Source organism: Actinomadura sp. HBU206391 (assembly GCF_014323665.1).
Taxonomy (GTDB): Bacteria; Actinomycetota; Actinomycetes; order Streptosporangiales; family Streptosporangiaceae; genus Actinomadura_C.
On the sequence record NZ_JABVEB010000015.1, the window covers coordinates 1 to 54998 of the forward strand.

61 protein-coding genes (1 of these 61 running past the window's edge) are annotated in these 54998 nt (G+C 70.1%); 32 read left to right on the top strand and 29 right to left on the bottom strand.

The window, feature by feature from the left end; all coding sequences use genetic code 11:
* On the bottom strand, positions 1-838 hold an 838-nt coding region (locus HKK72_RS08770), incomplete at its 3' end, for a BMP family ABC transporter substrate-binding protein (RefSeq protein WP_187233772.1).
* A 171-nt stretch (positions 839-1009) separates the two neighbouring features.
* Between HKK72_RS08770 and mtnA the strand changes: the two genes are divergently transcribed.
* The gene (mtnA, locus tag HKK72_RS08775) at positions 1010-2026 is read left to right on the top strand and encodes an S-methyl-5-thioribose-1-phosphate isomerase (protein ID WP_187233773.1); all 1017 of its coding nucleotides are present in this window, start codon (positions 1010-1012) and stop codon (positions 2024-2026) included.
* Here the strand turns inward: mtnA and mtnB are convergent.
* Both mtnB and HKK72_RS08785 read right to left on the bottom strand, forming a co-directional pair.
* Positions 2007-2594 (bottom strand): methylthioribulose 1-phosphate dehydratase, encoded by a 588-nt coding sequence (mtnB, locus tag HKK72_RS08780; RefSeq protein WP_187233774.1) that lies wholly within the window; start codon positions 2592-2594, stop codon positions 2007-2009. The genes mtnA and mtnB overlap by 20 nt on opposite strands.
* Complete coding sequence (locus HKK72_RS08785) at positions 2591-3169, bottom strand: 1,2-dihydroxy-3-keto-5-methylthiopentene dioxygenase (RefSeq protein WP_187233775.1); 579 nt, start codon at positions 3167-3169, stop codon at positions 2591-2593. The genes mtnB and HKK72_RS08785 overlap by 4 nt, the downstream gene beginning before the upstream one ends.
* A 201-nt stretch (positions 3170-3370) precedes the next feature.
* Here HKK72_RS08785 and HKK72_RS08790 point away from each other — a divergent pair, with 201 nt between their 5' ends.
* Positions 3371-4291 carry an MEDS domain-containing protein gene (locus HKK72_RS08790; RefSeq protein WP_261986668.1) on the top strand — a complete coding sequence of 307 codons (921 nt, stop codon included), beginning with the start codon at positions 3371-3373 and terminating at the stop codon, positions 4289-4291.
* Positions 4288-5226, top strand: coding sequence for a sensor histidine kinase (locus tag HKK72_RS08795; protein WP_187233776.1), 939 nt, complete (start codon positions 4288-4290; stop codon positions 5224-5226). The genes HKK72_RS08790 and HKK72_RS08795 overlap by 4 nt, the downstream gene beginning before the upstream one ends.
* Before the next feature lie 25 nt (positions 5227-5251).
* On the opposite strand, the gene HKK72_RS39765 is transcribed toward HKK72_RS08795, so the two are convergent.
* The 6 genes from HKK72_RS39765 to HKK72_RS08825 form a co-directional block, all read right to left on the bottom strand.
* The gene (locus tag HKK72_RS39765) at positions 5252-5902 is read right to left on the bottom strand and encodes a ribosomal protein L7/L12 (protein ID WP_222720506.1); all 651 of its coding nucleotides are present in this window, start codon (positions 5900-5902) and stop codon (positions 5252-5254) included.
* A 51-nt stretch (positions 5903-5953) separates the two neighbouring features.
* Entirely contained in the window at positions 5954-6625 is a 672-nt protein-coding gene (rdgB, locus tag HKK72_RS08805; protein ID WP_187233777.1) for an RdgB/HAM1 family non-canonical purine NTP pyrophosphatase, read from the bottom strand.
* Positions 6622-7344, bottom strand: a complete 723-nt coding sequence (gene rph / locus HKK72_RS08810; RefSeq protein ID WP_187233778.1) for a ribonuclease PH — start codon at positions 7342-7344, stop codon at positions 6622-6624. Before rph ends, rdgB begins: the two co-directional genes overlap by 4 nt.
* A 129-nt stretch (positions 7345-7473) precedes the next feature.
* On the bottom strand, positions 7474-8226 hold the full coding sequence (locus tag HKK72_RS08815; protein WP_187233779.1) for an MBL fold metallo-hydrolase: 753 nt from the start codon (positions 8224-8226) through the stop codon (positions 7474-7476).
* Between the two features lie 26 nt (positions 8227-8252).
* A complete protein-coding gene (gene murI / locus HKK72_RS08820; RefSeq protein ID WP_187233780.1) occupies positions 8253-9086 on the bottom strand; it encodes a glutamate racemase in 834 nt (277 codons plus the stop codon).
* Between the two features lie 80 nt (positions 9087-9166).
* Complete coding sequence (locus HKK72_RS08825) at positions 9167-10513, bottom strand: nicotinate phosphoribosyltransferase (protein WP_315987153.1); 1347 nt, start codon at positions 10511-10513, stop codon at positions 9167-9169.
* A 73-nt stretch (positions 10514-10586) separates the two neighbouring features.
* Between HKK72_RS08825 and clpS the strand changes: the two genes are divergently transcribed.
* From clpS to HKK72_RS08860, 7 genes are all read left to right on the top strand, one after another.
* Complete coding sequence (gene clpS, locus HKK72_RS08830; RefSeq protein WP_187233782.1) at positions 10587-10877, top strand: ATP-dependent Clp protease adapter ClpS; 291 nt, start codon at positions 10587-10589, stop codon at positions 10875-10877.
* A gap of 48 nt (positions 10878-10925) precedes the next feature.
* Positions 10926-11450: a DUF2017 domain-containing protein gene (locus HKK72_RS08835; protein WP_187233783.1), complete on the top strand. Its 525-nt coding sequence runs from the start codon at positions 10926-10928 to the stop codon at positions 11448-11450.
* Positions 11451-11515: 65 nt separating this feature from the next.
* Positions 11516-11926, top strand: a complete 411-nt coding sequence (locus HKK72_RS08840; RefSeq protein ID WP_187233784.1) for a Mov34/MPN/PAD-1 family protein — start codon at positions 11516-11518, stop codon at positions 11924-11926.
* A gap of 287 nt (positions 11927-12213) precedes the next feature.
* Positions 12214-12504, top strand: a complete 291-nt coding sequence (locus HKK72_RS08845) for a MoaD/ThiS family protein (protein ID WP_187233785.1) — start codon at positions 12214-12216, stop codon at positions 12502-12504.
* Position 12505: 1 nt separating this feature from the next.
* Positions 12506-13453 carry a PLP-dependent cysteine synthase family protein gene (locus HKK72_RS08850; RefSeq protein WP_187233786.1) on the top strand — a complete coding sequence of 316 codons (948 nt, stop codon included), beginning with the start codon at positions 12506-12508 and terminating at the stop codon, positions 13451-13453.
* Between the two features lie 40 nt (positions 13454-13493).
* Positions 13494-14183 (top strand): hypothetical protein, encoded by a 690-nt coding sequence (locus HKK72_RS08855; RefSeq protein WP_187233787.1) that lies wholly within the window; start codon positions 13494-13496, stop codon positions 14181-14183.
* 139 nt (positions 14184-14322) lie between these two features.
* Positions 14323-14778, top strand: a complete 456-nt coding sequence (locus HKK72_RS08860; protein ID WP_187233788.1) for a hypothetical protein — start codon at positions 14323-14325, stop codon at positions 14776-14778.
* A gap of 63 nt (positions 14779-14841) precedes the next feature.
* On the opposite strand, the gene HKK72_RS08865 is transcribed toward HKK72_RS08860, so the two are convergent.
* Positions 14842-15402 carry a hypothetical protein gene (locus HKK72_RS08865; RefSeq protein ID WP_187233789.1) on the bottom strand — a complete coding sequence of 187 codons (561 nt, stop codon included), beginning with the start codon at positions 15400-15402 and terminating at the stop codon, positions 14842-14844.
* 174 nt (positions 15403-15576) lie between these two features.
* On the opposite strand from HKK72_RS08865, the gene HKK72_RS08870 reads away from it, so the two are divergent.
* Complete coding sequence (locus tag HKK72_RS08870; RefSeq protein WP_187233790.1) at positions 15577-16368, top strand: SAM-dependent methyltransferase; 792 nt, start codon at positions 15577-15579, stop codon at positions 16366-16368.
* Between the two features lie 23 nt (positions 16369-16391).
* On the top strand, positions 16392-16541 hold the full coding sequence (locus tag HKK72_RS08875) for a hypothetical protein (protein WP_187233791.1): 150 nt from the start codon (positions 16392-16394) through the stop codon (positions 16539-16541).
* A gap of 31 nt (positions 16542-16572) precedes the next feature.
* Here the strand turns inward: HKK72_RS08875 and HKK72_RS08880 are convergent, their stop codons facing one another.
* Positions 16573-17673: a DUF3825 domain-containing protein gene (locus tag HKK72_RS08880; protein ID WP_187233792.1), complete on the bottom strand. Its 1101-nt coding sequence runs from the start codon at positions 17671-17673 to the stop codon at positions 16573-16575.
* A gap of 171 nt (positions 17674-17844) precedes the next feature.
* Here HKK72_RS08880 and HKK72_RS08885 point away from each other — a divergent pair, with 171 nt between their 5' ends.
* From HKK72_RS08885 to HKK72_RS08895, 3 genes are all read left to right on the top strand, one after another.
* Complete coding sequence (locus HKK72_RS08885) at positions 17845-18651, top strand: thioesterase family protein (protein ID WP_187233793.1); 807 nt, start codon at positions 17845-17847, stop codon at positions 18649-18651.
* A gap of 148 nt (positions 18652-18799) precedes the next feature.
* Positions 18800-19378: an isochorismatase family protein gene (locus HKK72_RS08890; protein WP_187233794.1), complete on the top strand. Its 579-nt coding sequence runs from the start codon at positions 18800-18802 to the stop codon at positions 19376-19378.
* Between the two features lie 130 nt (positions 19379-19508).
* A complete protein-coding gene (locus tag HKK72_RS08895) occupies positions 19509-20030 on the top strand; it encodes a gluconokinase (RefSeq protein ID WP_187233795.1) in 522 nt (173 codons plus the stop codon).
* 13 nt (positions 20031-20043) lie between these two features.
* Here the strand turns inward: HKK72_RS08895 and HKK72_RS08900 are convergent, their stop codons facing one another.
* The 4 genes from HKK72_RS08900 to HKK72_RS08915 all read right to left on the bottom strand — a co-directional run bounded on the left by HKK72_RS08900 (position 20044) and on the right by HKK72_RS08915 (position 23465).
* Positions 20044-21795, bottom strand: coding sequence for a DEAD/DEAH box helicase (locus HKK72_RS08900; protein ID WP_187233844.1), 1752 nt, complete (start codon positions 21793-21795; stop codon positions 20044-20046).
* 133 nt (positions 21796-21928) lie between these two features.
* Positions 21929-22177 carry a DUF3039 domain-containing protein gene (locus HKK72_RS08905; RefSeq protein ID WP_187233796.1) on the bottom strand — a complete coding sequence of 83 codons (249 nt, stop codon included), beginning with the start codon at positions 22175-22177 and terminating at the stop codon, positions 21929-21931.
* 33 nt (positions 22178-22210) lie between these two features.
* Entirely contained in the window at positions 22211-22786 is a 576-nt protein-coding gene (locus HKK72_RS08910) for a YqgE/AlgH family protein (protein WP_187233797.1), read from the bottom strand.
* 112 nt (positions 22787-22898) lie between these two features.
* On the bottom strand, positions 22899-23465 hold the full coding sequence (locus HKK72_RS08915; protein ID WP_187233798.1) for a hypothetical protein: 567 nt from the start codon (positions 23463-23465) through the stop codon (positions 22899-22901).
* 7 nt (positions 23466-23472) lie between these two features.
* Between HKK72_RS08915 and HKK72_RS08920 the strand changes: the two genes are divergently transcribed.
* Positions 23473-23868, top strand: a complete 396-nt coding sequence (locus HKK72_RS08920; protein WP_187233799.1) for a hypothetical protein — start codon at positions 23473-23475, stop codon at positions 23866-23868.
* A gap of 107 nt (positions 23869-23975) precedes the next feature.
* Here the strand turns inward: HKK72_RS08920 and HKK72_RS08925 are convergent, their stop codons facing one another.
* The 4 genes from HKK72_RS08925 to HKK72_RS08940 form a co-directional block, all read right to left on the bottom strand.
* Positions 23976-25379 carry an NAD-dependent malic enzyme gene (locus HKK72_RS08925; RefSeq protein ID WP_187233800.1) on the bottom strand — a complete coding sequence of 468 codons (1404 nt, stop codon included), beginning with the start codon at positions 25377-25379 and terminating at the stop codon, positions 23976-23978.
* Positions 25380-25706: 327 nt separating this feature from the next.
* On the bottom strand, positions 25707-26633 hold the full coding sequence (locus HKK72_RS08930) for a tetratricopeptide repeat protein (RefSeq protein WP_187233801.1): 927 nt from the start codon (positions 26631-26633) through the stop codon (positions 25707-25709).
* Between the two features lie 186 nt (positions 26634-26819).
* On the bottom strand, positions 26820-28487 hold the full coding sequence (locus HKK72_RS08935; protein WP_187233802.1) for a methylmalonyl-CoA mutase: 1668 nt from the start codon (positions 28485-28487) through the stop codon (positions 26820-26822).
* Positions 28488-28560: 73 nt separating this feature from the next.
* The gene (locus HKK72_RS08940) at positions 28561-29118 is read right to left on the bottom strand and encodes a MarR family winged helix-turn-helix transcriptional regulator (protein ID WP_187233803.1); all 558 of its coding nucleotides are present in this window, start codon (positions 29116-29118) and stop codon (positions 28561-28563) included.
* 311 nt (positions 29119-29429) lie between these two features.
* Here HKK72_RS08940 and HKK72_RS08945 point away from each other — a divergent pair, with 311 nt between their 5' ends.
* The 4 genes from HKK72_RS08945 (at position 29430) to HKK72_RS08960 (ending at position 33083) form a co-directional block, all read left to right on the top strand.
* Positions 29430-30188, top strand: coding sequence for an ATP-binding cassette domain-containing protein (locus tag HKK72_RS08945; RefSeq protein WP_187233804.1), 759 nt, complete (start codon positions 29430-29432; stop codon positions 30186-30188).
* Positions 30181-31440, top strand: a complete 1260-nt coding sequence (locus tag HKK72_RS08950) for a hypothetical protein (RefSeq protein WP_187233805.1) — start codon at positions 30181-30183, stop codon at positions 31438-31440. Before HKK72_RS08945 ends, HKK72_RS08950 begins: the two co-directional genes overlap by 8 nt.
* Before the next feature lie 73 nt (positions 31441-31513).
* Complete coding sequence (locus HKK72_RS08955) at positions 31514-32296, top strand: DUF2127 domain-containing protein (protein WP_187233806.1); 783 nt, start codon at positions 31514-31516, stop codon at positions 32294-32296.
* Positions 32297-32381: 85 nt separating this feature from the next.
* Positions 32382-33083, top strand: a complete 702-nt coding sequence (locus HKK72_RS08960; RefSeq protein ID WP_222720507.1) for a DUF4230 domain-containing protein — start codon at positions 32382-32384, stop codon at positions 33081-33083.
* A gap of 76 nt (positions 33084-33159) precedes the next feature.
* On the opposite strand, the gene meaB is transcribed toward HKK72_RS08960, so the two are convergent.
* Together meaB and HKK72_RS08970 are read right to left on the bottom strand one after the other, a co-directional pair.
* Positions 33160-34119 (bottom strand): methylmalonyl Co-A mutase-associated GTPase MeaB, encoded by a 960-nt coding sequence (meaB, locus tag HKK72_RS08965; RefSeq protein ID WP_187233845.1) that lies wholly within the window; start codon positions 34117-34119, stop codon positions 33160-33162.
* Positions 34120-34301: 182 nt separating this feature from the next.
* Positions 34302-35510, bottom strand: a complete 1209-nt coding sequence (locus HKK72_RS08970; RefSeq protein ID WP_222720508.1) for an acetyl-CoA C-acetyltransferase — start codon at positions 35508-35510, stop codon at positions 34302-34304.
* Positions 35511-35623: 113 nt separating this feature from the next.
* On the opposite strand from HKK72_RS08970, the gene mce reads away from it, so the two are divergent.
* The 3 genes from mce (at position 35624) to HKK72_RS08985 (ending at position 39432) form a co-directional block, all read left to right on the top strand.
* Complete coding sequence (gene mce / locus HKK72_RS08975; RefSeq protein WP_187233808.1) at positions 35624-36046, top strand: methylmalonyl-CoA epimerase; 423 nt, start codon at positions 35624-35626, stop codon at positions 36044-36046.
* 357 nt (positions 36047-36403) lie between these two features.
* A complete protein-coding gene (locus tag HKK72_RS08980; protein ID WP_187233809.1) occupies positions 36404-37768 on the top strand; it encodes a DivIVA domain-containing protein in 1365 nt (454 codons plus the stop codon).
* A 107-nt stretch (positions 37769-37875) separates the two neighbouring features.
* Positions 37876-39432, top strand: a complete 1557-nt coding sequence (locus HKK72_RS08985) for an AI-2E family transporter (protein WP_315987155.1) — start codon at positions 37876-37878, stop codon at positions 39430-39432.
* Positions 39433-39447: 15 nt separating this feature from the next.
* Here HKK72_RS08985 and HKK72_RS08990 read toward each other — a convergent pair whose 3' ends face one another.
* From HKK72_RS08990 to HKK72_RS09005, 4 genes are all read right to left on the bottom strand, one after another.
* A complete protein-coding gene (locus tag HKK72_RS08990; RefSeq protein ID WP_187233810.1) occupies positions 39448-40236 on the bottom strand; it encodes an alpha/beta fold hydrolase in 789 nt (262 codons plus the stop codon).
* 122 nt (positions 40237-40358) lie between these two features.
* Positions 40359-41117, bottom strand: coding sequence for an alpha/beta hydrolase (locus HKK72_RS08995; RefSeq protein WP_187233811.1), 759 nt, complete (start codon positions 41115-41117; stop codon positions 40359-40361).
* A gap of 83 nt (positions 41118-41200) precedes the next feature.
* The gene (locus tag HKK72_RS09000) at positions 41201-41518 is read right to left on the bottom strand and encodes an ATP/GTP-binding protein (protein WP_187233812.1); all 318 of its coding nucleotides are present in this window, start codon (positions 41516-41518) and stop codon (positions 41201-41203) included.
* Between the two features lie 48 nt (positions 41519-41566).
* Positions 41567-43354, bottom strand: coding sequence for a 3-hydroxybutyryl-CoA dehydrogenase (locus HKK72_RS09005; RefSeq protein ID WP_187233813.1), 1788 nt, complete (start codon positions 43352-43354; stop codon positions 41567-41569).
* Between the two features lie 134 nt (positions 43355-43488).
* On the opposite strand from HKK72_RS09005, the gene HKK72_RS09010 reads away from it, so the two are divergent.
* Positions 43489-44514: an LLM class flavin-dependent oxidoreductase gene (locus HKK72_RS09010; protein ID WP_187233814.1), complete on the top strand. Its 1026-nt coding sequence runs from the start codon at positions 43489-43491 to the stop codon at positions 44512-44514.
* 64 nt (positions 44515-44578) lie between these two features.
* On the opposite strand, the gene HKK72_RS09015 is transcribed toward HKK72_RS09010, so the two are convergent.
* Positions 44579-44971 carry an SCO5389 family protein gene (locus HKK72_RS09015; RefSeq protein WP_187233815.1) on the bottom strand — a complete coding sequence of 131 codons (393 nt, stop codon included), beginning with the start codon at positions 44969-44971 and terminating at the stop codon, positions 44579-44581.
* A 229-nt stretch (positions 44972-45200) separates the two neighbouring features.
* Positions 45201-45728 carry a GNAT family N-acetyltransferase gene (locus tag HKK72_RS09020; protein ID WP_222720509.1) on the bottom strand — a complete coding sequence of 176 codons (528 nt, stop codon included), beginning with the start codon at positions 45726-45728 and terminating at the stop codon, positions 45201-45203.
* Positions 45729-45807: 79 nt separating this feature from the next.
* Here HKK72_RS09020 and nucS point away from each other — a divergent pair, with 79 nt between their 5' ends.
* Complete coding sequence (gene nucS, locus HKK72_RS09025) at positions 45808-46491, top strand: endonuclease NucS (protein ID WP_187233816.1); 684 nt, start codon at positions 45808-45810, stop codon at positions 46489-46491.
* A 78-nt stretch (positions 46492-46569) separates the two neighbouring features.
* A complete protein-coding gene (locus HKK72_RS09030; protein WP_261986670.1) occupies positions 46570-46965 on the top strand; it encodes a DUF3224 domain-containing protein in 396 nt (131 codons plus the stop codon).
* Between the two features lie 138 nt (positions 46966-47103).
* Here HKK72_RS09030 and HKK72_RS09035 read toward each other — a convergent pair whose 3' ends face one another.
* Positions 47104-48111, bottom strand: coding sequence for a hypothetical protein (locus HKK72_RS09035; protein WP_187233817.1), 1008 nt, complete (start codon positions 48109-48111; stop codon positions 47104-47106).
* Positions 48112-48333: 222 nt separating this feature from the next.
* On the opposite strand from HKK72_RS09035, the gene HKK72_RS09040 reads away from it, so the two are divergent.
* Positions 48334-49122: a site-2 protease family protein gene (locus HKK72_RS09040; protein WP_187233818.1), complete on the top strand. Its 789-nt coding sequence runs from the start codon at positions 48334-48336 to the stop codon at positions 49120-49122.
* Between the two features lie 133 nt (positions 49123-49255).
* On the opposite strand, the gene HKK72_RS09045 is transcribed toward HKK72_RS09040, so the two are convergent.
* On the bottom strand, positions 49256-50098 hold the full coding sequence (locus HKK72_RS09045; protein WP_187233819.1) for a GntR family transcriptional regulator: 843 nt from the start codon (positions 50096-50098) through the stop codon (positions 49256-49258).
* Positions 50099-50246: 148 nt separating this feature from the next.
* Here HKK72_RS09045 and HKK72_RS09050 point away from each other — a divergent pair, with 148 nt between their 5' ends.
* From HKK72_RS09050 to HKK72_RS09070, 5 genes are all read left to right on the top strand, one after another.
* Positions 50247-50687, top strand: a complete 441-nt coding sequence (locus tag HKK72_RS09050) for a hypothetical protein (protein ID WP_187233820.1) — start codon at positions 50247-50249, stop codon at positions 50685-50687.
* Positions 50688-50894: 207 nt separating this feature from the next.
* A complete protein-coding gene (locus tag HKK72_RS09055) occupies positions 50895-51365 on the top strand; it encodes a glycine-rich domain-containing protein (RefSeq protein WP_222720510.1) in 471 nt (156 codons plus the stop codon).
* 72 nt (positions 51366-51437) lie between these two features.
* Complete coding sequence (locus HKK72_RS09060; protein ID WP_187233821.1) at positions 51438-52145, top strand: hypothetical protein; 708 nt, start codon at positions 51438-51440, stop codon at positions 52143-52145.
* Between the two features lie 409 nt (positions 52146-52554).
* A complete protein-coding gene (locus HKK72_RS09065; protein ID WP_187233822.1) occupies positions 52555-54057 on the top strand; it encodes an aldehyde dehydrogenase family protein in 1503 nt (500 codons plus the stop codon).
* Between the two features lie 617 nt (positions 54058-54674).
* Positions 54675-54998 carry the 5' portion of a TetR/AcrR family transcriptional regulator gene (locus HKK72_RS09070; protein ID WP_187233823.1) on the top strand. Its footprint extends 258 nt past the window's final position, so 324 of the gene's 582 nt are visible here — the first part of the coding sequence; the start codon lies at positions 54675-54677; its stop codon lies beyond the right edge, outside the window.

Below are 54998 nucleotides of genomic sequence, written 5' to 3' on the forward strand. Positions count from 1 at the left end.
CGCCGATCGAGCTGCCGATCACCACGTCGGTGCGCTTCACGACGTTGTCGACCACCACGCCGGGCGCGGACGGGCACTGGTTGGTGTCGACCCCCCAGGCGGTGAACTTGCCGCCCTTCGCCGCGTCGAAGATCCCGCTGTTGCCGGCCGCCGCGGCGCCCATCACGACGTCGACCCCCTTGGCGGTCAGCGCGCTGGCCTGCTCCTTGGCCCGGGCAGGGTCGCTGAACGGGTTCTGCCCACCGACGTACAGGTCGGTGAACGAGACCCCCGGGTTCACCTTCTCGGCTCCCTGCCCGAAGGGGTCGGAGAACCGGTGGAACTGCGGGGTGTCGAGCGCGGCGACGGCGCCCACCTTCTTGCTCTTGGTGAGCAGCCCGGCCTCGGCGCCGGCCAGGAAGACGCCCTCGTGCTCGCGGAACACCGCGCAGGTGATGTTGGGGAACGGCTTCGTGGTGCAGGAGTCCACGAGCACGAACTGCTGCTGTGGGTTGCGCTCGGCCGCCTGGGCTAGGGCGTCGTTGAACTCGAAGCCGACGGCGACGATGACGTCGGGCTTCTGCTGGGCCGCCGCGGTGACGTTCTGTGTGATCGTGGTGGGGTCGTTGCTCTGCAGCACCTTGGTCGAGGCGCCGTGCTGACGGCCGGCCGCCTCGATGCCCTGCACCGAGAGCTTCAGGAAATCGTTGGTGCCCACCGCGTTCGGGGTGATGAGCACGAACGACTTGCCCGGCTTGCCGGCCTCGGTCTTCTTGTCGGCGGAGGCGTTGCAGCCGGTCGCGAGCACCGCGAGGCCCAGCGCGAGCGTGAGGAGTGAACGAAGTCGTCTGGGGGGCATGGGACAGCCTCTTCTGCGGTGCGGCTCGGAAATGATTGAGGAACGGGCGGAGAACAGGGGTACGGCGGGGTACGGCAGGAGATCGGACAACAGGGGAATGGTACTGCCCTGTTTAATGTCATATGGCATGGTTTGGGCGAAGCAGCGCCATGGCTGCTAGCTTCACAGGCCATGGACCCTCATACGACGGAGGACCTGCGGGCGGTGGCCTGGAACGGCACGGGCCTGCGGCTCATCGATCAGACGGTGCTGCCGGTGCGGCTGGAGTACCTCGACATCGACGACGTGGACGGGCTCGTGGCGGCCATCACGACCCTCGCCGTCCGTGGCGCCCCCGCATTGGGCGCGGCCGGGGCCTACGGCGTCGCCATCGCGCTGCTCCAGGGCATGCGCGAGGGCTGGGATGAGGCGGCCGTGACCACCGCCATCGCACGCGTCCGGGAGGCCAGGCCGACCGCGGTGAACCTGGCCGGCGGGGTCGACCGCGTTCTGCCGCACGTCGCCGGAGGCGTCGAGGCGGTGCTGGCCGAGGCCGACCGCGTCGTGGCCGAGGACCTGGCCGCCAATCGCGCGATCGGCGCGTACGGCGCCGACTGGATCCTCGAGCGGGTCGAGCGGCGTCCACTGCGGGTGTTGACGCACTGCAACACCGGGGCGCTCGCGACCGCCGGCTGGGGAACGGCGCTCGGGATCGTACGGGAACTGCACGCGCGCGGCGTGCTCGACCGGGTCTACGTCGACGAGACGCGGCCGTTGCTGCAGGGTTCCCGGCTGACCGCCTGGGAGCTGGCGCACGAGGGCATCGAACACTATGTGCAGGCCGATGGCGCCGCCGCCAGCACCATCATGCGCGGGCTGGCCGACGTCGCCGTGATCGGCGCGGACCGGGTGGCGGCCAACGGAGACGTCGCCAACAAGATCGGCTCGGTCGGCGTGGCGCTGGCCTGCGCCGACGCCGGCATCCCGTTCGTCGTGGCCGCGCCCACCACGACGCTCGACCCGGCCACCGCCGGCGGCGACGACATCCACATCGAGGAGCGCGCTGAGGACGAGGTGCTGTCCGTGGGCGGTCTGCGGATGGCGCCCGGCGGCTCCCGCGCCTACAACCCGGCGTTCGACGTGACCCCGGCCCGGCTGGTGAGCGCGCTCGTCACCGAGGCCGGGGTGACTATCCCAGCCGGACACTGAACTCGAGCAGCCACTGCACCACTTCGGTGTGGTGGCGCGCCCGCATCGGGTCGGCGCCCCACGCGTAGAGCCCGTGCCCGGCGACGACGACCGCCGGCACCTGTGGATCCCTGGCCGCCTCGAGCCTGTCGCCGAGCACGCCCATGTCCTGGCTGTTGGCGATCACCGGGAGCGTGACCTGCTCGCCCTCGGCGGCGACGCCGATGCCCTTGAGCATCTCCAGGCCCTCGAGCTTGATCCCCGTCGGCCAGCGGCGGCCGGCCACGACCGCCTCGACGGTGTGCACGTGCACGACCGCGCCCGCGCCGGTCAGCCGGGCGATCCGCGCGTGCAGCGCCGCCTCGGCCGACGGCCGCCGTCCCGAGTCGTCCACCGCCGCGCCGTCCTCGTTCACCACGACGACGTCCGAGCCGGTGAGCGACCCCTTGTCGAGGCCGCTGGCGGTCACGGCCAGCCGCAGCGGGTCGCGCGACACCACCGCGGAGAGGTTTCCGGAGGTGCCGCGCATCCAGCCGAAGGACGCGAACCGTTCGGACTCCGTCGCCAGGGTCTCCCCCGGTGTCGTCATATGAGGGCCTTCAGCGTGTCGAAGTCGGGGAACCGGCTGGAGATGTCACTGCCCGTGAACGTGCCGATCCAGCCGTCCTCCTCGTGGAAGAACCGGATCGCGACGAAGTCCGGCGAGGTGCCCATGTCGAACCAGTGCGTCGTGCCCTTCGGCACGCCGAGCAGGTCGCCGGCCTCGCACAGCACGGCGTGCACCTTGCCGTCGATGTGCAGGTAGAAGACGCCCGCGCCGTGCACGAAGAAGCGGACCTCGTCGTCATCGTCGTGGGTGTGCTCGTTGAGGAACTTCTCGCGGGCCGCCTTGGCCTTGGCCGGCCACTCCGGGTCGTCGCTCGGGCGCAGCGCCGCCACGTCGACCGTGGCGAATCCCTCGGCCGCGTTGAGCCGGTCGACCTGCTCGCGATAGGCGGCGAGCACCTCGTCCTGGCCGGCGTCGGGGGGCAGCACTACGTCGGTCGCCCAGCGCTCGAAGCGGATACCGATCTCGGCCAGCAGCGCCTCGATCCGCTCGGGGTCGGAGGTCTGGTCTAGGAACGTTCCAGGTCGGTCGTCAGGCCAGATGGTCAGCAGAGTCATGGTGATTCCTCACGTTGGGGCCGGGAACCGAAGCCGACCGCAGGGGAGCTTGGTCAGTGTATCTACCGTCGAAGTAGGAAAAGTCAAGATGCCTGTCCCTCACTCGCTGGAACGGGTTTGTCACCCTCCATTCACTTCCGATAAGGGTTGCCACAAACCTGCCCCCGGCGGCGTACGCTGAGAGGCCTATGCACGACCGCGATGGGCAGGACCATGGTGACCTGGCTCGTTGAGCGCCCGGTGGGCGACATGCGGCCAGGCGACCACGCATGGCTCGCGTTCGCCAACACCGATGAGCGCGAACAGGTGGTCGGCACGTTCGTCTACGACGGCCTCAAGACCGACGAGAAGGTCGTCTACGTCACGGACGCGAGCCCCGGCGAGCTGCCGCGCGTCCTGACCCGCCGCATCGATCCGGAACCGTTCGCCGAGGCCGGTCAGCTGCGGCTCATTCCTCGGGAACACTCTTGCCTCAACCGCGGACACTTCGACCCCGACCTGATGCTACGGACGCTCGAACGCGAGATCGCCGTGGCCTTCGACGAGGGGTACCGCGCCGTGCGGATCACGGCCGACATGAGCTGGGCGCTGGGCGAACCAAAGGGGTCCGAGCTGCTGCTCGGCTGCGAGGGGTGGTTCGAGGCGGCGGTCGCGCCCAGCACGATGGCGATGGCGATCTGCCAGATCGATCCGCACAGGTGCACGCCCGATCAGCTCACCGCCCTCCGGAACAGCCACGAGGTCCTCGTGAAAGCGAACCCGGCATTCGATGATGGGATATTGCGCATCACGCGCACCTTCGAACCGCACGGCCTGCGCCTCGAAGGAGAGCTCGACGGGGCGCGGCACGCCGTGTTCGCCGAGACTCTCTCGTCGGTCACGGCCAGCGGCCGGCAGATCCACCTCGACCTGACCAAACTGCGCTTCATCGACCTCGGCGCGCTGAACCTTCTCGCCGGACACGCCATGCGGATGCCGGCCGGCAGCGTTCTCGTGCTCGACAACCTGCCGCCGGACGTCGCCAACATCATCGAGATGGTGGGCTGGGACCGGTTCCCCGGACTCTCCCACGGCAACGGCGACTCCCGCGGCAACGGCGACCGCAACGGGGTGTCCTCATGACACCACTCGTGCACCGCGCCCTGCTGTACGGCGGGCAGGACGACATCCTCGACGTGACCGTCCCTTTCCTGCGATCCGGCCTGGAGTCCGGCGAGGCCATCCTGGCCGTCATCCCCTCGGTCCATATCGAGGCCCTGCGCGACACCTTCGGCGACGACGCCGAGGCGATGACGTTCATTGACGCCGCCGATTGGTACGAACACCCGGTGCGTACGGTCGCCGCCTACAACGACTTCGTCCACGAGGCCGCGCCACGGCGGGTGCGAGCCCTCGCCGAGCCCATCTGGCACGGGCGCTCACCTGTGCAGACCGTGGAGTGGCAGCGCTACGAGTCGGTGGTCAATGTGGCGTTCACCGGCTTTGGAGCTCAGGTCATCTGCCTCTACGACAAGGTCCGCCTGGACAGTGAGATCATCTCCGCGGCCCTGCGTACGCACCCCGAGGTGGCCGACGGAGGTCGCCCAGGGAGCGGTGCAGCGAGGAGCAGTGACGCGTTCGTCGACCCCGCCGCCTTCAACGCCGAATGCGACTCCTCGCCGCTACCGCCGCCCGCCGGCGCCGTCGAGTCGCTGCCGATCGCGCGCGAGGACGACCTGCACGAGTTGCGGGCCTTCGTCACCGAGCGGGCACGGCGGCACCGACAGGCGGACGCCTCTCTGAGCAACCTGCTCGTCGCCGTCACTGAGATCGCCACCAATGCCCTGCGCCACGGCACTCCGCCGGTGACCCTTCGCGTATGGGCCGAGGACACCGATCTGGTGTGCGAGGTCGCCGACCACGGACAGTGGGATCGCCACGCCCTGCTCGGTTTCCTGCCCCCGAAGTCGGCGACGGCCGGTGGCTTCGGGCTGTGGGCGGCCCGCATGCTGGTCGACGTCGCACAGGTGCGCTCCGGCGGATCCGGCACGGTCGTACGGCTCCACACCGCACTGTGACGCGATCGCCCGAGACACCGCGAGGTCAGCCGAGGGCGTCGAGGAACGCCTCCGCCTCGCTCTGCGACATGCCGGTCTCACGGCACACCAACGCGACGGCGGAGGTGCGGTCACCGGCCGAGATCAGCGTCCGTGCCCGCTCCGACAGCGGGCCCGCCGGCGGCACCCGGCCGTCGCGCAGCGCTTCGCAGTAATCCTTCGCCTCTATGAGACCGAGCCCGGTCTCTTTCCGTACCAACTTGATCGCCTCGATCATCGCCCCACGCGCGATGATCTCCTCAGCTCGTGCCCGCGTCTGCGGAGCGACCCTGCCCGCGGGACCGAAGCCGGGGCCGGGGAATCCGCCGGGCCCGCCGAACCGCCCCGAACCCGGATCGAGCGAGTATTCGGCCTCTACCGCATCGACGAGGGCCTTGGCGTCCTTGAGCCCCAGGCCGCTGTGCTCTCGTACGAGCTTGATCGCTTCGATCTTCTTCCGCCGGGCGACCAGATCGCGCACACTCGCCTCGACCTCGGGCGCCAAGGCAACCTGCGGAGGCATCGACACGGCCTTCCGCCGCGCCGCACCGGCCGTCGCGAGCAGGCCGATCAGCAGGACGACGAGAAAGAACATCGGTAGGACCAGCAGAAATACCAGCATGGGCGAGATGCCGCCCGACGCCCCCAGCTCCCTCATTCGCCCACTTTAGAGGTCCGAAGCCCAAATTCGCCGGCACCTCGCGCGTCGTCACGCCCCCGGAGTTTTCCGCCGATCCCGATCCCGGTAACGGTCGATCACAGGTGCCAGGGCGCGGAAGGCCCGGCCCCGGTGACTGATGGCGTCCTTGTCCGCGGGCGGCAGCTCGGCCGTCGTGCGCGACTCGCCGTCGGGCACGAACAGTGGGTCGTAGCCGAAGCCGCCGGACCCCCGGGGCGCCTCGATGACCCGCCCGTCCATCCGCCCCTCGACCACATGCTCCTCACCTGACGGCAGCACGAACGCCGCCGCGCACGCGAAATGCGCGGTGCGGTGCCTCGCCGCCACGTCGCCGAGCTGGTCGAGCAGCAGTTCCAGGTTGGCGCGGTCCTTGTCGCCCGCGGCGTCGCCGAACCGGCCGGACCACCGGGCCGAGAGCACGCCGGGCATCCCGCCCAGAACGTCGACGCAGAGACCCGAGTCGTCGGCCACGGCGGGCAGCCCGGTGTAGGCGGCGATCGCGCGCGCCTTCAGCAGCGCGTTTCCCTCGAAGGTCAGCTCGGTCTCGGGGACCTCGGGAGCGTCGGGGAACTCCTCGAGTCCGACGACGTCGAAGACCTCGGGGCCTGGCCCGTCCACGTGGGCGGCGTCCCCGTCGCCCGCGAGGATCCGCCGCAGTTCAACGATCTTGCCCTGATTCCGGGTGGCCAGCACGATCTTCATGACCGGTCGAGGGCTTCCTTCTGAATGCGGGTCAGGTCGGCGCAGCCGCCCGCGGCGAGGTCGAGCAGCGCGTCGAGTTCGGCCCGGTCGAACGGCTGCCCCTCGGCGGTGCCCTGTACCTCGACGAACCTGCCGTCGCCGGTGCACACCACGTTCATGTCGGTCTCGGCGGTGACGTCCTCCTCGTAGCAGAGGTCCAGCCGGGGCTGCCCGTCGACGACCCCCACACTGACCGCGGCGACCGAGGCGATCAGCGGGTCGCCCTTGACCAGCTTGCGCTCGCGCAGCCACTCGACCGCGTCGGCCAGCGCGACATATGCCCCGGTAATGGCCGCCGTACGGGTGCCGCCGTCGGCCTCGAGCACGTCGCAGTCCAAGATGATGGTGTTCTCGCCGAGCGCCTTGAAGTCGACGCAGGCCCGCAGCGATCGGCCGACCAGGCGGGAGATCTCCTGGGTGCGCCCGCCGAGCTTGCCCTTCACGGACTCACGGTCGTTGCGGGTGTTGGTGGCTCTCGGCAGCATGGCGTACTCCGCGGTGACCCAGCCGAGCCCGCTGTCGCGCCGCCACCGCGGCACATTGGTCTGCACCGACGCGGCGCAGAGCACACGGGTGCCACCGAACTCCACGAGCACCGATCCCTCCGCGTGGGAGAGCCAACCGCGCTGGATGCGGACAGGACGGAGCTGGTCGATCGCACGACCGTCAGGGCGAGCCATGTCCTCACCCTACCGTCCGTCGTTCCCCGGGTATTTCCGGCGTCGAATCAGGTCAGTGGCGGTGGTGGAAACCGCGAATTCGGCCTGTCCGCGAGGCGGCGAGGCCGAATATCGCGCCGCCAGAATGGGTCAGCCGAGGTCATAGGACACGCCATGTTGGGCGATCTCGATATCCCCGCGGAACCCGCTCGCCTTCGCCTCGGTCAAGGTGCGGGCGGCGTCGTTCCATGGCAGCAGATGGGTGAGCACGAGCTTCTTCGCACCGGCCCGGGCCGCGTGTTCGCCCGCCGTACGCCCGGTCAGATGCATGTCGGGCGGCAGGTCCGGCTGCTCGTACCAGCAGGCCTCGCACAGGAAGACGTCGGCGTCGCGGGCGAGTTCCACGAGCGCATCGCATTCCCCCGTGTCCCCCGAATAGGCGAGCACCTTGCCGTTGTGTTCGACCCGGAAACCGTAGGTCTCGATGGGATGGTTCATCCGGGCGGTGGTGACCCGGAACGGCCCGATATCGCAGGGCTCCAGACAATGCGGCTGGAAATCAAAGGTTTCCCGCATCCCCGGATCAGGGTCCAGCCCGTACGCCTGGGCCATCCTGTCCGCCGTGCCACCGGGCCCGTACACCGGGATCTTGGTCTGCCCGGGCCGCGCGTAGTAGGTGCGCACGATCCAGTAGCCGCAGAGATCGAAGCAGTGATCGGGGTGCAGATGCGAGAGGAAGATCGCGTCGATGTCGTGCAGGTCCTGGTAGCGCTGCAACGGACCCAGCGCGCCGCTGCCGAGATCGATCAGCAGGGTGAACCCGTCCGCCTCGACCAGGTAACAGGACGCCGGGCTCTGCGGCCCCGGCAGACTGCCAGAGCATCCGATGATGGTGAGCCTCACACGTATCTCCTCCTCCGAAACACGGGTCAGGTGGCGGTGGACCAGGTGCTCACGACCTGACCGTTCGGCGTGGCGGTCTCGACCATGCTGATCTCGGGCCCGAGGAACCGGCGGCCGATGGCGGCGAACATCGCGGGATCACCGGTCGCGCGGAACCGGTGCCTCGGCGCGGGTTTCGGGTCCGCGCGTACCAGCCCCTGGTCGTGCAGCACTCGGTAGACGTCCTTCGCGGTCTCGTCGGCACTTGAGACCAGTGTGACCCCGTCACCGACAACGTACGAGATCACGGCGGTAAGCAATGGGTAGTGAGTGCACCCGAGGATCAAGGCGTCGCAGCCGGCGTCGGTGATCGGCCGAAGGTAGTCCGTGGCGATCTCGAGCAGTTCGTCGCCCGCGGTCACCCCGCTTTCGACGAACTCCACGAACCGGGGACACGCCACGCTGGTCAGCTCGATGTGCGGGGCGGCGGCGAAGGCGTCGTCGTAGGCCCGGCTGGTGACGGTCGCGCTGGTGGCGATGAGCCCGACCCGGCCGTGCCGAGTGGCGCGCACGGCCCGGCGGGCCGCGGGAAGGATCACTTCGACGACCGGGACGTCATAGCGCTCGCGGGCGTCCCGCAGCACCGCCGCGCTGGCGCTGTTACAGGCGATGACCAGCATCTTCACGCCCTCGGTGACGAGTTCGTCGAGCATCTCGAGGGCGTAGGAGCGGACCTCGGCGATCGGCCGGGGGCCGTACGGCTGGCGGGCGGAGTCGCCGAGATAGAGGATCGGCTCGCCGGGGAGTTGATCGAGGATCGCTCGTGCGACGGTGAGACCGCCGAACCCGCTGTCGAAGATCCCGATCGGCGCGTCTGACATGGTGAACCAGGCTAGGTGACGAGGTGCCGTGTCAGTGGGACATTGCGCTGTACATCACACCATCACCTGCCCGAAAGCGGTCAGGGGGACAGGTGCGTGTCCACGAACTCGGTGGGGATGGCCGGGTCGCCGCGCGACAGCTGAAGGGCGGTCGGCGGAAGCTCGCCGAGCGCCTGCACGTGCCGGGCGCGGGCGGTGGCGAGCGGTTCGCGGCCGATGACGGCGCCCTCCCGTACGAGGGGCACGAGCGGCGTACGGTCGTGCGGACCCGGGGACGACTCGCCGGTGGTGACGATCTCGGCCTGGGCCACCCCGTGCGCGTCGATGTGCCTGACCACCGACTTGCGGCCGCCCCGGCCCTGCTTCTCCGCCGATCGCTTGGCCACCGAGCGCATGGGTGCGCCCGGGTCGGCGGAGTCACCGCGTGCCACCAGCTTGTAGACCAGCCCGGCCGTCGGCGCGCCCGAGCCGGTCACCAGCGAGGTGCCGACGCCGTACCCGTCCACGGGGGCGGCGGCCAGTGCGGCGATGGAATACTCGTCCAGGTCGCCGGTGACCACGATGCGGGTCTCCTCGGCGCCCAGCGAGTCGAGGAGCGCACGCACCCGGCGCGCCATGACCGTCAGGTCGCCGCTGTCGATCCGGACGGCGCCGAGCGCGGGCCCCGCGAGCTCGACCGCCACGCGTACGGCCCGCTCAACGTCGTAGGTGTCGACCAGCAGTGTCGTGCCGGCGCCCAGCGTGGCCAGCTGGGACTGGAACGCGTGCCGCTCGTTGTCGTGCAGCAGCGTGAAGGAATGTGCGGCGGTGCCCGCCGTCGGCACCCCGTAGAGGCGCCCCGCCTCTAGGTTCGAGGTGGTGGTGAATCCCGCGATGTAGGCGGCCCGGGCGGCGGCCACGGCGGCCATCTCATGCGTGCGCCGCGACCCCATCTCGATGATCGGGCGGCCTCCGGCGGCGCTCACCATCCGCGCGGCCGCGGAGGCGATCGCCGAGTCGTGGTTGAGCACCGAGAGCACCAGCGTCTCGAGGATGGCCGCCTCGGCGAACGTCCCCTTCACCACCAGCACCGGCGAGCCGGGAAAATAGCAGTCGCCCTCCGCGTAGCCCCAGACGTCCCCGCCGAAGCGGTACTTCGCCAGCCATCCGGCGGTCGCGTCGTCGACGATGCCGCGGGAGGTCAGGAACGCCAGCGCCGGGTCGTCGAACACGAACGACTCCAGCGCGTCGAGCAGCCGTCCGATGCCGGCCACCACCCCGTAGCGGCGTCCGGGCGGCAACTGCCGGGCGAAGACCTCGAAGACGGCCGGCCGGTCGGCCGTGCCGCTCTCCAGGGCTCCCTGGAGCATGGTCAGTTCATACTGATCGGTCAGCAGCGCTGTGCTCATCGGCTCGCTCTGAGATGAATGTGAAGGCGCATGGTCCACAAGTTGAAACACTAAGGCCCCGTGTGTGCACCATAGATGAGCAGGGCCATGAGCGAAGGGAGCATGCGAGCCGATGAGCACCGCGCCGGTTGAGCTCGAACGGCCGCGGTCCGACGAGGACATACGGCAGGACCGGCCGTGGATCGCGATCGTCTGGAATGATCCGATCAATCTGATGTCCTATGTCACGTACGTGTTCCAGTCGGTGTTCGGCTACCCGCGGAAGAAGGCCGAGAAGCTCATGCTCGACGTACACCACAAGGGCCGGGCCGTCGTGGCCAGCGGGACCAGGGAGGAGATGGAGCGGGATGTCGAGATCCTCCACTCCTACGGGCTGTGGGCCACGGTCAAGCAGGACGTCTGAGCGACGGGTGAGCCGTCGTGCAAGCCATGGTGCGGGAACGGACCGCCGATGAACACCGGGTTTAAGCGCTCCGGCAAGGGTGTGCGGCTCAAGCTGGGGGCCGAGGAGGCCGCCGTGGTCCGCACCCTGGTGGAGCAGCTCGTGGCGCTGGTCGACGAACGGCCGGCCGGCGAGGGTGAACTGGCCGGTTTCGGGATCTCCGATAGCGCCGAGAAGCCGGACGACCCCGTGCTGGCCAGGCTGTTCCCGGACGCCTATCGCGAGGACCCCGACGCGGCGCATGAGTTCCGGCGTTACACCGAGGCGGGGCTGCGCGACCGCAAGCGGCACGACGCGGGCATCGTGCTGGACGGCCTGCGCCCCGGCGAGATCACTCTGGACCAGGATCAGGCCCAGGCCTGGCTGCGGGTGCTGAACGACGTACGGCTGGCGCTCGGCACCCGGCTGGACATCACCGAGGAGTTCAACGACAAACTCGACCGGCTCGATGTGCGTGACCCGCGCTACCCCACGTTCGCCGTCTACGACTGGCTCACCTTCCTGCAGGAGAGCCTCGTCCGCGCTCTCTGGTAGGCGGCCTGGCGGCCGACCGGGCGGGCGACGGCGGGCGCGGGGCCTCGGCTCGGTAGCCTTCCAGCATGCTGACGATCGAACGGGCCCTCGTCGACAAGATCGTTGCGCACGCGAGGGCCGACCATCCCGACGAGGCGTGCGGTGTCGTGGCAGGCACGATCGGTTCTGACACCCCCACCCGGTTCATCGCGATGGCGAACGCCGAGCGATCTCCGACGTTCTACCGCTTCGACTCGATGGAGCAGCTTCGGGTTTGGCGGGCCATGGACGACGCGGACGAGGAGCCGGTGGTGATCTACCACTCGCACACCGCCACCGAGGCCTACCCGTCGCGCACCGACATCTCCTACGCGTCCGAGCCGAACGCCCATTACGTGCTCGTCTCGACCCGCGACCCCGGCGATGCCGAATTCCGCTCCTACCGCATCGTCGACGGCCAGGTGACCGAGGAAGAGGTCCGCATCGTCGAGGCCTAAGGCTGACTCGGTAAACTGGGGCACATGCAGACGATCGAGCGGAGGCCACGCGGCTTCTCCCGTCTGTCGCCCGTCCAGAACTGCCTGTTCGGGCACTGCCGCGCCGAAGTGGTCTACGACTGTTCCTGAGGTGTCCCCCCGGCCCGGAATTCGCCGAGTGCCCCGCCGAGTTGTCTAGCGATGGGCCCAGGCCGTGTCCGGTTCCAACGGTTTCAATGGGTCTAACGCCCTGGCGGCCCCTGGCCCACCGACCACAAGCCCCGTACGACGCTAAGGAGACCATCGCGATGGCGATCGAGGTCCGGATTCCCACCATCCTGCGCAACCTCACAGGCGGTGCCAAGGCCGTCGAGGGCAAGGGCGGCACGCTCGAAGAGCTCTTCACCGACCTGGACGCCCGTCACCCCGGCCTGCAGGCCCGGCTGGTCGACGACAAGGGCCTGCGGAGGTTCGTCAACGTCTACCTCAACGACGAGGACGTCCGCTTCCTCGGCGGTCTGGACACCGAGGTCTCCGACGGCGACAACGTCACGATCCTCCCCGCGGTCGCGGGCGGCGCGGCCGACGGCCTGCACTGAGATGCGGTTCGACTCGCTGCTGGACTCGCTCGGGCGCACGCCGCTCGTCGGCCTGCCCCGGCTCTCCCCCTCCGCGGGCGTACGGCTGTGGGCCAAGCTCGAGGACCGCAACCCGACCGGCTCGGTGAAGGACCGGCCGGCGATGTGGATGATCGAGCAGGCGGAGAAGGACGGACTGCTCAGGCCGGGCTGCACGATCCTCGAGCCGACGTCCGGCAATACCGGCATCGCGCTGGCCATGGTGGCCAAGCTCAAGGGTTACCGGCTGATCTGCGTGATGCCCGAGAACACCTCCGCCGAGCGGCGTCAGCTGCTGGAGATGTGGGGCGCGGAGATCATCTCCTCGCCGGCGGCCGGCGGTTCCAACGAGGCCGTACGGGTGGCCAAGGGGCTCGCCGGCGAGCACCCGGACTGGGTGATGCTCTATCAGTACGGCAACGAGGCCAACGCCCTGGCGCACTATGAGACGACCGGACCTGAGCTGCTCGAGGACCTGCCGACGATCACGCATTTCGTCGCGGGCCTCGGGACCACCGGCACCCTCATGGGCGTGGGCCGTTATCTGCGCGAGCAGGTTCCCGACGTCAAGATCGTCGCGGCCGAGCCGCGCTACGGCGAGCTGGTGTACGGGCTGCGCAACATCGACGAGGGCTTCGTGCCGGAGCTCTACGACGCCTCGGTGCTGACCACCCGGTTCTCGGTGGCCGCCAAGGACGCGTTGCGCCGCACCCGCGAGCTCCTCGAACAGGAGGGGATCTTCGCGGGGATCTCCACCGGCGGCGCCCTGCACGCCGCGCTCGGCATGGCCGGCAAGGCGGTCAAGGCGGGCGAACGTGCCGACATCGCGTTCGTCGTGGCCGACGGCGGCTGGAAGTACCTCTCCACCGGCGCTTACGGCGGCACCCTCGAGGAGGCCGAAGCCCGCCTCGAAGGACAGCTCTGGGCCTGATCGCCAGGCACGCGGCACCTGACTCCCCGATACTCGGGGTATGACGACACCCGTCCTGCCGCCGTTCCACCAGCGGCTGGTCGAGTCGGCCCTCGGCCTGTGCGACACCTGCGGGCTGCTGCTCGCCGGGGCCTACTCCATGAGTGTGCACGGGCTCGTGGACCGGCCGAGCCGGGGTCTCGACCTCGTGACCACCGGTCCCCTTCCGGCCGGCCAGGTGGCGGCCCGGGTCGCGGACGCCTACCGGGCGCGTGGGTTCACGGTCGAGACGGCGACCGGCGACGAGCGCTCTGCCCGGCTCGTCGTCACCGATCCGGCCTCGGGCGAGTCCTGTGGGATCGACCTCATGACCGCCGCCCTCAGCGTGACGCCGACCACGCTGGGTGCCTTTCCGGTCGTCGGCTTCGACGACGCGGTGGGGCTCAGCATGCGTGCGGTCCACGATCGGGGCATCGCGCCCGATCTCATCGACGCAGCCTCGCTCGCCGGCACCTACGGCTTCGAGCGGCTGGAGTGGCTGTGCCGCTCCCACGAGCCCGACTTCTCGCTCGACCGGCTCGCCGCCCGGCTGGAGAGCGCCGAGCTCCGTGACGACATGGAGTTCGCGGACTACGGGCTGGACCACGAGGAGGTGCTGCGGGTGAAACGGTTCGCCGCGGAGTGGGCCCAGGACATCAATCTGCGCCTGCTCGAAGAGACGCCTTATGAGGACGACACCGACGACTCGTAGTCCCCGCACGAGCCGACGCGGGTCGGTTTCCGAACGGAGGCGGGTGATTCTCCCGCGCCGTCACGGCACGGATGAGCCGGTGCGCTCATCTAACAGCCGACTGCTCTGCCCATCCGCCTGATCTGCTGGAGACGACTCGATGCCGTTCCTGAGGTCACTGCCGTTCCTGAGGTCGCTGCCGGCGCTGTTGCTCGTCGCGACACTCCTCGCCGGCTGCGCCCGGTCCGGCATCGATGTCCAGGGAGACGCGCGCCTCGACCGGTCCCTGAGATCGATGACCGAGCAAGGCGGCAGCGTCCTGCTGAGCGATCTCACCGACTTCCCCTGGGACTCCGTGTACCTGTCCGGCGGCTACACCCCTGGCGAGGAGATCAACCGCGCATTGGGCGAGCGAGTGGTTTCCGATGCCTACCGGTACGGCTACGAGGCGGATCTGCTCTTCTTCACGCACCGAGGCGAGGTGGTCCGCGCTCTGGCCGTCAGCACGTACTTCGACCAGTTGGGCACGAAGTGGGGTTCCGCCGTCCGGGTCGCCACCACTCGCGCGGGGAAGGATCTCGCGGCTCCGTACCGGCTCGCACTGCGAGAGCCCTGACCGAGGCCGTACGCACGCCACGGTGCCGGCCCTCCTGGCCTTCCGATCCGGGTCGGGTGTTCGTCAGCGGTAACGGGTGTACGCCTCATCGAGGCTCGCACCGTCGAGGACGTCGAGAGCGATCCGGGCGGCCACCGCGGCCCAGCCCTGATGCTCCCGTGCCAGGCGCTCCACTGCGGCCCGGTCGGCGGCGGAGAGCGTCCGACGCAACTCATACGTGGTGTCGATGCCGATCTGGGACCAGATCCACTGCGCCGCGATCACCGCGTCGCCCACGACGGTGGCATCCGCGGTGACCTCCGCGGTCAGGTGCGGCAACCCCCCGTCGTTGGCGCCGTACGACAACGCGAGCGCGACCAGCGTCCGACCGGCGAGACGGTCATCGGGGTCGCGGTCGAGCCGGTACCTGGCGTACTCCCAGAGCTTGGTGATGGTGGGCCGGTCATTGGCCCATCCCGCCCAGAACTCGTCCGTGCGCGGCAGCGCGTCCAAGGCCGCCAAGGCCGCGCGCAGCGTCGTCACCAGGCGGTCGGCCGTGTCGGGATGCCCGACCGCGTTGGCCGCGGCGCGCAATGAGTCGGCGATCGGCGTGATCTGCTGGTCGATGTCCGCGGCCGTCACCATCTGAACGTAGATCCAGAAGCCGTACGGTTCGTGGTGAATCCGTAACGTTACGACGACATCCGCTGATTTACAGTGACGTGCTATCCGACCAGGACGCGATGCGGTCATGGGGCGATCCCACACCGCGGAGCGCCGGACGGCCGGCCACGACTCGGGTTGGGGATGGGACCGGAGATGCCAGAGCAGGACGCACACGGCAACAGAGCGTCCGTGGACGTGCGAGTCCCGAGCAGCGCTCGAATCTACGACTACCTCCTCGGCGGTAAGGACAACTTTCCCGCCGACCGCGCGGCCGCCGAGGAGCTCAAGACGGTCGCGCCGGACATCGCCGAGCATGCGCGCGCCAACCGCAGGTTCGTGTGCACGGCGGTGCGGATCGCGGCCGAGGCCGGGATCAGGCAGTTCGTGGACCTCGGCACCGGCATCCCGACCTCGCCGAACGTGCACGAGGTCGCACGATCCGTCCACCCGGCCGCGCGCACCGTGTACGTCGACAACGACCCGATCGTGTCGGCGCACAACCGCGCCTGGCGGTCCCGCCAGGACGGGATCGGCTGCATCGAAGCGGACATCCGCGACCCCGAACCGCTCCTCGCCCATCCGGAGCTGACCGGGCTCATAGATCCGGGCGAGCCGGTGGCGGTCCTCATGACCGCGGTGCTGCACTTCACCGAGAACGCGGAAATGATCGCAGGGACCTTCCGTGCGTGGATGGCCTCGGGCTCGGTCCTGGTGATCTCCGTGGGCACGAGCGAGAACCCGCCGGACCGGCAACGGTCACAGTTCGCGGACGTCTTCGATCGGACGACGGCTCAGGTCGTCGCGCGAACCCGTCAGGAGATCGAGGCGCTGTTCGACGGCCTGGAACTGCTCGAACCGGGCGTCGTGGAGACCGACCGGTGGCGCAACCCGAACGGCAGGTCGTTCCCCGCCAAGACCCTCGCCGGAGTCGGCCGCAAGCCCTAGGCCGCCCTCGTAGCGCGCCGGACGTGGTCATCATCCTCTGGAACGAGCCGGTGGAGCCGGCATTGCCCACGGACGACTGGCGCAGCGTCGCGGGCGGCGGCGACGTCCACGCGGGCCGGGTCCGGCTGCCCCCGCAGGGCTGGATGATCGCGGCTGCGGGCGACGGCGGCTGAGCCCGCCGGCCCGGCCGGCCTGCGGCCGGCGTCACCGGGCGGTGAGCCACTCCTCCGGGCGGGCGATCTGACGGGCGCGCGCGTAGGCCACGTCGAGGCCCAGCACCATGGTCCCCCGGTAGCCCTCGCCCTCCCGCGACACCACCAGCGCCGCGTCGACGCTCTCGGGTGTGGTGAGCGACAACGGCAGCAGCAACTGCACCCGCTCATGCGCCGGGTCCCAGCACGGCACGGCGGCACGGTAGCTGCGGCGCACCCGCGACTCCGCGCGCCGGACGGCGCCCTCCAGCACCAGGCTGGCCTGATAGGGGTTGCTGCGCAGCGGGCCGGGCAGCACCGCCAGGCTGTCCTTGGACTCCAGGAGCTGCTTGGGTACGACCGTCAGCTCACGCCGCCAGTCGTACACGAAATCGCCCGGGTCGTCGGTGTAGGTCGCGAGGCCCGGCAGTTCGGGAAAGCGGTCGAGCAGGCGCCCGTCGCCCTCCGGCAGCCAGCCGCCCAGTTGCCAGGGCGGCCCGTCGGGGTCGTTGTTGGGCGTGAAGAGGCCGTAGATGGTCTCCTGCTGCGCGGTGGCCAGACCGGTGTTGAAGACGCTGTGGCCGCCGTCGGGCGAGGTCACCACGAGGCGCTGCTGCTGGAGCCGCTCGAAGGTCCACTCGATGTACTCGCGCAGTACCCAGGTCTCATCGGGCCGGCCGGCGGAGCGCCCCGCCCAGTGCTCCCGCTCGGCCAGCCGGGCGAGCCGCGTGAAGCAGTCGTCGTCACCGGTGCCGAGGCCCAGGTCCGCGTGCTTGTGGAGCAGGCGCTGGGATCGGCGCTGTGCCGCCGGCGGGCCTCCGGGCATCACGGTGCCGCCGGACAGCGGCGACGGGCCGCTCGGAATGGGCGAATGGCCCACCGGACGAGTGGACGGCCCACCGGGGAGCGGCGACGGTCCGGGCATCGGCGACTGACCCGCGGGCATGGACGACGATCCCGCGGGCATGGGCGGCTGGGCGTCGGCGAGCGGCGGCAGTGGAGCGGCGGGCTCGGTGTCGGGCTGCGCCGCCGGCGCCGAGGTGTCTCCGGCGAAGTGCTGGTGAAGCCGGCCGCGGTCGGTGTAGCCGGCATGCTTCGATTCGTGCAGCGTCACAGCGTCTCTCCGAGTCAGGGAATTCTCCAGGGTAGTTGCTCCCACATCGACCCCGTTCACCCCACCTTGAACAAAGGTCTACGCACGGCCCTTGGGTCCGCCTGCCGGCGCCGCCATCACGCGGGGTACAGTTCGACTCGAACGTGATTCTAGAGCCGCTGTGGAGTGTGCATGAGCAGGTTCGGTGAGGCCACGGCGGTACGACGCCTCGAAGAGGGCCGCTACCAGGCGGAACTCGACGGCGGCTTCGGCTTCGACGAGGCCCTCAACGGCGGTTACCTGATGGCCCCGCTGCTGCGTGCCGCCGTCGACGCCTCCCCGCACGCGCACCCCGTGGCGACCAGCGCGAACTTCCTGCGGGTAGCCCGCCCGGGAGCCGCCGAAGTGTGGGTCGAATCACGGAAGACCGGCCGCACCGCCGCCATCTCCCGCGTCACCCTCGTCCAGGACGACCGGCCGGTCGTCGACGCGACCGTGACCACCGGCACACTCGACGCCGACGCGACTCCGGCCTGGTGCGGCGAGCGGCCGCCCATGCCGCCCATCGAGGAGTGCGTCGGCTTCGACGCCGGTGAGCGGGACCGGGGGTTCGCCGACCGGGTGGAGACGCGCTTCGACCCGGCCACCATGGGCTGGCTGGACGGCCGGCCGACCGGGCGACCCGAGTCACGCGCGTACTTCCGGCTGCGGGACGGCTACGAACCGGACGCGTTCGCCCTGGCGCTGGCCGTCGACGCCCTCCCGCCCGTCGTGCTCAACACGGGCTCGTCCGGCTGGGCGCCCACCGTCGAGCTCACCTGGCAGATGCGCGCCGTGCCCGCGCCCGGCTGGCTGACGCTGTACGGCAGCGGCCGGCTGGTCAACGACGGCTGGTTCGACGAGGAGGTCGAGGTCTGGGACTCGGCCGGGCGCCTGGTCGCCCAGAGCCGTCAGCTCGCCAGAACCGGCCGCGGCGACCGCAGAGAGCCCCGCGGCTGACGCTCCACGCACCTGGTCGGGCACACCCACGAAACGGCCTGCGGATCGACCCGGCACCCGCCATGCCCCTACCTCCGGCCGGCGGGGACATGAGACGATCTCAGCCGGGGTAGCGTCCAGTCGTGCAGGATCACGCGGGAGGGCGAGCATGAGCAGAGCCTTGATCATCGTGGATGTGCAGAACGACTTCTGCGAAGGGGGATCGCTGCCCATCGCGGGGGGCGGCGAGGTCGCCACGGACATCTCGAGCCATGTCACCAAGCGCAGGGACGACTACGCGCACATCGTGGCGACCAGGGACTTCCATATCGACCCTGGCCGACATTTCGCCCCGGAGCCGGACTACGTCGACACCTGGCCGCCGCACTGCGTCGTCGGCACCCCGGGCGTCGACTTCCACCCGAACCTCCTGCTCGCGCCGATCGAGGTGGTGTTCAGCAAGGGGCACCACGCCGCGGCCTACAGCGGCTTCGAGGGCTCTGCCGACGACGGGGTCGTCCTCGGCGACTGGCTGAGGGAGCGCGACGTCGACGAGGTGGACATCGTCGGCCTCGCCACCGACCACTGCGTCCGCGCCACCGCGCTCGACGCTTCGCGCGCGGGTTTCCGTACGAAGGTCCTGCTGGACATGACGGCAGGCGTCGCCAAGGAGACCACCGAGCGGGCGCTGTCGCAGCTGCGGGCCGCCGACGTCACGCTGGTCGGCGAACCGGTCATCCGGAGCTGAACCGCACCGCCCGCGCGTTCACCGCTGAGACGCGGATCTGTAAGACGCGGAGAGCAGGACACGGGCCTGTAGGACACGGACCTGTAAGACACGGCGCGTACGTCGACAGCGGTCTACCAAGGGAGTTCACATGGCTGCCCCCCGGCCCTCCATCATCCTCGTCACCGGGGTCTCGGGTAGTGGCAAGACCACGGTCGGCGAGCTGCTGGCCGACCGTCTCGGCTGGGACTACGCGGAGGCCGACGACTTCCACCCGAAGGCCAACATCGAGAAGATGCGGGCCGGCATCCCGCTCACCGACGACGATCGGATGCCCTGGCTGCGCGCCATCGCCCGCTGGATCGACGAACGCCTCGCGAGCGGCAAGCCCGCCGTCGTGAGCACCTCCGCCCTGAAACGCCGCTACCGGGACATGCTTCGGCGCCCGGAGGTCCGCTCGGTGTTCCTCAACGGCGACCGTGAGCTCATCGAGCGCCGTATCTCCGCCCGCAAGGGGCACTTCTTCCCGGCCAAGCTGCTGGAGACCCAGTTCCGTGAGCTCGAACCGCCCGAGCCCGACGAGAACACCGTGGAGGTGTCGGTGCGGGACACCCCCGACGAGGCCGTCCAGCAGATCATCGACGCGCTGAACGGACCCGCCGGGAAAGACTGACCCGCCGCCCCTCTCAGACTCCGCGTTTGGTCGCCCAGTCGCGGATCTTGGCGATGCGCTTGCGCAGATCCTCGCCGGAGGCCTGGGCGGCGGGCGGTCCGCCGCAGGTGCGGCGCAGCTCGTTGTGGATGACGCCGTGCGGCTGGCCGGTCCGGTGGTGCCAGGCCCCGACGAGGCCGTTCAGTTCCTTGCGGAGGGCGTGGATGTCCTCGGCGACGGTGCGCCCCTCAGAGGCGTCGTCCGGCCCGGACGCGCCGCGCTTGCGCCGGTTGGACAGCTGCTCGGCCTGCCGCTTGCGCAGCAGTTTGGTGACCTGCTCGGGTTCGAGCAGGCCGGGAATGCCGAGGAAGTCCTCCTCCTCGTCCGAGCCGGGCGCGACCTGCATGCCGAACTCGCCGCCGTCGTAGAGCACCCGGTCGAACTGGGCGGACGCCTCGACCGTCTCGAACGGCAGTTCCTCGCCGATCACGTCCTTGGTGTCGCGCTCCCGGTTGGCCTCGGCGAGCAGGTCGTCGTCGAGCCCGTCCTCTCGCACCGACCGGTCGAGCACGTGGTCGCGCTCGGTCTCCATCTCGGCGGCATGGCCCATGAGCGTCGGCACCGAGGGCAGGAAGACCGAAGCGGTCTCACCGCGCCGGCGCACTCGCACGAAACGGCCGATCGCCTGCGCGAAGAACAGCGGGGTCGAGGTGGAGGTCGCGTAGACGCCCACGGCGAGCCGGGGGATGTCGACGCCCTCCGAGACCATGCGGACCGCGACCATCCACCGGTCCTCGGAGCCGGTGAACTGCTTGATCTTCCGGCTGGCCGCCGGATCGTCCGAGAGCACGACCGTGGCGGCCTGACCGGTCACGCTGCGGATCATCTTGGCGTAGGCCCGTGCGGCCTCGTGATCTGTGGCGATCACCAGGCCCGCGGCGTCGGGCACGCCTTGGCGCACCTCGGTGAGTCGCCGATCGGCCGCGGTGATGACCTGCCGGATCCAGTCGCCCTTGGGGTCGAGGGCAGCGCGCCACGCCTGGGAGGTCTGATCCTGGGTCAGCGGCTCGCCCAGCGTCGCGGTGATCTCGTCGCCGGCCCGGGTGCGCCACCGCATCTCCCCCGCGTACGCCAGGAAGATCACCGGTCGGACGACCCCGTCGGCGAGCGCGGGACCGTAGCCGTAGGTGTAGTCGGCGCGGCTGCGGCGGATGCCGTCGGGGCCCTCCTCGTACATCACGAAGGGGATGGGGTTGATGTCGGTGCGGAACGGCGTGCCGCTCAACGCCAGCCGGCGTGCCGCCGGTTCGAACGCCTCGCGGACGGCGTCGCCCCAGGACAGACCGTCACCGGCATGGTGCACCTCGTCGAAGACGACCAGGGTCTTGCGGTTCTCGGTGCGGCCGCGGTGCAGCGCCGGATGCGCCGCGACCGTGGCGTAGGTCACCGCGACCCCGTCGAAGTCCTTGGCGGTGCGACCCTGTGAGTTCTTGAACTCGGGATCGATTTTGATGCCGACCCGCGCCGCCGACTCGGCCCACTGGCGCTTGAGGTGCTCGGTGGGACAGACCACGGTGATCGCCGTGATGACCCGGCGGTCCATCAGCTCCCGGGCGAGGCGCAGCGCGAAGGCCGTCTTTCCGGCGCCCGGCGTCGCCACGGCGAGGAAGTCGCGGGGACCCGAGTCCATGCCGGGCCGGAAGTACAGCTCCAGTGCCTGCTGCTGCCAGGCGCGCAGGGAGGAGGCGGTCCCCCATGCGGCCCGTTCGGGGAGTGCAGGGGGCATGCTCGAAGCGGCGAAAGTGCTCACGGTTGTCAAAGGTTACCGAGACCCGCCGACAACATGGTCCGACCCGCCGCCGTTCCCCACTCGACCGGCCGGTCGCGGGGGCCGGCCGGGGCGGCAGCGGGCGTTCCCGTTATTCGCCGTCCTTACCCGAGGCCATCGACTCGTAGATCTCTTTGCACTCGGGGCACACCGGGTACTTCTTGGGGTCCCGGTTCGGCACCCAGACCTTGCCGCACAGGGCGATGACGGGCGTGCCGGTCACCGCGCTCTCGGTGATCTTCGCCTTCTTCACGTAGTGGGCGAACCGCTCGTGATCGCCGTCACCGTGCGAAAGATCTGGCCGGGTATCACTCTCTGGAAGGATCTTGGTATCGCTCACAGCAGCAGTCTACGAGGTGCCGCGTGCCACCGGTCAGTTCAGGCTCGGATCGTCTGGAAAGGTGGAGACGAAGGCGAGGTCGCCACCCTGCCGGCGCAACACGGCCTGCCAGAGACGCTCAGGATCGTCCATGAAGACGTCGCGGGGCTCGCCCGGCAGGACGTACCACGCGCCCTCCTCGATCTCTGTCCGAAGCTGGCCTGCGCCCCATCCGGCGTAGCCCGCGAACACCCGGAACTGGACCACCTCCGAGGCGATCAGCGATGGCGGAGCGTCCAGATCGACCAGACCGACCCGGGAGACGTCCGACGCGCCGTCGAGAGCGCGCCAGCCGAGCGGCTCGTCCTCACCGGGCACCGATGCGAGCGCCAGCGCGCTGTCCAACGCCACCGGGCCGCCCTGGAACACGACGGAAGGGCCGGTCACGAGCTCGCCCCACGGCGGCAGCACCCGGTCCACCGGCACCTCGGTCGGCCGGTTGAGCACGACGCCGAGCGTGCCGTCCTCGTGGTCGTGCTCGACCACGAGGACGACGCTGCGCCGGAAGTTCGGGTCGTCGAGGAGTGGTGTGGCCACCAGCAGGCTGCCCACCGCGATGCCGTCGTCCATGTGTCCATCATGCGGGTGACGGGGCGCGGACGACACCTCGCAGGCCCAGTTGGCTGTTACGCGGTCCCGTTCACGGGGTAATCGGCAGAATACGGGCCAAGTAAAAAATGATCTAGGAAGACCGGCACCCGCGCTGGACGAGTGCGGAACAATCCCGTCCGTAGTGGCAAGGCAGGCCCTTCCGGCGTCCTCCCGGGCACGGAAGCAGGTGGGAGGACGCGATGCAGTTGCCCAGGGTCGTCATCGCAGCGGTCTTCTTCGTCATCGGAGCGCTCATCGCGATCCCCGCGATCGCGCGTAGCGTGTCGCGCGACTCGACGCCGACGGCCGGCGCCACGACGGCCACCGCCACCCCGGCGCCGTCTCCGACGGTCACCCGTACGACCAGGGCGACGCGCACGCCGACTCCGAGCGCCACGGCGACCCGCCCGGCCCGCGGGGCCACGCCCACTCGCACGGCCACGCCCACTCGCACGCCCACACCGGTTCGCACGCCGACGCCCGCTCGCACGCTGACGCCCAGCCGTACGCCCACAACCGTTCGCACGCCGACGCCGACGCCGACGCCGACCAGGGCTCCGGTCGTCCCGCCACCGGTCACGGCGAGGGCGACCCCGACGCCCACGCCCACACTCACCCGGACCCCAGAGTCGCCGGCACAGCCCTTGAACGTCATCATCGGCTCGGTGCACTGCAGAGCGCGCTCGGTCGAGATCTCGGTGACCAACGTGGGCGGCCGGATCGAGGACTACGCGATCGAGGAGGACGGCTCGGCCACGGTCGCCGATCGGATCGGCCCGGGGGCGACCCGTGCCACCAAGATCAACCTCAAGGAGGACCGGACCACGACGGTCGCGGTGACGTGGCGCAACGAGCCGGTGAAGTCGGCCAAGCGCAAGGCGAACTGCACCGGACGGACCGATCCGCCGGAGAGCCTGCCGCGCACCGGTCCCGAGGACGCCACGATGTTCGCGAGGATCGCGACCGGGGTCGCCGCGATGATCACCGGAGTGATCATCTTCTGGTACGGCGGCATCTGGCCCCGCCGCCGCGACCCGATGTTCAAGAAGGACACCGACTGAGCCCACCGATTGAGGCCGGTGATCGGGAAGGATTCTCGTCGCCACAACGACGAGAATCCTTCCCGATCCGGGTCCGGCTGGCTGTGCCTCCGCCTCGCTCCGGGCCGCTAGACCTCGGTTCGGCTGCGGCCGCCGGCGGCCTCGCGGACGGCCGCCGCGACGGCCTGGGTCACGTCGGCGTGGAAGACGCTCGGCACGATGTAGTTCGGGCCGAGTTCCTCGTCGGTCACGACTGCGGCCAGCGCCTTGGCGGCGGCGAGCAGCATGTCGGAGTTGACCGTGCGGCTCTGCGCGTCGAGCAGGCCCCGGAACACGCCGGGGAACGCCAGCACGTTGTTGATCTGGTTCGGATAGTCGCTGCGCCCGGTCGCGACCACTGTGGCGTGCTCGCGGGCGTCGCCCGGCGAGACCTCCGGCTCGGGGTTGGCCAGCGCGAACACGATCGCGTCCTGGTTCATCGTCGCGATGTCGTCACCGGTCAGAATTCCGGGCGCCGAGACGCCGATGAAGACGTCGGCGTCCTTGACCGCCCCGCGCAGGTCGCCCGCGTAGTTGTCGGCGTTGGTGTTCTCGGCGATCCAGCGCAGCGACTCGTCGAGGTCGTCGCGGCCACGGTGCACCGCGCCGCGGAAGTCGCACACGGTCACGTTCCTGACCCCGGCGTGCAGCAGCAGTCTGAGGATCGCGGTGCCCGCCGCGCCGGCGCCCGCCATCGCGATCCGCACCGAGCCGATGTCCTTGCCGACGACGCGCAGCGCGTTGGTCAGCGCGGCCGTCACGCAGATCGCGGTGCCGTGCTGGTCGTCGTGGAAGACCGGGATGTCCAGCAGCTCCCGCAGCCGCGCCTCCACCTCGAAGCACCGCGGCGCGGAGATGTCCTCCAGGTTGATCCCGCCGAACCCCGGCGCGATGATCTGGACGGTCCGCACGATCTCGTCGGTGTCCTGGGTGTCGAGGCAGATCGGCCAAGCGTCGATCTCGGCGAATCTCTTGAACAGCGCCGCCTTGCCCTCCATGACGGGCAGCGCCGCCTCGGGGCCGATGTTGCCGAGCCCGAGCACGGCCGAACCGTCGGTGACCACGGCGACGCTGTTGCGCTTGATGGTCAGCCGCCGTACGTCCTCGGGGTTGCGCGCGATGGCCAGCGAGACCCGGGCGACCCCCGGCGTGTACGCCATCGACAGCTCGTCACGGGTGCGCAGCGGCACCTTCGACCGCATCTCGATCTTGCCGCCGAGATGCATGAGGAAGGTACGGTCGCTGACCTTATGGATCTTGACGTCCTCGACCGCCTCGACGGCCTGCACGATCGCCTCGGCGTGCTCGGTGTCGCGAGTGGCGATGGTGACGTCGATGCGCAGCGTCTCATGGCCCGCGGTGGTGACGTCGAGTGCGGACACGATGCCGCCTGAGTGCTCGACGACATGAGTGATCTGGCTTACCGCCCTACCGCCCGCCGGGACTTCGAGCCGGACGGTTATCGAATAGGACACGCTGGGCACACTGGCCACGTCCACTGCTCCCTTGCACACGGAGTACCTCGTCGTACCCGGACCATCGTCCCACTTGTGGAGACGACGGCGGGCCCCCGATCGACCGTCCGCGCACCCGCGTGATCGGCTCGCCACGCGATCGCCGCAGGCTCGTGCTGCCGAGCCCCGGGTCGTCACGCCGCGACCGTGCGGGTGACATCCGGCGGACTGCCGCACGTCGGCCGCGCGCACGGTCATCGACGCCGAGCATACGTCGTCGCGGGCTCCGGCCCGAGCCTCTCCGCGGAGCTGCCCCGTACCCGAGATGGTTCCGGCACCGGGACTGCCCTCAGAGGAGCGCCCGCCTCAGAACAGCGCCGACTGGAGCGCCTTGCGCGCCTTGACGGTCCGCGCGTCCTCGGGCGGCAGCACCTCGAAGAGCTTGAGCAGATGTACGCGGGCCTTGTCGCGCTCGTCGCCCGCGGTCCTGCGCACGGTGGAGACGAGCCTCTCCAGGGCCTCGTCGATCCGCCCGGACACCATCTCGATGTCGGCCGCCCTGGTCTGCGCCTCGGCGTCGCCCGGCTGCTCCGCGGCGTCGCGGAGCGCCTTGTCGACATCGAGCGCCTCGACACGCCTGCTCAGATCCACCAGCGCGAGCCCCTGCTTGGCGTGGGCGTCCTGCGGCGAGGAGTCCAGGATCCGCTGGAACGAGGCTCCGGCGGCGTCGAGGTCACCGCGCTGCAGCGCGGCCTCGGCCCTGTCGTACTCGGAGTCGCTCTCGGGCTGACCGGCCTCGGCGGCCTCGCCCTCCGGCTCCTCACCGGCTTCGGGCAGGATGCCCTCCTGCTTCAGCGCGGCGAACAGCTGGTCGAGGGCCTGGCGCACCTGCGCCTCGGGCGCGGCGCCGTTCAGGAACGGCATGAGCTGCCCGGCCACCACGACGGCCACGAACGGGATGCCGCGGATGTCCATCTGCTGCAGGTAGGCGCCGAGCCGCGGGTTGGCGTCGATGTCGACCTTGGCGAGGACCCAGCGGCCGGCGGCCTCGGTCGCGAGCTTCTCCAGGATCGGGCCGAGCTGCTTGCACGGCCCGCACCACTCGGCCCAGAAGTCCACGAGCACCGGCACCGTACGCGAACGCTCGACGACCTCGGTGTTGAAGGTGTCGTCGGTGACGTCGACCACATAGGCACTGCCGCCGCCCGCCTGGCGTTCCTGCTTCTTCTTGGCGGCCGCCTGACGGGCACCGAGATCGACGGCCCCGTGCAACGAGAAGTCCGATGAAGGCATGAGTCCATCCTGCCCCATGCACGCCCGATCCCATACCGCCGCCCTGTTTATGGGCTCGCTCTGTTCATGGCCTCGCTCCGCTCGGCGGCTCGCGGGCGCCTTGACGCGGCGGCTTCCCTCCTCGCTCCGGTCGCAAGCTCCCCACACTCCTCAGTCCAGCCACCGCGCGCCCGCTCGCAGGACCCCCTAGAACCTGGCGGGTTCGGAGTAGTCGCCCCACTCGTCCTTCAGGGCCCCGCAGATCTCGCCGAGCGTGGCCTCGACCCGGACCGCTTCGAGCATGGCCGGGATCATGTTGCCGTCGCCGCGCGCCGTCTCGGTCATCCGCGCCAGGGCCGTGTCGACGGCGGCCTGGTCGCGGGCGGCGCGGCGGCCGGCGAGCACCTGGTTCTGCTCCCGTTCCACCTCGTGGCTGACCCGCAGGATCTCCAGGGGCTCCTCGATGGTGCCGGTGTGGCAGTTCACACCGACGATCTTCTTCTCACCCTTCTCCAGCTGCCGCTGGTAGGTGAAGGCGGCCTCGGCGATCTCGGCCATGAACCAGCCGTCCTCGATTCCCCGCAGGATGCCGCCGGTCATGGACCCGTCGGGGCTCATGTCCTTGATCTGAGTGAAGATCTTCTCGGCTTCGGCCTCGAGCCGGTCGGTGAGCGCCTCGATGTACCACGAGCCCCCGAGCGGGTCGACGACGTTGACGACCCCGGTCTCCTCCATGATCACTTGCTGGGTGCGCACGGCGATCTCGGCGGCCTTCTCGCTCGGCAGGGCGAGGACCTCGTCGAGCGCGTTGGTGTGCAGCGAGTTCGTGCCGCCGAGCACGGCGGCGAGCGCCTCGATCGCGGTCCGCACCACGTTGTTGTCCGGCTGCTGGGCGGTGAGGGACACCCCGGCGGTCTGGGTGTGGAACTTCAGCCACAGCGCCTTCTCCGAGGTGGCGCCGTAGACGTCGCGCATCCAGCGGGCCCAGATCCGGCGCGCCGCGCGGAACTTCGCGATCTCCTCGAAGAAGTCGATGTGCGCGTCGAAGAAGAACGACAGCCCCGGCGCGAACGTGTTGATGTCGAGCCCGCGCGACAGGCCTAGCTCGGCGTACCCGAACCCGTCGGCCAGGGTGAAGGCCAGCTCCTGCGCGGCCGTGGATCCGGCCTCGCGGATGTGGTAGCCCGAGACCGACAGCGGCTTGTACGCAGGGATCTCGGCCGCGCAGTACTCCATGAGGTCGCCGATGAGGCGCAGGTGCGGCTCGGGCGGGAAGAGCCACTCCTTCTGCGCGATGTACTCCTTGAAGATGTCGGTCTGCAGCGTGCCGTCGAGGCCGCGCGGCGCCACGCCCTGCCGCTCGGCCGCCACGAGGTACATGCAGAAGATCGGCACCGCGGGGCCCGAGATCGTCATCGAGGTGGTGATGTCGCCGATCGGGATGCCGTCGAAGAGCACCTCCATGTCGGCCGCGGAGTCGATCGCGACGCCGCAGTGCCCCACCTCGCCGAGCGAGCGCGCGTCGTCGGAGTCCCGGCCCATGAGGGTCGGCATGTCGAAGGCCACCGAGAGGCCCCCGCCGCCGGCACCGAGCAGCATCTTGTAGCGCTCGTTGGTCTGCCGCGCGTTGCCGAAGCCCGAGAACTGCCGGATCGTCCACGCCCGGCCGCGGAAGCCGGTGGCGTAGAGCCCGCGGGTGTAGGGGAACTCCCCCGGCCAGCCGATCCGCTCCATCCGCGGGTCGGGGTCGGCGGGCCCGTAGACCGGGTCGACCTGGACGCCCGACAGCGTCGTGAAGTCGGCGTCCCGCTTGCGCGCCGCGTCGTAGCGCTCCTGCCAGCGCCGTCTGCCTGCCTCGATGTCCTGCGCGTCCACGGTGGCACCTCCGGGTCGGTTCGTCCCACCTAAATACTAGGACGTCCTAGTATCTTGTCCACTCGTGGCCCGGTCACTCCTCCGGGCGCGGCTCGTGCGCCGGCTCATTTCCCGGGTCCGCGACCTTCTCGGTGAAGTCCCCCGCCGCGACGCGCAGTGTCCGCAGCACGTCGAAGATCTCCAGCGACCGCTCGTCGTCGTAGGAGTCCAGCCCGAAGTCGCGTTCCATCAGATCGGCTGTGGCGCGCTCGACGACCTCGCGCCCCGCCTCGGTGATGCCGGCGAGGACGCCGCGACCGTCGCGGGGGTTGCGGCGCCGCCGCACGTACCCCTGCCGCTCCAGCCGGTCGATGGTGTTGGTGACGCTGGTCGGGTGCACCATCAGCCGCTCACCGATCTTCGACAGCGGCAGCGCTCCCGCCTGGCTGAAGGTGAGCAGCACCAGCGCCTCATAGCGCGCGAACGTCAGCTCGTACGGCTTCAGCAGGGTGTCGAGTTCGGCCAGCAGGATCTGCTGGGCGCGCATGATGGACGTGACGGCCAGCATGGCCGGAGACGCGCCCCAACGGCGCTCCCAGAGGTCCCCGGCGCGGGCGATCGGATCGAACGGAAGATTGAGCGGCTTGACCACACGAACACGGTAGCGGTGCCGGGGCGTCGGCAAATCGACATATCGACGAGTTCACGCACCGTCGAGCCGTAAATCCCCCCATAACATCAAGGTAACTGCTACGGCGGACGACGCTCTTCACAACCTTCTGGCCAGCACAAAAGAGAGCTGACAGCCAACGCCAAGCCTGGTTATAGTCGTGATGTCGATGCGTGTTGCGACGGCAAAGATGAGCCTTGACTCGCGTGAGCGAGGGTGGCACAGGGGGAATTACCGCCATCGGATTCAGCTCTCTTGATTGTCGCAATGGCATGACGATAATGGGGGGTTACATGATCGCGGATGTTTCCACGATCGTGGCCAGAGGCATGGGGATCCGCCGCGGGGGGCGGTGGATCCTGCGCCCTGCGGTCTTCGGCATCGCCGGAGGAGTGATCGGCTTCGCCGGTCCGCCGGGCGTGGGGAAAACGAGCCTGCTGGCCACGTTCGCAACGTTGCGCCGTCCACATGTCGGCGCGCTCGAGGTTCTCGGTCACGACACCGGGAATTCCACAGGGCTGCGGTCGGCCAGGGAGCTGATCGGTTACCTGCCGGGCGACTTCGCCTGGGCGGCGAATCTGCGCGTCGGCGACTTCGTCGGCTACGCCGCCTACTACAAGCGCATGCCCGCGGGCGCCGTCGAGGCGGCTCTCGACCGGTTCGAACTGCGCGACGCGGCGGGGATGGACCTCGCGATGCTGCCCGCCGACATGCGGCTGCGCGCCGGCCTGGCCGCGACATGCGTCCACGAGCCCGACCTCGTACTCCTGGACGAGCCGCTCGCCACGATCGGCGACGCGATGGGCGACAAGGCCATGGAACTGTGGCCGGTGATCCGGACGCTGGCGCCGACGGTGCTGGTCACGGCTCCGACCGTGGACGGGCTCGTCGGCCGCTGTGATCGGGTCTTCACCCTGGCCCGGGGCCGCCTGACCGAGCTGCCCGCCGAGCCCAGGCGGGCGCTCCGCACCGGCCAGCGCACCGCCGCACCGGTGCGATCTCGCCGGGCGCCGGCCCGATCTCGTCCGCAGCGGATCGGCGCTGGTGTGTGACCTGGGGCGGGTGCTGCGGCTCGACGCCCGCCGCACCGCGCTGTTGTTCGCCGTGCCGGTGCTCGCCGCGGTCGGCCTGCCCGCCGCGTGGCGCGCGCTGATCCCTGGTGTGGCGTACTGGGACAACGCCGTCATGGCGGTGAGCGCCTCGGCCCGGCTGCTGGGGCCGGCCGCCGCGGCGCTGGCCGCCTGGATCGGCATGCGCGAGCGGCGCCTGGACTATCTGCGCGGCCTGACCGTCCGGTCTCCGGCCACCGGGCCGCTGATCGACCTGGCGCTGCTGACGGCCGCCACGCTCGCGGCGTACTGCGTCGTCACGATGGTGATCGTCGGTCAGACCGTGCTGCGCGAGGAGGCCGGCCGGTTCCGTCCGCTGGGCGCTCTCGTCGGCGCCGCGACGCTGCTTCTGTACGTGGTGATCGGATATCTCGCCGGCCGGCTGGTCCCGCGGCTGCCGACCGTGCCGGCGACGGCCGTGGCCGCCGGACTGTGGATCTGGCTGCGCCACCGCGGCCAGTCATGGTGGAGCCTGCTACCGCCGGCCGACCTCGGGCACGTCGAGCTGTTCGCCTACCCCCGCACCGGGGTGCTCGCCCACCAGGTGCTCTGGTCGCTCGGCCTGAGCACGGCGCTGGTCCTCGGCTACGTGCTGGTGGCGAACCGGCGCGAGCTCTCCACGCTGCCGCTCGCCGTACCGCTCGTGACGGCCCTGGTCGTCACCGCGATCAGCACGAAGCGCCTGCACGACTACGACGGCGTGGCGGTACTGCCCTCGCCGACCGGGCTGACCTGCCGCGAGTGGCCGCTCACGGTGTGCGTCCACCCGGCGCTGCGCACCGCCCTGCCGTCGCTGGTGGCCGAGGTGACGCCACTGGCGGCACGGCTCACGGGCACCCCCGGCGCCTTCATCCGGGTCGAGCAGCGCCCGGAGCGCGAGCCCGCCTCGATCGAGGACGGTGTCGCCCGCATCCACCTCAGCGACCTGGCCGACGGTTACGAACAACGGGTCGAGGACGAGATCCGGACCGGACTGGTCGACATGCGGACCTGCGCCGACCCTCGCCGCGCGCGCGGCGCCGCCTACACCCTGATGGTCAACGCGTGGCTGCTCGACCACGAGCCGCAGAACGCTCCGGCCACCGCCGCCGCCCGCCGCTTCGCGAGCTGGGACGAACAGCAGCGCCGCGCCTGGCTGCGCCTGCACTTCGCCGACTACCGCAGGTGCGCGCTCGCCGAGGCCGACTTCCGGTAGCCGAATCGGTCCGGTAGCCGAATCGGGACTTCCGGTGACCGGCTCGCGCCGGCCGCGGTGAAACCATGGTGACGTGGACTGGAGCCTGCTGACCTGCGCCCGCAAGGGCCACGTCACGTACGCTCCCGACGAGCCCCGGCTGCGCCGGAGCCTGCACGCCACGACCCCGGCCGGAGACGCGTGGCGGTGCCTGCGCTGCGGCGCTTACGCCTACGGCGACCCGCACGGGCGCGGCCCCGCCGACCAGGCCCCCCTCGTCATGCGCGGCAGGCAGCTTCGCGACGCGTTCATCATGCGGCTGTTCGCCGTCGAGCGCATGATCCGCGCGCTGATCGTGCTGGCCGCGGCGTACGGCGTCTGGCGGTTCTCCCACCACCGCGGCTCCATCCAGAAGATCTTCCAGGAGGACCTGCCGCTGCTGCGCCCGCTGGCCGGCAAGGTGGGCTGGGACCTGGACCACTCCAAGATCATCATGGGCATCCGCCACGCCCTCGAGGTCAAGGCCGGCACGCTGACCTGGGTCGCGATCGGGCTGCTCGCCTATGGCGTGGTGGAGCTCGTCGAAGCGGTCGGCCTGTGGCTCCTCAAGCGCTGGGGAGAGTACTTCGCGGTGATCGCCACCTCGCTCGGGCTGCCCATCGAGATCTACGAGCTGACCGAACGGGTCACCGTCGTGCGCGTCGGCGCGTTGATCGTGAATGTCGCTCTGATCGTCTATATCGTGATCAGCAAGCGGTTGTTCGGCCTACGCGGCGGCAGGGCGGCGCATGAGGCGCAGCGGCGCAGCGCCTCGCTGCTGGAGGTCGAACACGCGTCACGCGAGGCGGATCCGCGCCACGGCACAGCGCCGACTTAGGTGAGATGTCTTCTGCACGGGGAATGTCTGAGCCATGGCACGCGTGGATCTGGACGACAACGAGCACAGCGGGCGGAACAGGCCGATGACGACTGATACCAATGAGCGAGACAGAGCCGACCAGGCCAAGCCCGAGAAGGCGCCCCGGCGACGAGGAGGGCTCGCGTCACTGATCGTGATAGGAGTGATCGTCGCATTCCTGGCGTTCCAGGTGGTCAACCATTTCGCCGGGTGGTTCAGTCTGAACCCCTTCGCGGAGAAGACCAAGGACCGCAGCGGTCCGGTGCTGCTCCAATCCATCCGTGACCTGTCCCGTTACGAGGCGGCGAGCGGCAATTTCCAGGTCATCGTGGATCTGGAGAAGGACGCCAGGTTCCTTCCGAGCGCCGTCCGCGGCAAACGCACCCTGTTCGTCGGCAATGGCAGCGTGGACGCTTATGTCGACTTCTCCAAACTGGCTTCGGGCGCGGTGACGGTGAACAAGGAGCGCACGGTCGCGACCATCAAGCTGCCGCGTTCAGAGCTCGAGCCGACGAACCTGAACACGTCCAAGAGCTACGTGTACGCCACCCAGCGCGGCCTGACCAACCGGTTCGGCGACTTCTTCAGCGGCAACCCGAACGACCAGCAGCAGCTCTACGTGCTCGCGGCGCAGAAGATCCAGACGGCGGCCGGCGAGAGCGGGCTGCGCGAGCGGGCCGACAGGAACACCAAGCTCATGCTGGAGAACATGCTCAAGGCCCTCGGCTTCAAGACCGTCACGGTCACCATCGGGTCCGGCACGTGACCGGGGCTCGGTGACAGGGGCTCGGTGACAGGGGTCCCATGCGTCCCGTGACGGGAGCGGTGGGGCCGGCGCGGGACTAGCGCGCGCCGTTGTCGGTGACCGCGGAGACGAGTTCCTCGGCGGCCGAGTACGGGTCGCACTCGCCGTCGAGGACCTTCCCGGCCAGGACGTCCAGCCGGCGGTGACCGTGCAGGTCCCCCATCCGCTCGCGCAACGCGGTGACGGCGATGGCCTCCACCTCGTCGCGGGCCCGGGCCAGCCGGCGCTTGCGGAGCGTCCCCGTGCCCGTCAGCCAGGCGTAGTGCTTGTCGAGTGTCTCCATGACCTCGTCGATGCCCTCGCCCTTGGACGCCACCGTCGAGACGATCGGCGGCCTCCACGCGTCGAGGTCGCGGTCGGCCAGCGCGATCATGTTGCGCAGGTCCCGTACCGTCTGGTGAGCGCCGTCCCGGTCGGCCTTGTTGACGACGAAGACGTCGGCGATCTCGAGGATGCCGGCCTTGGCCGCCTGGATCGAGTCGCCCATCCCCGGAGCGACGAGCACGATCGTCGAATCGGCCAGCGACGCGATCTCGACCTCGGCCTGCCCGACCCCGACGGTCTCGACCAGGACCACGTCGCAGCCGGCCGCGTCGAGCACGCGGATGGCCTGCGGCGCCGCCCACGCGAGGCCGCCGAGGTGCCCCCGGCTGGCCATCGAGCGGATGAAGACCCCGGGATCGGTGGCGTGGTCCTGCATCCGCACGCGGTCGCCGAGCAGCGCTCCGCCGGTGAAGGGCGAAGACGGATCGACCGCGAGCACACCGACCCGCCTGCCGAGCTCGCGGAAGGCCGTGACCAGCGCGCCGGTCGAGGTGGACTTGCCGACCCCGGGCGAACCGGTAAGCCCGATGATCTTCGCGTTGCCGGCCAGCGGGTTCAACGCCGCCATCACCTCGCGCAGGTGCGGCGACGCGTTCTCGACCAGGCTGATGAGCCGGGCCAGTGCCCGCGGCGACCCTTCGCGTGCCCGCGCCACCAAATCGCCGACATCCACGGTCCGCACCAGCGACCTCCCCTATCTCCCTGAAGCCGGTTCCGCGCCTGCGTCGACGGCGCGTACGCCGACGGCCGGCCGCGGCGGGTCGAGCCGCGGGGCGAGACCCGTCCCGAACTCCCAGCCTCGATCATCTCAGGGTCGCCGGCGACCGCACGCGGCCACCGGCACTTCGGCGGCGGTCAGGCTCCGGGGACGCGGATGATCAGAGCGTCGCCCTGGCCCCCGCCGCCGCACAGACCCGCCGCGCCGACACCGCCGCCGCGCCGCTTCAGCTCATGCGCGAGGGTCAGCAGGATGCGGGCGCCGGACATGCCGATCGGATGCCCGAGGGCGATGGCGCCGCCGTTCACGTTCACCTTCTCGGGACCGGCCCCGAGGTCGCGCATCGACTGGACGCCCACCGAGGCGAACGCCTCGTTGATCTCGATGAGATCGAGGGCGCCGACCTCCAGGCCCTCCTTGGCCAGCGCGTGCTTGATGGCGTTGGCGGGCTGGGACTGCAGCGAGTTGTCGGGGCCCGCCACGTTCCCGTGCGCACCGATCTCGGCCAGCCACGGCCTGGGCCCGTCCGCGGACCAGCCGAGCTCCTCGGCCTTGGCCCTGGACATGACCACCACCGCGCACGCGCCGTCGGAGATCTGCGACGAGGATCCGGCGGTGATGGTGCCGTCCTCGGCGAACGCCGGGCGCAGACGGCCGAGCGTCTCGGCGGTCGTGCCCGCCCGTACGCCCTCGTCGGCGGTGAACACCACGGGCTCGCCGCGCCGCTGGGGGATCTCGACCGGGACGATCTCGTCGTCGAAGAGGCCGCTCTCGATGGCCGCCGCGGCGCGCTGGTGCGAGCGGGCGGAGAACTCGTCCTGCTCCTCGCGGGAGATGCCGAGCTTGGCGTTGTAGCGCTCGGTGGACTCGCCCATCGACACGCCCTCGTAGGCGTCGCTCAGCCCATCGTGCGCCATCGAGTCGAGCACCTCGATGGAGCCGTACTTGAACCCGGCGCGCGACTTCGGCAGCAGGTGCGGGGCGTTGGTCATGGACTCCATGCCGCCCGCGATCACGACGTCGAACTCGCCCGCCCTGATGAGCTGGTCGGCCAGCGCGATCGCGTCGAGCCCGGACAGGCAGACCTTGTTGATGGTCAGTGACGGCACGCTCATGGGGACGCCGGCCTTGACCGCGGCCTGGCGGGACGGGACCTGACCGGCACCGGCCTGCAGCACCTGCCCCAGGATCACGTAATCGACCTGGTCACCACGTACGCCCGCGCGCTCCAGCGCCGCCTTGATGGCGATGCCGCCGAGGTCCACGGCGGAGAAGTCCTTCAGCGAGCCGAGCAGCCGGCCGATGGGAGTACGGGCTCCGGCGACTACCACGGAGTTCGACGGCATGCAGGGACCTCCACAATGTTCTGGTGGCGACGTTTGCCACCATACCCAGGAGGACCGGGGTCTCCACGCGGAGGGTTCGGGCACCGAGCGACAGCGAGCATGGAGGCGGACACGTGCTGACCCGCATCGACCACATAGGAATCGCCTGCCACGATCTCGACGCGACCGTCGAGTTCTACCGCCGTACGTACGGGTTCACCGATGTCCACGTGGAGGTCAATGAGGAGCAGGGCGTACGTGAGGCCATGCTCAAGATCAACGACGCCGGGGACGGCGGCGCCACGTACCTCCAGCTGCTCGAGCCCATCCGCGACGACTCCCCCATTGCGAAGTTCCTCGCCAAGAACGGCGAGGGAGTGCATCACATCGCGTTCGGCACCGACGGCGACGTGCAGGAGGAGGCCGACGGCATCGCGGGCACGGGCGTGCGGGTCCTCTATGACGCCCCCCGGCCCGGCTCCATGGGATCGCGGATCACGTTCCTGCACCCGAAGGACTGCCACGGCGTGCTCACGGAACTGGTCCAGAAGGCCTGACCCCGTCCCGGGCGCCGGGCAAACGCCGTGCCGCCGCCCGGCAACCCGGCGGCCAGGATCGTGACGTGATCGCAATCAGACGGTCACGGAAAGCACTCAACCCCTCCTGGTTGTCCAGGTTTTATGGGCTTTCGTCGCATTTCTCAGGACGCCCCCGGCGCTGCGGAAGCTCCCTTAGCAAACAACTCACACACGACAAAACACGCAGTGCGTCCAGATGAGCCCCCAACACGGCAGCGGCGGGAGTACGCTGCTGTGGCCGGGATAGGTCTGGGGCCCACAACAGGCCCGTACAGCCTGGTGGTCAGCCGCTCCCGGAACTACCCGTAGCCGACTCGTCACCTCAGGATTGAGCCCATGCAGTCCGACATCGACGCCCAGCTCAGCAACTTCTTCGAAGACACGCCCCCAGCCGAGTTCGACGTGGTGCTTCGCGGCTACGACCGGCACCAAGTCGACGAGCAGATCAAGAAATTCGACAACGAGGTGCGGCAGACGCGCGAGCAGACGCAGGCTCTGCAGCGCGAACTGTCCGACGCCCATCGGCAGCTCCAAGAACAGGAGCGGCCGACCTACTCGGGTCTCGGTGCCCGCATCGAGCAGCTCCTGCGGCTCGCCGAGGAGCAGGCGACCGAGCTCGTCCAGGCCGCCCGTTCGGAGGCCAACGAGATCAAGGCGGCCGCCAAGGTCGACGCGGCCGAGCACCGGGCCACCGCCGAGAACGAGGCCGCCGAGCTGCGTGCCAACGCCCAGCGCGAGGGCGATGACATGCGCAACGCGGCCGAGCGGGAGGCCGACGACGTTCGTACCTCGGCCCGCCGCGAGGCCGAAGAGCTCACATCCACGACCGAGCGCGAGGTGGGCAAGCTCAGGGCCACCGCCGACCACGAGGTGGCGGAGAAGCGCGCCGCCGCCGAGCGCGAGATCGCCAAGCTCCGCACGACCACCGAGCGGGAGGTCGCCCAGCTCCGGGCGTCCACCAAGCGCGAGCGGGATGAGATCCTCACCACCGCCAAGCGCCAGGCGGACGAGATGCGGGCGCAGGCCCAGCGCATCCTCGAGGAGAGCGAGGCACAGCGCGCCCAGGCCGAGGCCGAGTTCGAGATCCAGCTGGCCGCCCGCCGTGAGGAGGCCGACCGGCAGGACGCCGAGCGGCACGCCGCCGCGCAGACCGCCACGCAGAAGCTGGTGGCCGAGGCCGAGCAGCGGGCCGCCTCCGCCGAGCAACGGGCCGCCAAGGCGACCCAGCAGGCCGAGCAGACCCGGCGCGAGGCCGACTCGCACGCCAAGCAGCTCGTCGCCAACGCGCGGAAGAACTCCGACCAGGTCATCGCCGAGGCCAAGAGTCAGGCCGAGCAGTTGCTGGCCGACACCAAGTCCGAGGCCGACCGCATCCGCACGCAGGCCCAGCGCCAGGTCGACGAGCTCACGCGTCAGCGCGACAGCATCACGACGCACCTCAACCAGCTGCGCCAGCTGATCGGTGGCATGCAGCCGCCGCCGCTCGGCGGCGACGACGCGCTCGCGGCTCCGGCCGGGAAGCCGGCGCTCGCGGCGCCCGAGCCGAAGGCCGCCGCTCCCGCGCCGGCTCAGGCTCCGGCTCCCGCACCGAAGCCCGCTCAGCCCACGGCTCCCGCGGCTTCGGCTCCCGCCGGCGGGGGTGCCAAGAACGCTCCGGCGGCGAAGAAGAAGGACGAGGACGAGGACTGGTGGCAGGAGTGATCCTCGCCTGAACAACTCGTCGAAAGTCAGAAAGCCTAGGAGTGGCGATCACCCCTAGGCTTTCTGGCGTCTAAGAGATCAAATGTCACCGGCGACGAGGAGACGGCGTGCCCGAGGACACCGCCCGCGAGGGCAAGGCGGAGGCCCCCAAGCCTGCCGTCCCCGACACCACGGACGAGACCGCCGACGAGACCAGGGACGAGACCGCCGCCGACACCGGAGGTGCGGCCGCCGACGATGGAGCGGCCCCCGACGACGGGGCGGCCGGTGACGGAGCGACAGGCGACGGCGGTGCGGCCGCCGATCGGACGGCGGCCGGGAGGCGAAACGCGCTCCGCGCCAGGCTCCGTGACGCCAAGCTCGGGGAAAGGGCGCGCGAGGCGATCCGGAACGTCGCCGCCCGCCGCGCGCAGGCCAAGGGGCCCGAACAGGAGCCCGGCGGTGAGACGGCCGACGAGGCCCGAGCCGAGCCGCCGGCCGAGCCGCCCGCTCCGCTGTCGCCCATTCAGATCAACCCGGTCGCGATCCCGGAACAGCGCGTCCATGAGCCGGGCGCCGACCCCCTGACGGACATGGAGGTACGCAAGCGCGAGGCGGGCGTCGAAGACAGCCTCCCGTTCGGGCGGCCCGGCCAGCCGCTGGGCAGAACGCATCCGTTCATCTTCGGCTTCACCGGCGCCCTCGGGGTCTTCGCCGCATGGACGCTGATCCAGGCCATCGCGAGCGCCCGTCAGGTGCTGATCCTGATCGTGGTGTCCCTGTTCCTCGCCGTCGGCCTCAACCCCGCCGTCGAGGCCCTGCAGCGCCGCCGCGTGTCCCGGCGGTGGGCCGTCGCCCTGGTCTTCCTCGGCCTGCTCATGGTGTTCGCGGGCTTTGGCGCCGCCATAGTGCCGCCGCTCACGAACGAGATCACGGCGTTCATCGACCATGTGCCCACCTACATCCAGCAGCTCCAGCAGAACGCCCGCGTCCGCGAGCTCGATCAGCGCTACCAGCTGCTGGGCAAGCTGCAGTCCACGGTGACGAACGCCAACTTCGGCAAGCAGGCGGTGAACGGCATCGTCGGCGTGGGCCGGGTCGTGGTCGGCGGCCTCTTCAGCACGTTCACCGTGCTGATCCTCACGCTCTACTTCCTCGGTTCGCTGCCCGCCATCAAGAACTTCTTCTACCGCATGGCGCCCCGCTCCAGGCGGGCGCGGGTGGCCCTGCTGGGCGACGAGATCCTGGTTCGGATCGGCGGGTACGTCGCCGGTACCGTCGCCGTCGCCCTGGTCGCCGGCACCTCGGCCTATGTGTTCATGCTCTTCATGGGCATTCCGTTCGCGCTCCCGCTGGCGCTCCTCGTCGCTCTCACCGCCTTCATCCCGCTGGTGGGCGCGACGATCGGCGCCTCGCTCGTCTGCGTCGTCGCGTTCTTCGACGGCACGGGCACGGGCATCATCTGCGTCATCTTCTTCGTCGCCTACCAGCAGGTCGAGAACTACGTGATCCACCCGCGCGTCATGAAGCGGGCGGTCGACGTCCACCCCGCGGCGACCATCATCGCCGCCCTCATCGGCGGCACCCTGCTGGGTATCGTCGGCGCACTGCTCGCGATCCCGACCGCGGCCGCGATCTCGCTCATCGTCCGCGAGGTGGTCGTTCCCCGCCAGGACACCATGTGACCCGGCCGCAGGAGCTCACCGCATCCGGGCCAGCGCCGAGACGAACTCGGCGACGGCCTGGTTGAACAGCTCCGGCTGCTCGACCGCCGACAGGTGTCCCGCTCTGGGGATGACCATGAGCTCGGCGTTCGGCAGTGCGTCGGTCATGGCGCGCGCATCGCCTTCGGTGGTGAGCTCGTCCTCGGCTCCGGTGATGACGAGCGTCGGGACCCGCATGCCCCTCAGGACGTCAAAGGACTCGGGCCGCGCGGCCATCGCGCGCTGCGCCCAGGCCACGGCCCGCGGCGGCGCGGAGCGTACGAGCCCGCGCACCCGCCCGTACACGAGCGCACGCTGGCGGAACGTGGTGGGACCGACGAGCCGCGGCAGCACCTCCTCGACCAGGATGCCCACGCTGTCGTCGGCGCTGATCTGATCCGCCATGCGCAGCCGGTTCTGCCGGACGGCATCCGGATCGGCGGCGGCCTTGGTGTCGGCCAGCAGCATGCCGAGGATCTTCTCGGGATGCCTGCGGCAGAGCGCCATCGTGACGTATCCGCCCATCGAGAGCCCGCCGATGACCGCTCGTTCGATGCCCTTCGAGTCGAGCAGGGCCGCCACATCGTCGGCCATGGCGTCGATCGACGGTTCGTCGTCGCCGAGGACCGAGCCGCCGAAGCCCCGCAGATCCGGCGTGATGACCCGGAATCGCCCGACGAGCGCCTCCCGCTGTTCAAGCCACATCGCCGAGGACAGCGGAAACGCGTGGAGCAGGACGAGAGGAATCCCCTCGCCCACGTCACGAGCGTTCAGTGCGATGGTCATAACGCCCCTGCCGTCCGGTCGTCATCACGCGGAGATCGATCAGTCATGTGGCCATCGTGGCGTTCCCCGGCCCTTCTCCCGAGAACCATGGCCGTCATCGGCCGTACCGGTTTAGAGCCGCATCAGGTCATGCGGGTGTCGGCGTCCCCTTGATCTGCGTCCCCTTCATCGGCGTCCCATTCATTCGGGAGCGGGGATGCCTGGGGTGCCACCCTCTTCACGATCTCGTTCAGCACGATGCGCACGTACGGCTCGCCGACCCACAGGTGCTTCGCGTCGTCGACCGCGATGACCTCTGCCTGCGGGACGCGCTTGAACCGCTCGCGGGCCTCCGGAGGACGCAGGTAGTCGTCCAGCTCCGGCACGAGCGCGACCACGGGGCGGCCGTCCGCCGCCCACGCGTCGAGGTCCTGATCGGTCGCTCGACGCAAGGGCGGCGAGAGCAGGATCACCCCCTCGACCAGCGGGTCGCGGCCCCACCTCAGGGCCAGCTCGGTGCCGAACGACCAGCCGAGCAGCCACGGGCGAGGCAGATCGTGGTACTCCGTGAACTCCAGCGCGGCCGCGACGTCGAACCGCTCGGTCTCGCCCTCACCGAACTCGCCCTGGCTGGTGCCGCGCTCGGAGGTCGTGCCGCGGGTGTTGAACCGCAGCACGGCCACGTCGGCCAGGGCCGGCAGCCGGAAGGACGCCTTGCGGATCACGTGGCTGTCCATCATGCCGCCGTGCGTCGGCAGCGGATGCAGGCAGACGAGGGTGGCGACGGGCGGCCGGTCAACCGGCATCGCGAGCTCGCCGACCAACTCCAGACCGTCAGCGGTATGAAGCGTGATCGGTTCCCGCCGGGCCGGCAGCACCGAACTCGCGCGGATCTCCGCCATGAACTGTCTCCTGTCAGTAGCCCTGCTGTCGGTTACCCCGCCATCGGTCGCCCTAACGCCCATGTCCCTCGACCAGGCCGGCGTCAGTAGCGCGGGGCCCCGCGGGAACGCTGGATCCTCGGCGTCCGCCTCAGCCGAGCCTGCCAGCAGGACCGATGCCAGTGCCGCCGGTCGCCCGCGTCCCGCTCATCGGCCCGCCAGGCGACCACGTGCCCGACGCCGGGCGGGATCTCCTGGTCGCAACCCGGGCAGCGGTACGGCTTGGTCGCGTTGGCCGGCGCGATCGTGCGAATGACCCAGTCCCCGTCGGGCGCCTCTTCGATGTTCTGAAGCCCGCCCGCCCATGAACCACCGACGGACCGGCGATCCTCGGCGTCGCGGCGATTCTTACGGGGGCTCATGCCATAAGGGTACGGACGGGGGCGTACCGCCGTGTTCCCGAGTCCGGATCAGCGGAGGGTCCGGCCGGCCGTGGCGTACTCCGCGAGCAGCGCGGCGGGCGCCGACGCGGTTTCGCGCGACTCCCCGTGGAGCGCCCGCAGCACGCGCACGGCCCGGTCGAGCCCGAGCCGGTCGAGATCCGCGATCGGACCCACCGGGTAGCCGCAGCCCAGCGTCATCGCCGCGTCGATCGCGTCGGCGTCGGCGTAGCCGGCGTCCATCATCCGAACGGCGTCGTTGAGGTACGGGAAGCGCAGCGCGTCGACGATGAACCCGGCGCGGTCGCGGCAGCGCACGGCCTCGTTCCCGAGCCGCTCGGCCAGCGCCACCACCCGCAGTTCGACGCCGGGGTCGGTGAGGACCGTCGAGACGACCTCGGCCAGGTTCCGTCCCGCCTCCGCGAAGTGCAGACCGACGACGTCGCCGGGCCGGCTCGTGGCCGTCGCGAACTCGATGACCGGCAGGGTCGCGGCGGTGGTGGCGAGGACCGCGCCGGGCTTGGCGACGCCGTCCAGCACGGCGATCGTGGAGCGCCTCGCGGCGTCATCCCCGGTGACCGACTCGATCACAAGGTCGCACTCGGCCAGCGCACCCGGCTCGGAGCCGACGGTGATCCGGTCCAGGGCCGCCGTGCGGCCGGCCTCGTGGAGCTCACCGGCGGCCACGGCGCGATCGAGCGACGCCTGCAGGGACCGCCAGGCCGCGTCGGCCCCGGTCCCGGCGTCCCCTGCGTCCTCCGTCAGGGTCCCGGCGTCTCCGGCGCCCTCGGCCGCGACGAACCGGACCGGGCACCCGGCGCGGGCGGCCCGCAGGGCGATGCCGACCGCCACGTCGCCCGAGCCGGCCACGCCGACCAGCGGCCGTTCCGGCACCGCCGCCTCCTCGGACGCCGGCGGGGACGACACCGGGGACGGGCCGTCGACGACGACCGGCGATCCGGGCCTGTCATAGGTGTAGAGGCCGCGGCCGGTCTTGCGGCCGAGCTGCCCGGCGGTGACGAGCCGGCGCAGGATCGGCGCGGGCGCGTGCCGGCGGTCCCGGGTCTCACGGTAGATCGCCTCGAGCACTTCCAGTGAGGTGTCCAGGCCGATGAGATCGAGCAGGGTGAGCGGGCCCATCGGCAGCCCGGCTCCGGCCTTCATCGCGTTGTCGATGTCCTCGCGGGTGGCATGCCCGGAGTCGTAAATCCCCACGGCCTGGTTCAAGTAGCCGAAGAGCAGCCGGTTGGCGATGAACCCCGCGCGGTCGCCGATGGTGACCGGCACCTTGCCGAGCCCGCTTACGAGTTCGGCGACCCTGGCCACGTGCCCGGGCTCGGTGAGCACCGTGCCGATCACCTCGACCAGCCTCATGACCGGCGCCGGATTGAAGAAGTGGACGCCGACGACCGCGGCCGGGCGGCCGGTGGTCACCGCGATCTCGGTGACCGACAGCGAGGAGGTGTTGGTTGCGAGCACGGCGTCCGGCCGGCAGACCCGATCGAGCTCGGCGAACACCCTGCGCTTGAGCTCCAGCCGCTCGGGCACCGCCTCGATCACCAGATCGCAGTCGCGCAGGGCCGCGTAGTCGGTGGACAACGTGATCCGGTCCAGGAGCGCGGCCTGTGCCTCCTCGGTCAGCCTGCCCCGCTTGACGGCGCGTCCGGTCGAGCGCTCCAGGTGCCCGCGGCCGCTCGCCAGCGCCGCCTCGTTGACCTCGATGCCCATGACGTCATACGCGCCGCCGGCCATCACCTCCGCGATTCCGGCACCCATGGTGCCGAGCCCGACAACCCCGATCTTCCGGAAATCGCTCATGACCGCGTGCTCCCCTGTCCGCTGGATGCCCGTGTTGCCGGATGCCCGTGTTCCCTGGATGCCGTATTCGCTGATCAGCTGTTCAGGAGTCTCCCAGACGGCTCGTTCGCGACGAACTCTGGTACGAATGACGCGTGCGCTTCGGGCTCTTCCTGCCGGCCGGGCAGTTCTCCGGCGAGAGGCACGGTGACGCCTTGGCCCGCACGGTCGAGGCGGCCGCGGCGGCCGAACTGGCCGGGTTCGACGACGTGTGGGTGGCGGAGCACCACTTCATGTCGTACGGCGTCTGCCCGTCGGCCGTGACGCTCGCCGGCTATCTGCTCGGCGCCACGTCGCGCATCGAGGTGGGCACCGCGGTGAGCGTGCTGTCCAACCAGCATCCGGTCGCGCTGGCCGAGCAGGCGGCGCTGCTCTCCCTCGTGTCCGGCGGCCGGTTCCGGCTCGGCGTCGGCCGCGGTGGCCCGTGGGTCGATCTCGAAGTGTTCGGCACCGGCCTGGAGCGCTTCGAAGAGGGCTTCGCGGAGTCGCTGGATCTGCTGCTCACCTGGCTGTCATCGGAGCGCGTCTCGTGGCCCGGCCGCCGCTTCCGCTTCCGCGAGGTCCCGGTGGTGCCGCGACCGGATCCGGCGCCGCCGGTCGTGGTGGCCTGTACGTCACCGGGCACCGAGGCGCTCGCCGCCGCGCGCGGTCTGCCGATGCTGCTCGGCATGCACGTCGGGGACGCCGAGAAGGCGGCCGCCATCGCACGTTACGCCGACCTCGGCGGGCCTGCACCGCACATCGCCACCGGGGTGGCGCATGTCGCCGACACCCGCGAGGAGGCGGTGTCGGCCGTACGCCGGGAGCTGCCGCGCTGGCTCGGTCCCGGACTGGCCGGTTACGTGCCGGTCGACGGCCGGCCGACGAGGCCACGTGATCCGGACGAGTACGCAAGGCTGCTGTGCGAACTGCACCCGGTCGGCGGGCCCGACGACTGCGTGGAGGCGCTGACCGCGACCGCCGCCACCACGGGCATCGAGCACGTCATTCTGCTGGTCGACTGCACCGGCTCCCGCGAACGCACACTGGAGAACATCGCCCGCCTCGGCGCCGAGGTCCTCCCCAAGGTGCGCGATACCGACGTGCACGGCCCCAAGGCGCGCGATCGACCATGCCCGTGACCGACCATGCCGTGATCTGGCGGGCGTTCGCACGGCGAACACCTGCGAGATCGCGAAGTGACGGTCAGCAGTCGCGCAGTTCGGGCGACTGGTTGAGGATCTGCTCGCGAGCCGTCACGAAGCGGCGGTAGGTCCGGCCGCCGGCCGCGGCGCCGGGGAAGACCGCCACCCGGTGGCAGTTCTGGAACGCGAGCTTGACCCCGAAGTAGCGCTCGAGCGCGCCGCGCATGGCGTCGCTGGCGAGAACCCGCAGGAGCTGGCCGCGAGCCTGCTCGTCCGGCGGCGGCGTCTGGTTGTCGGCGAACTCCCCGCCGTCCACCTGGAGCCGGGCCACCAGGCCGCTGATCATCTCCCAGGCGTACGGCAGCGAGGTGCGAATGCACTCGACGAACGTCGCGTCGTCGACCTCACCGGACTGTGCCTTTTCCAGGAGTTCCGCAGACACGTCGAGGGACATGGGAGGTTCCTTTCGCCGTCCGTCCTACCTCACTCCTCTGGCGACGGTAATCATTACGCCCGAGCACGTCTAGGGCAGATTTATAGCGAAATGCCCGGTTGTCCACCATTGGCCGCACCTTGGGCACGCGTGACCAGCGCCGACGCAAGGCACGCAGAGGGCGCAACCCCACCGTGGTCCTTTGCGCACGGGCGCACCGCACGGAGGCCGCACGGGGCGCATCGCAAGGTCATGTGGTGAGGAGGCTGCGGCCCATCAGCACGTCGTCGACATAGCGGCCTTCGAGGTAGAACTCCTCCGGCAGGACACCCTCGACGGCGAAGCCCACGGCCTCGTACAGCCTGCGCGCTCGGAGATTGACCGACAGCACCCGGAGCGTGATGCGGCGCGCGCCCTGGAGACGGGCCTCCTCGAAGACCGCTTCGAGGAGCAGCCGGCCGAGACCCCGGCCGCGCTCCGCGGGGTCGACGGCGAACCCCTGGATCTGGCGTACGTGGTCGCCGCTCGGCAGCGGCACCGGTTGGACCAGCCGGATGAAGCCGAGGAGACGGCCCTGCCGCTCGGCGACCAGGAACTGTTCCGGCGGATGCCCCAGGTCGAAGAACACCGCGTTCTCGTGCGGGCGCGGGCTCACGGCGTTCTCAGGCGCCCACGTGATCCGGTCGAGTTCGGCGAGGGCGCGATCATCGGACAGCACCGCTCGCCGGATCCGCATCTCATCCGACGCCCGATCCTTGCCCGTCAGGGTCCACCTCATGATCGCACTCCCTCGTCACCTCGCATGAATCGTACGGTGGAGCAGCATCGGAGCCGTGCGCTGACTAGGGTGATGCACCGTGCGTCTTGTCATCGCGCGGTGCAGCGTCGACTACGTCGGCCGCCTCACCGCCCACCTCCCCATGGCCCCGCGCCTCATTCTCGTCAAGGCTGACAACTCGGTCTCGATCCACGCCGACGACCGTGCGTTCAAGCCGCTGAACTGGATGAACCCGCCCTGCACGCTCCGCGAGGAACCACCGGCGGACGGCAGCGGCGCGATCGCGCGGTGGACGGTGACCCACGGCAAGTCCGGCGAGCAGCTCATCCTCACCATCGAGGAGATACTGCACGATTCCAGCCATGAGCTGGGCCTCGACCCTGGCCTGGTCAAGGACGGCGTCGAGGCGCACCTGCAGGAACTGCTCGCGGAGCACATCACCACGCTCGGCGAGGGATGGACGCTGATCCGCCGGGAGTATCCGACCGCGATCGGGCCGGTCGACATCCTGTGCCGCGACCACAGCAGCGCGACGGTCGCCATCGAGATCAAACGACGCGGCGACATCGACGGCGTCGAGCAGCTCACCCGGTATCTCGAGCTGCTCAACCGCGATCCGCTGATCGCCCCGGTGCGGGGGATCTTCGCCGCGCAGGTGATCAAGCCGCAGGCGAAGGTACTCGCCAACGACCGCGGCATCGACTGCGTCACCCTCGACTACGACACGCTTCGCGGGATCGAGCGCGACGGCACCCTGTTCTGACATCGTTCTGACGACCCCGCCCACCGTCGTGGCCGTACCTGACAGAAGATGGCAGGAATGACGGAAAGGATGGCGCCCATGAGCGAACATGCGAGCGGGACCTTCGATATCACCGGCTGGGACGAGAAGGCCACCGAGGAGCGGACCGGCGCCACGATAGGGCGGGTCGGCGTCACCAAGACCTTCCACGGCGACCTGACCGGGACGAGCGCCACCGAGCTCCTGTCCCTGCACACCGAGGCCGGGCCCGCCGCCTACGTGGCACTGGAGCACGTCGAGGGCTCGCTGAACGGCCGCAGCGGAACCTTCGTCCTCCAGCACAGCGCGGGGGCCTCGGACGGGGTCCAGTGGATGAAATGGCAGATCGTGTCCACCTCGGGCACCTCGGAGCTCAAGGGTCTGCGCGGCGAGGGCCAGATCACGGTCGGGCCGGACGGCGAGCACTCCTACACCCTCGACTACGACCTGGACTGATCTCCGGCGGCCACCTCACCATGGGACCCGGCAACCGGAGCGGCATGCCCGCTCGGGATATGTCGCTCCGGTCGGGTAGGTCGCACGGCCGCCCTGCGGTGAACGCGCGGACATCCCGCGGCGCGAACGGCCGCGTGGTCACGAACAGCGCCAGAGCCACAGACACTTGGCACTTCGCTTGGGAGCCTTCTGAGCGGCGTCCCATTCGTTGCCGAGACGCTCGCTGTTGAGCTGCGTCACCGCATCGAGCACCGCCTTCCGCCCAGCCTCGCCACCCAGCCGTCGTTCTTCGTCGGTCAGCGACAAAGAGTCGTTGGTGGCTTTCTTGAAGGCGGTGACATAGGTCTCCAGATAGGGCGGCGTTCCTTTTATTTCAGGGAGATTTGCGCGCATTATTCGGGCGTATGTCGAGGCGATGAGGTAACCGTTCTGCGCGTTATAGAAATCCGCCAGATGATTCACGCTCTGCTCGATATATTCCTCGCGCGACACGTCGTTCGCATCGAGGCCCTTTTTCTTGGGCGGTTCGACCAGATCCGCGAGGGCTCTCTGCCGAGTAGCCTCTCGCTCATGGGGCGGGGTCATCACATCGAGGATGATCTCTCGTTTCGCCTTATCGTAGTCATTGCCGGTGCCGATTCGCCAGCGAGTCGTGAAGCCGGCCTTCAACTGCCATTCCAGGAATGGTTTTCCGCTCGGCTCGTGCCAACCGGCGATGTCTGCCTTCGCTATCCCTTCATAGTACCGGGCCGCCTTGAACTGCGCCTCGAACTGCTTGTTCCAGTACTCTGGGTCGAATTCCGGTGGTGGGGACTCCCCTGGCGGTGCCAGCAGGGCCTTTCGGTCCTTCAACTTCAAGATCTTGTTTGCTCCTCCACCCCCCGTGGGAACTTTGGGCGCCGGGCTCGTCGGGGCGACCGCGGGGACGGCCACCGGCCGGCCGCCGGTGGGCACGCAGTCGTTCTGCCCGACCCGGCATACCGCTTTCTCGATGCTGGAGGCCACAGCGCTACCTACGCCGCTGGCGACAAAGGCGGCGGCGACGACCGCCACGAGCAGGACGATGCTCAGATATGATACGGAGCCGTCACCTGTTTCCCGGAGATTGCCTTTTTCCACACAACGCCGTCGTACAAATTCCCGCATATGCGTACGGTATTGGTCCCGATGAATGCCGTCGCAGGGCCCGGGGACCCAAGTCAAGGCCCTTCTTGCCCGGCGCGCGTTCAGGCACCGCCCGGCCGAACCGCCGGCACCCCGTACCGAGAGGGCTGGGGCATGTCGCCCCGGTCTGGTACGGGACACGGGTACCCTGCGGTGAACGCGCGTGATCGCTCGATCGGCGCGAGAAGCGAGAGAAGGGTCACGATGGGATCGGTGCACGAGTTGCGGGGGAGCCGCGCGAACGTACGGCTCAGCCCGGTGTTCATCGCCATCGTCGCGGCCACCGTGCTGTGCGGCTTGATCGTCTGGCGCTACGGCAACATCGTGGAGAGACCGGCTCGGCTCGCGCTGTTCGGCTTCGTGGCGGGGGCCTGGATCGTCTCGCTCTGCCTGCACGAGTTCGGCCACGCCTTCTTCGCCTACCGTTCGGGCGACGACAGCATCGCCACCAAGGGCTATCTGACACTGAACCCGCTGAAGTACGCCGACCCGATCCTGAGCTTCGCGATCCCGGTGCTCTTCATGCTGATCGGCGGAATCGGCCTGCCCGGAGGCGCGATCTGGATCGAGCGAGGGAAGATCCGCGGCCGGCTCCGGCACAGTCTCATCTCGGCGGCGGGCCCGCTCGCCAACCTCGCCTTCGCACTCATACTCGCGTTCGTCGTCAAGATCCTTGCCGAGGACGACCACCGGATCTTCTGGTCCGGGCTCGCCTTCCTCACATTCCTGCAGGTGACCGCGGCGCTGCTCAACCTGCTGCCGATCCCCGGCCTGGACGGATTCGGCATCATCGAGCCCTACCTGCCCCGGGAATGGGCACGCAAGGCGAGCGAGATCGGCGGCTATGCCTTTTTCATCCTGATCGCTCTGCTCTGGCTCGGACCGATCAACCGCGTGTTCTTCGACGCGATCTACACCCTCACCGACGCGCTCGGCATCGGCCGCCTGCCGATCGAACTGGGTCACCTGCTCTTCCAGTTCTGGAAGAACTGATCCCCCAGCTGGAGCGACCTGGGGGATCTCCGCCGGGCTGTTCATGCTCGCCGAGGAAGACGCCACCGGGGCCGGCCCGATGCTGTTCCTATGTACGATGCCCCGCCGACCACGAGGATCGGCGGGGCATTTGCTATTCCCCGCGAGCGACGGGTGGGCCGTCGGGCCCGTTCTGGCTATGCGGCCAGGCGGCCGAACGGTCGCGTTTGAGATAGACGATGTCCTCGACCCGGTCGGAGGGGATGACGACCTGCGTCACCTCGATCGCCGCCCCGTCCTTCGCGGAGAAGCCGACGCGGATGACCTCCTGCACGGGTAGGCCGGTGGGGATCTGGAGGAGCGCGGCCTCATCCTGATCGGGCAGTCGGCCTCGGTGAATCTCCATCCACTCGATCGGCCCATGACCGGCCTCCTCGAGCCGGTCCAGCCACCCGCCGGGGCCGGGGCCCTGCTCGGCCACGGCCGGAGCGTCGGCGACGCCGCGCGGGTGAATCCACGAGTCGCTGATCTGGAACGGCGGTTCGTTCGGAGGCCCGGTGACGCGCCGCCGGCGTAGCGCCGTAGAACCCTCGGGGACGTTGAGGAGTGTCGCGACCCTGCCCGTGATGGCCTCTTCCGCCGCGGTCGCAGGCACGTGGTGAATCCACAGTTCGTTACCTTCGGCCGCGGGGAACGAGTAACCGCCAGCGTTTTCGCTTCCGTCCGGGCGGCGGTGCCTGGTGTTCCGCTTCACTACGTTCCCGCGGACGATGCGGCGGCGCTTGGCCGGTCGGACGATGGTGCCGCGTCGAGGGACCGCCCACACGAGGCCATCGTTCTCCAGCTCGGCGACGGCGCGAGCGACCGCGTTGCGAGACACGTTGAACTCAGCGGCCAGGTCGGTCATGCGCGGCAGGTTGTCGCCGGGCTGCCACTCACCCTCATTGATCCGACGGCGGAGGTCGTCTGCGATCTCGCGGTATCGCGCTGACGCCATGAGCACCTCTCAACGGATTTGTTGAAGCATATTGACTCCCGGGATTGTAGTCGCCACCATGGAGCCTGGCATGTTGATTTGTTGAAGCAAATCGGGACGTATGCCAGAGGTTGCCCTGTGCAGCGGCCACTACGGAGGTGATGGTGCCATGACCGGCGCCCTGCCACGAAGGCATTTGGATCCGCCACGGATGTACTCGTGGACGATCGCCGGAGGCGACGGCGCCGGCGCGTGCGGTGTTACCGGCGACTACGACCGCACTCTCGACGATGTCGTCGAAGCGCTCGCGAGCGCCCCGGCCGGATCCCGCGGCCTCGTTCACCGGGTCATCCTCAGCTTCTCCCGCGTCGGCTACGTCTACCAGGGCCTCGTGGCGCGCTGCCGGATCGACCCGCCCACGGGCGACGTCGTGTGGGACAGCCTCCCGTCGCCGGCCTCGTGGTCGACCCTCGCGCCGATGTTCACCGACCCGCCCGAGATCCTCGGCGACGGGATACCGCCCGAGGCGATCGCGACCTGCCTGGTCGACCTTGCCACGCACGAGGAGCGCCTGGCGCAGACCACCGTCGGCTCCGCAGATCGGCGGTAATCGTGGGCATCTCGTGGGTCCGCAGTCGTGGGCGCGCCGTAGCAAAGCACGGGACGGCGCACCCCCTCACAAAAGCGGCCGAGAAAAATAGCGGCCGGGTGACCCCTGCCAGCGGCAGGCCGGCGGCCAGGCCTCGCACCCTCTGAGCGGTGCGGGGCCCAAGACTCCCGCCCGGCACGGAGCCGGGCGGCCAGTAAGGAGGAAACCGTGTTACTCACCGCCGATCCCCCGGTCCGCGGCATCGACCCCCGGGACCTGATCCCCGCCGCGCTCTTCCGCAAGCTCGTACGGCGCATCGTCGCCGACGAGGAGATCGGGCAGGCCATGGCCGAGCGCATCATGGGCCAGGCCCTGGCGTTCCTCAAGGCCTGCGCAGACAACCCCGGCGCCGGCCTGGCCCCCTCCCCGGTCGTCGAAATCGGCTGGCACGCCTTCGTCCTGCACACCCGCGAGTACGCGGCGTTCTGTGAGCGGGTCGCGGGCCGGTTCATCCACCACGAGCCCACCGACGACCACAAGTGCGGCGGGATCGGCGACGCCCCACCGCCCGAGCGCGGCCACCTCCCCGCCACGCTCGCGGCCATGCGGGTCTCCGGCGTGCCGGTCGACGAACCGCTGTGGCGCGGGCGCTCGGGTGACTGCTCGCAGTGCCACCAGGGCTGCGTCGACAGCAACTGACGCTTCCCTCCCCGGCGGCCCCAGGTCATATGCTCGGCGACCTGGGGCCGCCGCCTACCCAGCGAGGACGCTATGACCCGACGTGAGTGGGACGCCCTGCCCGACGGTGTCCGCAGAGCCGTGGAGGACCGGTGCGGGCCGGTGAACAAGGCAGAGACACCCGCGTGGGGGTGCAGCTCGGATTTCTCCGCCACCCTGCACGTGGAGAACGGCCAGGTGTTCTGCAAGGGCATCCAGGCGACCGCGCCCGGTGCGTGGATGCACCGCCGCGAGGCCGAGGTGAACCCGCACCTGCCGCAGCTCGCGCCCCGACTGCTGTGGCAGTTGGAGGCCGACGGGTGGCTGATGCTCGGTTTCGAGCACGCGCCCGGCCGGCACCCGGACCTCTCCCCCTACAGCGCCGACCTCACCCCGGTCGCCGAGGCCGTGACCGCACTGCGACCGGCGCTGACGCCGTGCCCGATCCAGGGCCGCAGCCTCGCCGCGCGCTGGGCCCAGCTGCCGGTGTGGCAGAACTACGCCGACGACCCGCCCGCCGACCTCGAACCATGGGCGGTCGAGCACCTGCCGCACCTCGTCGAACTGGAGGCGTCGCGGTCGAGCACCTGCCGCACCTCGTCGAACTGGAGGCGTCAGCGCCCGAGCTGGTCGACGGCGACACGCTGCTCCACGCCGACCTCCAGCCCGGGAACCTCCTCACCGACGACGGCCAGGTCCGGGTCATCGACTGGGCATGGTCGTCGCGGCGCGCGGCGTGGGTGGACCCGGCGTTCCTCGTGATCCGGTTGATGGCGGCCGGGCACTCACCCGAGTCCGCAGAGGCGTGGGCGAGTCGGGTCCCGGCGTGGCGCGTGGCGCCGGCCGAGGCGGTGACGGCGTTCGCGGCCACGGTCCTCGGCCTGTGGGAGCACAAGACCCGGACGGCCCCAGCGGCCGCACTCGCAGCGGCTCACGGCCGTCGCCCGTGACTGGGCACGGTACCGGCTGGAGAGCAATCTGACACCGCCCCCGCCGCGAACGTACCTCCCGACCACCCGCGAAGGCACAGGAGGCCGAGCATGAGCCGCCGGAGCCTCGTGGTCGATAGACCGGCGGATGCCGGGCATGGACGGGAATTCTGCCCCGGCCATGACGGCTCTGTAATGCTTTACTGGGCGGTAAATCACAGGGCGGTGCCGGGAGGTTCTCAATGTCCGTGGCGATCGAGACGGGGAGCGGAACCTTCGAGTCGCTCAACCCGGCCACCGGCGAGGTTCTCGCCGAGCACCCGGTGCACGACGAGACGGCGGTGCGGGCGGCCGTCGAGCGGGCCCGCGCGGCCGCCGTCTGGTGGGGATCGCTCGGGTGGCGCGAGCGGCGGCTGCGGCTGCTGAACGTCAAGGGCGCACTGACCCGCGACCTGGGCCGGCTGGCGGAGCTGATCCACCAGGAGACCGGCAAGCCGGTCTCCGACGCCATCCTGGAGGTGGCCGCCACCGTCACCCACCTGGACTGGGCCGCGCGCCACGCACAGAAGGTGCTCGGCCCGCGCGGCGTCTACCCGGGAGTGGTCGCCCTGCACCAGAAGTGCACGCTGGAATACCACCCGCTCGGCGTGGTCGGCGTCATCGGGCCGTGGAACTACCCGCTCTTCACCCCGATGGGCTCGATCGCCTATGCCCTCGCGGCGGGGAACGCCGTCGTGTTCAAGCCGTCGGAGTACACGCCCGGCGTCGGGACGCTGCTCGCCGAGATCTTCGAGACCGTCGTACCGGAGCAGCCGGTCCTGCAGGTGGTGACCGGCCTCGGGCCGACCGGCGCGGCGCTCGCCTCCAGCGACGTCTACAAGATCGCCTTCACCGGTTCGACGGCGACCGCCAAGAAGGTCATGGCGGCGTGCGCCGAGAACCTCACCCCGATCGTCGCCGAGTGCGGCGGCAAGGACGCCTTTCTCGTGGACGCCGACGCCGACCTCGACGCGGCCGCCTCGGCCGCCGTGTGGGGAGCGATGTCCAACGCCGGGCAGACCTGCGTGGGCGTCGAGCGGGTGTACGTCGTCGAGGACGTCTACGACGCGTTCATCGGCAAGCTGACCGAGCGGGCCGAGGCGCTGCGGGCCGGCGCCGGCGCGGAGGCCTCATACGGACCGATCACGATGCCCCGGCAGCTCGACGTCATCGAACGGCACATCAAGGACGCCCTCGACAAGGGCGGCACGGCGGTCGTCGGCGGCCCCGAGTCGGTGCGGCGACCGTACGTCGACCCGGTCGTGCTGACGAACGTGCCCGAGGACTCGACGGCCGTGAGCGAGGAGACCTTCGGGCCGACCGTCACCGTCACGAAGGTGAAGGATCTCGACGAGGCCGTGGTGAAGGCCAACGCCACCTCGTACGGCCTGGCCGCCGCGGTGTTCGCCGGCAGCAGGTCCCGTGCCATGGACGTCTCGCGCCGGCTGCGCAGCGGCATGACCTCCATCAACGCGGTGATCGCCTTCGCGTCGATCCCCGGCCTGCCGTTCGGCGGGGTCGGCGAGTCCGGCTTCGGGCGCATTCACGGCGCCGACGGCCTGCGCGAGTTCGCCCGCGCCAAGGCCATCACGCGGCAGCGGTTCAACCCGCCCATCGACCTCACCTCGTTCGCCCGCGGCGACAAGGAGATGCGCCGGCTGACCCGCGTGGTGACCTTCCTGCACGGCCGCCGGTACGGGCGATAGCCGCTCGGCTCAGGCAGGTGCCGGGGGGCGACCGGCCTGAGCCTAAGGCGAAGCCCGGCGGACGGCAGGCGGCTAAGGCGATACGGCGGGTACTAAGGCGGCATAAGGCGGGGAGATAGGGCGTCGTCCCGATGTGGCCCACCCCCCCTTAGGACGAACCTTGTAGTCGTAGGGCCGGAAGACACCGGCCCAGCGACTGAGGAGAACAGCATGAACGCGCACCCCGGCGTCATGAAGGTCATCGCCAACGACCGCGTCCGGCGCCTGCAGGCCGAGGCGAAGAAGGCCGGCCGGGTTCGCCGGGCCCGCCAGGCGCGGACCCGTTGACCAGAAGGGACCCGGCTCCGGCCGGGCTGCCCGGATGCCGCCTAAGCGGACGCCCTCGCCCCCTCCCCCGTTCGGGGAGGCACGGCGGGGGCGTTCTCCGTTACGGCCGGCCGAATGCGCCCCGGCTCCCCCGCGCGACCGCGGACCTGGCCTCTTGCCGCCGCGCAGTGGACTGTCACCTTCCGGCCACCTTCTCACCTGCACCTTCACTGGGCCCGCCCCTGCGCGCTATGCGAACATCTTCGCTCGGGGGAAGGGGGCGTATGAGCGAGTCGCGAACATACCGGGGGATGTCCGCGCAGGAACGGGTCGCCGAGCGCAGGGAACGGGTGCTCGCGGCGGCGTTCGACCGGTTCGGCACCAAGGGCTATCCGGCCACCACCATCGACCTTCTGTGCGCGGACGCCAAGATCTCCACCCGTGCGTTCTACCAGTGCTTCGACGGACGCGAGGCCGTCCTCAGCGCGGTCTACAACGGGATCGTCTCCGAGGCCATGTCGAACGTGCGGGGCGCGCTCGACGAGGCGGGTGACACCCCACGCGACCTCGTGCGCGCGGGACTCTACGCCTACATCCGCTACATGATCACCGATGAGCGGCGGGCCCGTATCGCC

Excerpts from the sequence above, each read along its gene's own strand:
- mtnA (WP_187233773.1), top strand. The coding sequence starts at position 1,010 with ATGGACCCTCATACGACGGAGGACCTGCGGGCGGTGGCCTGGAACGGC.
- mtnB (WP_187233774.1), bottom strand. The coding sequence starts at position 2,594 with ATGACGACACCGGGGGAGACCCTGGCGACGGAGTCCGAACGGTTCGCG.
- HKK72_RS08785 (WP_187233775.1), bottom strand. The coding sequence starts at position 3,169 with ATGACTCTGCTGACCATCTGGCCTGACGACCGACCTGGAACGTTCCTA.
- HKK72_RS08790 (WP_261986668.1), top strand. The coding sequence starts at position 3,371 with ATGGGCAGGACCATGGTGACCTGGCTCGTTGAGCGCCCGGTGGGCGAC.
- HKK72_RS08795 (WP_187233776.1), top strand. The coding sequence starts at position 4,288 with ATGACACCACTCGTGCACCGCGCCCTGCTGTACGGCGGGCAGGACGAC.
- HKK72_RS39765 (WP_222720506.1), bottom strand. The coding sequence starts at position 5,902 with ATGAGGGAGCTGGGGGCGTCGGGCGGCATCTCGCCCATGCTGGTATTT.
- rdgB (WP_187233777.1), bottom strand. The coding sequence starts at position 6,625 with ATGAAGATCGTGCTGGCCACCCGGAATCAGGGCAAGATCGTTGAACTG.
- rph (WP_187233778.1), bottom strand. The coding sequence starts at position 7,344 with ATGGCTCGCCCTGACGGTCGTGCGATCGACCAGCTCCGTCCTGTCCGC.
- murI (WP_187233780.1), bottom strand. The coding sequence starts at position 9,086 with ATGTCAGACGCGCCGATCGGGATCTTCGACAGCGGGTTCGGCGGTCTC.
- clpS (WP_187233782.1), top strand. The coding sequence starts at position 10,587 with ATGAGCACCGCGCCGGTTGAGCTCGAACGGCCGCGGTCCGACGAGGAC.
- HKK72_RS08835 (WP_187233783.1), top strand. The coding sequence starts at position 10,926 with ATGAACACCGGGTTTAAGCGCTCCGGCAAGGGTGTGCGGCTCAAGCTG.
- HKK72_RS08840 (WP_187233784.1), top strand. The coding sequence starts at position 11,516 with ATGCTGACGATCGAACGGGCCCTCGTCGACAAGATCGTTGCGCACGCG.
- HKK72_RS08845 (WP_187233785.1), top strand. The coding sequence starts at position 12,214 with ATGGCGATCGAGGTCCGGATTCCCACCATCCTGCGCAACCTCACAGGC.
- HKK72_RS08850 (WP_187233786.1), top strand. The coding sequence starts at position 12,506 with ATGCGGTTCGACTCGCTGCTGGACTCGCTCGGGCGCACGCCGCTCGTC.
- HKK72_RS08855 (WP_187233787.1), top strand. The coding sequence starts at position 13,494 with ATGACGACACCCGTCCTGCCGCCGTTCCACCAGCGGCTGGTCGAGTCG.
- HKK72_RS08860 (WP_187233788.1), top strand. The coding sequence starts at position 14,323 with ATGCCGTTCCTGAGGTCACTGCCGTTCCTGAGGTCGCTGCCGGCGCTG.
- HKK72_RS08865 (WP_187233789.1), bottom strand. The coding sequence starts at position 15,402 with ATGGTGACGGCCGCGGACATCGACCAGCAGATCACGCCGATCGCCGAC.
- HKK72_RS08870 (WP_187233790.1), top strand. The coding sequence starts at position 15,577 with ATGCCAGAGCAGGACGCACACGGCAACAGAGCGTCCGTGGACGTGCGA.
- HKK72_RS08885 (WP_187233793.1), top strand. The coding sequence starts at position 17,845 with ATGAGCAGGTTCGGTGAGGCCACGGCGGTACGACGCCTCGAAGAGGGC.
- HKK72_RS08890 (WP_187233794.1), top strand. The coding sequence starts at position 18,800 with ATGAGCAGAGCCTTGATCATCGTGGATGTGCAGAACGACTTCTGCGAA.
- HKK72_RS08895 (WP_187233795.1), top strand. The coding sequence starts at position 19,509 with ATGGCTGCCCCCCGGCCCTCCATCATCCTCGTCACCGGGGTCTCGGGT.
- HKK72_RS08900 (WP_187233844.1), bottom strand. The coding sequence starts at position 21,795 with ATGCCCCCTGCACTCCCCGAACGGGCCGCATGGGGGACCGCCTCCTCC.
- HKK72_RS08910 (WP_187233797.1), bottom strand. The coding sequence starts at position 22,786 with ATGGACGACGGCATCGCGGTGGGCAGCCTGCTGGTGGCCACACCACTC.
- HKK72_RS08915 (WP_187233798.1), bottom strand. The coding sequence starts at position 23,465 with ATGATGACGTTCAAGGGCTGTGCCGGCGACTCTGGGGTCCGGGTGAGT.
- HKK72_RS08930 (WP_187233801.1), bottom strand. The coding sequence starts at position 26,633 with ATGCCTTCATCGGACTTCTCGTTGCACGGGGCCGTCGATCTCGGTGCC.
- HKK72_RS08945 (WP_187233804.1), top strand. The coding sequence starts at position 29,430 with ATGATCGCGGATGTTTCCACGATCGTGGCCAGAGGCATGGGGATCCGC.
- HKK72_RS08960 (WP_222720507.1), top strand. The coding sequence starts at position 32,382 with ATGACGACTGATACCAATGAGCGAGACAGAGCCGACCAGGCCAAGCCC.
- HKK72_RS08970 (WP_222720508.1), bottom strand. The coding sequence starts at position 35,510 with ATGCCGTCGAACTCCGTGGTAGTCGCCGGAGCCCGTACTCCCATCGGC.
- HKK72_RS08980 (WP_187233809.1), top strand. The coding sequence starts at position 36,404 with ATGCAGTCCGACATCGACGCCCAGCTCAGCAACTTCTTCGAAGACACG.
- HKK72_RS08990 (WP_187233810.1), bottom strand. The coding sequence starts at position 40,236 with ATGACCATCGCACTGAACGCTCGTGACGTGGGCGAGGGGATTCCTCTC.
- HKK72_RS08995 (WP_187233811.1), bottom strand. The coding sequence starts at position 41,117 with ATGGCGGAGATCCGCGCGAGTTCGGTGCTGCCGGCCCGGCGGGAACCG.
- HKK72_RS09000 (WP_187233812.1), bottom strand. The coding sequence starts at position 41,518 with ATGAGCCCCCGTAAGAATCGCCGCGACGCCGAGGATCGCCGGTCCGTC.
- HKK72_RS09005 (WP_187233813.1), bottom strand. The coding sequence starts at position 43,354 with ATGAGCGATTTCCGGAAGATCGGGGTTGTCGGGCTCGGCACCATGGGT.
- HKK72_RS09015 (WP_187233815.1), bottom strand. The coding sequence starts at position 44,971 with ATGTCCCTCGACGTGTCTGCGGAACTCCTGGAAAAGGCACAGTCCGGT.
- HKK72_RS09020 (WP_222720509.1), bottom strand. The coding sequence starts at position 45,728 with ATGAGGTGGACCCTGACGGGCAAGGATCGGGCGTCGGATGAGATGCGG.
- HKK72_RS09030 (WP_261986670.1), top strand. The coding sequence starts at position 46,570 with ATGAGCGAACATGCGAGCGGGACCTTCGATATCACCGGCTGGGACGAG.
- HKK72_RS09035 (WP_187233817.1), bottom strand. The coding sequence starts at position 48,111 with ATGCGGGAATTTGTACGACGGCGTTGTGTGGAAAAAGGCAATCTCCGG.
- HKK72_RS09040 (WP_187233818.1), top strand. The coding sequence starts at position 48,334 with ATGGGATCGGTGCACGAGTTGCGGGGGAGCCGCGCGAACGTACGGCTC.
- HKK72_RS09045 (WP_187233819.1), bottom strand. The coding sequence starts at position 50,098 with ATGGCGTCAGCGCGATACCGCGAGATCGCAGACGACCTCCGCCGTCGG.
- HKK72_RS09050 (WP_187233820.1), top strand. The coding sequence starts at position 50,247 with ATGACCGGCGCCCTGCCACGAAGGCATTTGGATCCGCCACGGATGTAC.
- HKK72_RS09060 (WP_187233821.1), top strand. The coding sequence starts at position 51,438 with ATGACCCGACGTGAGTGGGACGCCCTGCCCGACGGTGTCCGCAGAGCC.
- HKK72_RS09065 (WP_187233822.1), top strand. The coding sequence starts at position 52,555 with ATGTCCGTGGCGATCGAGACGGGGAGCGGAACCTTCGAGTCGCTCAAC.